Raw genomic sequence first — 57,671 nt, forward strand, 5'->3', positions numbered from 1 at the left:
CATCAAACATCAGTTACCGGTAATCGACAGTGAAATTGGCGACACCTGGAATCACGGACTGGCGACCGATCCGGGCAAGGTCAGCCGCTATCTGCGGCTGGTGCGATTGCTGGCAGAGGAGGTGTCCGCCGGGCGGATCTCTGCCGCCAGCGAGGCGTATCGTCAGGCGATGGCGCAGCTGATCATGGTGCCGGAGCACACCTGGGGGATGGATCTCAAGCTGCATCTGGCGGATTATAACCACTACCTGCCCGGCGAATTTGACGTGGCGCGGCAGGCGGATCGTGTGGAAAACGGCATCCCGGAGCCATACCGCTTTATCGGCGAATTTGCCGCGCGTCTGCCGCACCGCAGTGCGCCAGGCTATCACAACATCGCCGCCTCCTGGCAGGAGCAGCGCGATTACATCGATAACGCCCTCGCCTGTCTGCCGCCTGCGATAACAGAGAAATTTATCCCCCTCTCCCCCGTCGCCATGGAGGGCATTATCGTCAACCGACGTTCACGCACTTTCGGCGATTATCATCTCTATATTGCCGATGATGGCAGCCTCAGTACTTTGAGCGTCGGCGGTAAGGTGTTCTCTGCCGCGCCACTGGGCAGAGTGATTTACCGGCAGGTAAGCGATGACGACTACCAGCGCTTCGCCAGACATTATCTGCAAAATCTGACTACCACCCGCGACTGGGCGATAGCCGACTTTACCAAACCGGGGCTGGAGCTGACCGCCGCGCCCGTGTCTTCCCGCTGCGCCACGCTGCGGCTGCATGAGGTGCGCGTGGAGGAGACGCCGGACGAGTATCAGCTGTTTATCGAGGCGCGCTTTGTGCAAAACGAGGCGGGCATGGTGCTGCGGCTGCCGGAAAAAGTGCGGCACAGCTGGCGTTTTAGTAAACATCGACCCGCCATTCGCTATCAGGTATCCATTATCGGTAAACAGGCGAACCGCCTGCCGGAGGAGATCTGGCTGCAATTCGGGCTTATCGATAAATCCCGCAGTCAGTGCCGCAAAATCGGCCAGACCATCGACTGGCAGCAGGTGGCGCGCAACGGCAACCGCAATCTGCACGGCGTCGAGCGCGTTTTCACCCCCGACTGGCAATTCCAGCCGCTCGACGCGCCGCTGGTCGCCCTGCATGAGCCGCGCATTCTGTGGTTTGGCGAGCCGCATGACGAGCCGGAAGGGGTTTTCGCCCACCTGTATAACAATATCTGGGGCACCAATTTCCCGATGTGGTACGGCGAGGATATTCATGCCGAATACCTGCTGGAAATGGCCAGCGACAAGGAAAGTCAATGAACGACAAACGCATTATTCACGCGGTATCCCACACCCACTGGGACAGGGAGTGGTATTTCACCACCCTCGATACCCAGGTGTTCGCCCTGAAAGCCTTCACGGAGGCGATTGAAGCCTTAGAAAACCATCCGGAACTGGTGTATCACCTGGACGGGCAAAGCTCGCTGCTGGCGGATTATTTACAGCTCAAACCGGAGATGTCCGAACGGGCGACGACGCTGGTGCGCCAGCGTCGGTTGCTGATCGGCCCCTGGTATACGCAGCCGGATCTGTTCAGCATCAGCACCGAATCCGTGTTCCGCAATCTGCGCATCGGCATTGAGCTTGCCCGCGCGGCAGGCGGCTGCATGGATGTGCTCTATTTACCGGATACCTTCGGCAGCCCGGCGCAGTTGCCGCAGCTGGCGGCGGCGTTCGGCCTGCGGCATATTTTGCTGCGCCGGGGCTACGATCCTGAGGTGATGGGCGCGACGGAAATGCGCTGGCAGGCGGCCAGTGGCGACTGCGTGACCACGGCTATCATGCCGTTTGGCTATTCGCTGGCGCACCCGGAGCGCGGCGGCCGCTGGCGTAGTTTCTCGCTATCGCATGTTGAGACAGAAACCTTCCCGCTGATCGCCCGGCTTAAACAGCTCACTCCCTGCCGCCATCTGCTGTGTCCCATTGGCGGCGATCAGGTCAGCTGCGACGGGGATTTCGCGAGGCTTATCACGGAGCTGAATGCGCACAGCGAGGATGAATTTATCCTCAGCAGCTATGAGGATTACTTCGCAGCGCTGAACGAGGAAGACCTCCCCCTATGGCAGGGGGAGTTCCGCCGTCCACGTCTGTCCAGGGTGCATAAAACCATTGGCTCCTCGCGCTACGACATTAAACGGGCGAACGACGATGCGGAAACGCAGCTGATCCATCAGACCGAACCGCTGCTGGCGCTGGCGCGGTTGAACGGGCTGGCCTGTAGCGAGGCGATGCTGGAAAAAGCCTGGCGTATGCTGCTGGAGTCCCACGCCCACGACAGCATGGGCGGCTGCAACAGCGATGAAACCAACCGCGACGTGCTGGCCCGTTGCGCCCACGCCCGGCAGATCGGCGAGGCGCTGTTCAGCCTGCACGCCCGTCTGCTGCTGGCAAACCTGGCGGCGGATCGGGACTACCGTTTTCTGCTGGTCAACGGCACGGGCGCGCCCACCCTCTGCGTACACAATCAGGTGCTGATCACGCCGACGCCTGGGTTCCGGCTGGTGGATGAACAGGGTCTGCCGGTGGAATTCATTCTGCTGGCGCAGGAAAAAATCCGTAAACCGCGGGCGGTGCTGCTGACGCCAGACGGCGAGGTGGAAACCTTTTCAACGGATTATTACTACCGAAACCGGGTGGATATTCTCCATGCGCCTGTGCCGCCGCTGGGGATGGCGCTGTTTTTTGTGCAGCACAATGAACCTGCGGCGATGCCGTGGATGCAGTCCCTGCGCCAGACCTTTATCGAGAACGCCCACTACCGCATCAGCTGGCAGGATCAGAATCTGTGCCTGGTGGATAAGCGCCGCCCGCGCACGCTGACCCGGCTGCTCCAGCTGAGCGATCTGGGTAATGACGGCGATCTGTATGACTTCTCGCCGCTGGCGGGGGACGTGGAATTACGTTCCGGCTGGATGGAGCTGGTTTCGGTGAAGCAGCATCCGGCAAAACAGGAGATGATCGTCGCCAGCCTGCTGTCGCTGCCGGAGTGCCTGAATTCGCAGCGCACCGGGCGCAGCGAGCATCTGAAGGCCGTGGCGGTGACGCTGACCGTGACGCTGGAAGAGGCGCTGATCCGTTTTCACCTGACGGTGGATAATCAGGTACGCGAGCACCGGATGCAGCTGGTTTTCGATACCGGCACGCCCATCGCCGCGGTGCAGGCGGATATGCCCTTCGGCTGGATCACCCGCCAGAACCAGCCGGACAGTGCGCGGACAGATTTCACCGAGCGGCCGGTGGACATTGAGCCTTTTATGCACCAGCTGCGCGCCCACGACGACTTTCATTTTTTCGCCCGTGGCCTGAAAGAGTATGAATACGAGGATCGCCTGCTGCGCGTAACGCTGTTTCGCGGGGCATCGCAACTGGGCAAAGATGATTTGCTGTGGCGGCCGGGACGCGCCTCGGGTCAGCGGCTGGCGACGCCGGAAGCGGAACTGCCGGGAGTGCTGAGCTTTGATTTTGCGCTCTGTCTGACGCCGCTTGCCGCCGATGAGCGGGTGGCCTGCGCCCAGCGCTTCTGGGTTAACCCGACGCTCTGGCAATGGCAGGGTGACGAAAAATGCGTGCAGCGGCTGGATAATTTCGACGTGTTTTTACCGGCGCAGCCGGTGCGGGTGCGGCAGTTGCTGAACGATATTCCCGAGGGGCTGGCGGTCAGCGGCGTGGATGTGCTGTATGGCGGGATTATCGTCAGACTGTTTAACCCTGGTGAGTACCCGCTAACCGTGCCGGAGACGTGGCAGACGTGCAATGCGCTGGGCGAACCGCTAGCCGTTCATCAGGTGCCCCCGTTCGGGCATGTGAATGTGCGGGTAGAATAACGGCACCCTGTTGCCCGGCGGCGCGTCGCTTGCCGGGCCTACAAAACCTGAAGCAATGATGTTCGTGTAAATTGGGCCGTGTTGCCCGGCGGCGCGTTGCTTGCCGGGCCTACGAAACCTGAAGCAATGATGTTCGTGTAAATTGGGCCGTGTTGCCCGGCGGCGCGTTGCTTGCCGGGCCTACGAAACCTGAAACAACGATGTTCATGTAGGCCGGGTAAGGCGCAGCCGCCACCCGGCAATGCCCCGTCAATGCCCCCTGACGACCTTGCCGAGAATATCCACATACACCGGCATCAGCGGGTGGCGGATCACCACCACCGTCGCCACCACCGCCACACCCAGCAGCAGCGGCGCTACCCACAGCAGACGGGCGCGCGGCAGAAAGCGCGTCAGCTTGTCGGGGCTGGCCTTCGCGCTGCGCCACAACCGCCAGCACATCCAGGCCGCCAGCCACAGCAGCACCGCGGCCAGCAACAGCAGCCATTTGAAGCCCCCGCTCTGCTCATCCGCGGGAATATCAATGGCTGCGCCTGCCAGAATGCCCGGCAAAAAGTAGAACGGCGGCCAGAACACGCAGCCGATAATATTGGGCAGGATGAACTTCACCACCGGCAGATCCAGCATCCCCGCCACCATCGGCACCAGCGGCCGGGTCGGCCCGACAAAACGCCCGACGAGAATGGTAAACATGCTGTGCTGATGCAGCGCATGCTCGGTCTTATCCAGCAGCGCTTTGTTTTTCTTTAAAAAAGACCAGCGGTGCAGCGGTTTTTTAAAGCGCCAGCCGAGCCAGAAGGAGATCCAGTCGCCCAGCAGACAGCCGACGATGCCCGCCAGCCATGCATACCAGAAATTGACCTCGCCGCTGCCAATCAGCGCCCCAAGCCCCGCCATCATCACCGTGCCGGGTAAAATCAGCCCGACTAACGCCAGCGACTCAAAAAAGGCCACCAGCGCAATGGCGATAAGGGAATACGCCGCCGACTGCGTAATAAAATGTTCCAGAAATGCCTGCATAACCTGCCCGATTAAATGATCTGATAAGTAGTTTACTGGTTAACTCAGACCACCGGACATCTCTTTTCGTTTCATTTACGTTTCATTCACATCCGGCACGAAACTCGCTCGGACTGGCCCCGGTGCATTTTTTAAACACGCGGGAAAAATAGAGCTGATCTTCAAAGCCGACGTTACGCCCGACGCTGGCGATAGGCATCCGCGTGGTGCTGAGCAACAGCTTGGCCTGGCTGATGCGCTGATCCTCGCGCCAGCTCAGCACGCTGACGCCCAGCTGCTGGCGGAACAGGTGTGATAACCGCGACGGCGACAGGCAGACATGCTGAGCGACGCTGGCGATGTCAAAATGGCTGTCGCTAAGGTGATCGCTGATGTACTGGCAGGCATCGCGCACGCGGTTGTCCAGCGGCGGATGCAGGGATTCATTAATGGCTTCCATGCGGCGCAGCAGCACCTGCTCCAGCAGATTGATCGCCAGCAGCTCGGCGTAGCGCCCGGCGCTCTGCCCGGCATGGATAATCTGGTCGAACAGCTCACTGAATGCCGCCTGATGCGCCTCGTCCGGGCGGAAAATCCCGGTCTGACCGAAAATCGTCGGCCACGCCAGCCATTCATGCCAGTAGGCGCGCGGCCGGAAATAGACCCACTGGTGATACCACTCCCGCGCATCGGGATGCCGCCCGTAATGGTGCACCTCGCCGGGCGGAAAGAGCAGAATGTCGCCGGGACGGCAGATAAACTCTTTGCCATTGTTATTGATGATGCCTTCGCCGCGCACCGTCAGGTTGAGGATATAGCCCTTCATGCCCAGCGGGCGGTCAACGAAAAAATCCAGGTAACCATCTGCCTCAATGGGCGTTAAACCCGCCACCAGATGCGCGTTGAAAGAGTAGCCAGGCAGCAGCGGATCGTTTTGCGGTTCAGCCATAATGGCAATACTCCGGATGTCATTAAAGGAAACCAATTGTCCATATTGTGATTTGTATCATCAAATCCCCCGGCGGTGCCTTCCGCAGGTAAAACAGCCTTCACCAACCCCGCCAGATAAAAGCACTTTGCCCGGTTTTGTTTCCACGCACCGGCAAAAAAGGCTTAACAAAAGTGTCTATAAAGCCAGGCGGAATGTCCACATTGATTATTTGCACGGCGTCACACTTTGCCATGCCATAGCATTTTTATCCATAAGATTAGCGGATCCTGCCTGACCCTTTCCGGCGTCTGTCTCTAATGTTTCTCCATACGCTTATTCTTGATGGAGTAACACGATGGCAATTGCAATTGGCCTCGATTTTGGCAGCGATTCGGTTCGCGCCCTGGCCGTGGACAGCGTCAGCGGCGAGGAGATCGCCACCAGCGTCGAATGGTATCCCCGCTGGCAGGAAGGGCGTTATTGCGACGCTCCTCATAACCAGTTCCGCCACCACCCGCGCGACTATATCGAATCGATGGAAGCCGCGCTGAAAAGCGTGCTGGCGGAACTGAGCGCAGAGCAGCGCGCGCAGGTCAGCGGCATTGGCGTGGACAGCACCGGATCCACCCCTGCCCCAATTGATGCCGAAGGTCGCGTACTGGCGCTGCGCCCGGAGTTTGCCGACAACCCGAACGCCATGTTCGTGCTGTGGAAAGATCACACCGCCGTCGAAGAAGCCGAAGCCATCACCCGCCTGTGCCACACCGCCGGAAAAGTGGATTACTCCCGTTATATCGGCGGCATTTACTCCAGCGAATGGTTCTGGGCGAAAATCCTGCATGTGACCCGCGCCGACGCCGCAGTGGCGCAGGCCGCCGCCTCCTGGATCGAGCTGTGCGACTGGATCCCCGCCCTGCTCTCCGATACCACCCGCCCACAGGCCATTCGCCGTGGTCGTTGCAGCGCCGGGCATAAATCCCTGTGGCATGAAAGCTGGGGCGGCTTACCCCCCGCCAGCTTCTTCGATGAGCTGGATCCGCTGATCAACAAACATCTCAGCTACCCGATGTTTACCGACACCTATACCGCCGATATTCCGGTGGGCACGCTCAGCGCCGAATGGGCGCAGCGCCTCGGCCTGCCGCAAAGCGTGGTGATTGCCGGCGGCGCCTTTGATTGCCATATGGGCGCAGTGGGCGCGGGCGCGCAGCCGAACACGCTGGTGAAAGTGATCGGCACCTCTACCTGCGACATCCTGATCGCCGATAAACCGAGCGTCGGCGATCGCGCCGTTAAAGGCATCTGCGGTCAGGTGGACGGCAGCGTGGTGCCGGACTTTATCGGCCTTGAAGCCGGGCAATCCGCCTTTGGCGATATCTACGCCTGGTTTGGCCGCATTCTCGGCTGGCCGCTGGAGCAGCTGGCGTTGCAACACCCGGAGCTGAAAACGCAGATCCGCGCCAGCCAGAAACAGCTGTTACCGGCGCTCACCCAGGCCTGGGCGGATAACCCGTCGCTGGATCATCTGCCGGTGATCCTCGACTGGTTTAACGGCCGCCGCACACCGGATGCTAATCAGCGTCTGAAAGGGGTGATCACCGATCTCAACCTCGCCACCGACGCCCCGCTGCTGTTCGGCGGACTGGTGGCCGCCACCGCCTTTGGCGCGCGCGCCATTATGGAGTGCTTCACCGAACAGGGGATCGCGGTGAATAACGTGATGGCGCTGGGCGGCATCGCCCGTAAAAACCGCGTCATCATGCAGGCCTGCTGCGACGTGCTGAACCGCCCGCTGCAAATTGTCGCCTCCGATCAGTGCTGCGCCCTTGGTGCGGCTATTTTTGCCGCCGTGGCAGCGGGCGATCACCCGGATATTCCCACCGCCCAGCAGTCGATGGCCAGCCGCATCGAAAACACCCTGCAACCGGACCCGCGCCAGGCGCAACGCTTTGAACAGCTTTATCGCCGCTATCAGCGCTGGGCGATAAGCGCCGAACAACACTATCTCCCTTCAGCTGCATCCGCATCGCAGGCAGCTCTGACTCATTAAGGACACGATAAATGACCGTATTCGATAACTATGAAGTGTGGTTTGTGATTGGCAGCCAGCATCTGTATGGCCCGGAAGCGCTGCGCCAGGTCACCACCCACGCGGAACAGGTAGTGAATGCCCTGAATAAAGAGGCGAAGCTGCCGTGCAAAATGGTGCTGAAACCGCTCGGCACCACCCCGGATGAGATCACCGCGATTTGCCGCGACGCCAACTATGACGACAAATGCGCGGGTCTGGTGGTGTGGCTGCACACCTTCTCCCCGGCCAAAATGTGGATCAACGGCCTGACCATCCTCAATAAACCGCTGTTGCAATTCCATACCCAGTTCAATGCCAGCCTGCCGTGGGACAGCATTGATATGGACTTTATGAACCTCAACCAGACCGCGCACGGCGGCCGCGAGTTTGGCTTTATCGGCGCGCGCATGCGTCAACAGCACAGCGTGGTGACCGGCCACTGGCAGGATCAAAAAGCGCAGCAGCGCATCGGCGCGTGGATGCGTCATGCGGTATCGAAACAGGATACCCGTCATCTGAAAGTGTGCCGTTTTGGCGACAACATGCGTGAAGTGGCGGTGACCGACGGGGATAAAGTCGCGGCGCAAATCAAATTCGGCTTCTCGGTGAATACCTGGGCGGTGGGCGATCTGGTGCAGGTGGTGAACAGCATCAGCGACGGCGATATCAACGCGCTGGTGGATGAATATGAAAGCAGCTACCGCCTGACCCCGGCGGCGCAGATCAACGGCGATAAACGGCAGAACGTTATCGACGCCGCGCGCATTGAGCTGGGCATGAAACGCTTCCTCGAACAGGGCGGATTCCACGCGTTCACCACCACCTTTGAAGATCTGCACGGCTTAAAACAGCTGCCGGGTCTGGCGGTGCAGCGTCTGATGCAGCAGGGCTACGGCTTTGCGGGTGAAGGCGACTGGAAGACCGCGGCGCTGCTGCGCATCATGAAGGTGATGGCGACCGGTCTGCCGGGCGGCACCTCCTTTATGGAGGACTACACCTATCACTTTGAGAACGGCAACGATCTGGTGCTTGGCTCGCACATGCTGGAAGTGTGTCCGACCATCGCGCTGGACGAAAAACCGATCCTCGACGTGCAGTATCTGGGCATCGGCGGCAAAGCCGATCCGGCCCGTCTGATCTTCTCCACCAAAACGGGTCCGGCGATCAACGCCAGCCTGATCGATCTGGGGGATCGTTTCCGTCTGCTGGTGAACTGCGTTGACTCGGTTGAAGCGCCGCATGCGCTGCCGAAGCTGCCGGTCGCCAACGCCCTGTGGAAAGCCCAGCCGGATCTGCCAACCGCCTCCGAAGCCTGGATCATCGCTGGCGGCGCGCACCATACCGTCTTCAGCCATGCGCTGGATCTGGAGGATATGCGCCAGTTCAGCGAACTGCACGGCATTGAACTGACGGTCATCGACAACGACACCCGCCTGCCCGCGTTCAAAGACGCGCTGCGCTGGAACGAGGTGTATTACGGTTCGAAACGTTAATAGTAATGCCCGGTGGCGCGTTGTTTATGTAGGCCGGATAAGCAACGCGCCATCCGGCGTGGAGAGATGAATGTTAGAAGATCTCAAACGTCAGGTGCTGGACGCCAACCTGGCGCTGCCAAAGCACAATCTGGTGACGCTCACCTGGGGTAACGTCAGCGCCGTGGATCGCGAACGCGGGGTATTCGTCATTAAACCGTCCGGTGTCGATTACAGCGTGATGACCGCCGAAGACATGGTGGTGGTCAGCATTGCAACCGGTGAAGTGGTCGAGGGTAATAAAAAACCGTCGTCCGATACGCCCACCCATCGCCTGCTGTATCAGGCTTTTCCGTCCATTGGCGGCATTGTGCATACCCATTCGCGCCACGCCACCATCTGGGCGCAGGCGGGACAATCCATCCCGGCGACGGGCACCACCCATGCCGACTATTTCTACGGCGCGATCCCCTGCACCCGCAAAATGACCGACGCGGAAATCAACGGCGAATACGAGTGGGAAACGGGTAACGTCATCGTCGAAACCTTCAGGACACAGGGTATCGATGCCGCACAGATGCCCGGCGTATTAGTGCATTCCCATGGCCCCTTTGCGTGGGGCAAAAACGCCGATGACGCGGTACATAACGCCATCGTGCTGGAAGAAGTCGCCTATATGGGCATTTTCAGCCGCCAGCTGGCGCCAAACCTGCCCGCGATGCAACAAACCCTGCTGGATAAGCACTATCTGCGCAAGCATGGCGCGAAAGCCTACTACGGGCAGTAATACCTGTATAAAACACCAGCACTCACCTCCGAACCAGGCTATAATTACGCCTGGTTTATTTTTATGAGAGCACGGTGTGGCGCAGGCGCGAGAAGGCTTTTTACTGACCCGGCACTGGCGGGATACCCCCAAAGGGACCGAGGTGGAATTCTGGCTGGCCACGGATGACGGGCCGCTGCACGTGGTGCTGCCGCCGCAGGAATCGGTGGCGTTTATCCCCTCCGAACAGGTGCCGCAGGCGCAGCGTATTCTCGCCGGTGAATCCCAGTACCGCCTCACGCCGCTGGCGCTGAAAGATTTCCATCGCCAGCCGGTGCACGGCCTTTATTGCCGCGCCCATCGCCAGCTGATGCGCTACGACAAACTGCTGCGCGAAGGCGGCGTCACGGTGTATGAAGCAGATATTCGCCCGCCGGAGCGTTTTCTGATGGAGCGCTTTATTACCGCGCCGGTATGGGTCGACGGCGACGAGCACAACGGTTCGCTGATCAATGCGCGCTTAAAGCCGCATCCCGCTTATCGTCCGCCGCTGAAATGGGTGTCGCTGGATATTGAAACCACCCGCCACGGCGAGCTGTACTGCATTGGGCTTGAAGGCTGCGGCCAGCGCACGGTCTATATGCTTGGTCCGCAAAACGGCGACGCCAGCGGCGTGGATTTTCATCTTGAATACGTCGCCAGCCGCCCGCAACTGCTGGAAAAGCTCAACGCCTGGTTTGCCGCTCACGATCCCGATGTGCTGATCGGCTGGAACGTGGTTCAGTTTGACCTGCGCGTGCTGCAAAAACATGCCGAGCGTTACGGTATTCCGCTGCGGCTCGGTCGCGGCAGCACCGATCTGGAGTGGCGCGAGCACGGCTTTAAAAACGGCGTGTTCTTCGCCCAGGCCAATGGCCGGTTGATCATCGACGGCATCGATGCGCTGAAATCAGCCTTCTGGAGCTTTCCGTCGTTTTCACTGGAGGCGGTGTCGCAGGAACTATTAGGCGAAGGTAAAGCTATTGATAATCCCTGGGATCGCATGGATGAGATCGAACGCCGTTTCGCCGAAAACAAACCCGCTCTCGCCACTTATAACCTGAAAGACTGCGAGCTGGTGACGCGTATTTTCCATAAAACCGCCATCATGCCCTTCCTGCTGGAGCGCGCCACGGTCAACGGTCTGCCGGCAGATCGTCATGGCGGATCCGTTGCCGCCTTCAGCCACCTTTATATTCCGCGGATGCACCGCGCGGGCTACGTCGCGCCTAACCTCGGCGACGTGCCGCCGCAGGCCAGCCCCGGCGGCTACGTAATGGATTCGCGGCCAGGGCTGTATGATTCGGTGCTGGTGCTGGACTATAAAAGCCTTTATCCGGCCATTATCCGCACCTTCCTCATCGATCCGGTCGGGCTGGTAGAAGGCATGGCGCAGCCGGATCCGCAGCACAGTACACCGGGCTTTCTCGACGCCTGGTTTTCACGGGAAAAACACTGTCTGCCGGAGATCATCGGCCAGGTCTGGCAAGGGCGGGATGAGGCCAAACGCCTCAACAATAAACCGCTGTCCCAGGCGCTGAAGATCATCATGAACTCCTTTTACGGCGTGCTCGGCACCAGCGCCTGCCGCTTTTTCGATCCGCGGCTTGCCTCGTCCATCACCCTGCGCGGGCACGAGATCATGTTGCAGACCAAAGCGTTAATTGAAGCGCAGGGCTTTGATGTGATCTATGGCGATACGGATTCCACCTTTGTGTGGCTGAAAGGCGCGCACAGCGAAGAAGAGGCGGCAAAAACCGGTCAGGCGCTGGTGGAGCACGTTAACGCCTGGTGGCAGACGCATCTGCAACAGTCCGGGCTGACCAGCGCGCTGGAGCTGGAGTTTGAAACCCATTTTTGCCGCTTCCTGATGCCGACCATTCGCGGGGCGGATACCGGCAGCAAGAAACGTTATGCCGGGCTGATCCAGGAAGGCGACAGCCAGCGCATGGTGTTTAAAGGGCTGGAAACGGTACGCACCGACTGGACGCCGCTGGCGCAGCAGTTCCAGCAGTCGCTGTATCTGCGCATTTTCCGCGGCGAGCCGTATCAGGATTATGTGCGGGAAACCATCGCGCAGCTGATGGCGGGCGAGCTGGATGACCGGCTGGTGTACCGTAAACGCCTGCGCCGCCCGCTGGCGGAGTATCAGCGCAACGTGCCGCCCCACGTCCGCGCAGCACGGCTGGCGGATGAACATAACCAGAAAATGGGCCGCGCATTGCAGTATCAGAATCGCGGCACCATTAAGTACGTCTGGACGACGAACGGCCCGGAGCCGGTGGCCTATCAGCAGTCGCCGCTGGATTACGATCACTATCTGACCAAACAGCTACAACCGGTGGCGGACGGCATTCTGCCTTTCCTCCACGATGATTTTGCTACACTTGTTACCGGCCAGCTTGGGTTATTTTGAATGATGACGAAAAGGTGACGAAAGCTGTGCCTTCCAGTACCATAGCGCCCTTCCCAATCCTGGCCCCAAATTTTGATGTGCCGTCGCTTTCAGACGGTGGTCAAACTATTGCCTGCAATTAGAGATATAGAGCCGAATACATATGCCTTTTACACTTGGTCAACGCTGGATCAGCGATACAGAAAGCGAACTGGGACTTGGAACTGTTGTCGCCATGGATGCGCGTACCGTCACTCTGCTTTTTTCCTCCACCGGAGAAAACCGCCTGTATGCCCGTAGCGACGCTCCCGTAACCCGCGTGATGTTCAATCCAGGTGACACAGTGACCAGCCACGAAGGCTGGCAGCTCAATATTGAAGAAGTAAAAGCAGAAAACGGCCTCCTCGCCTACATAGGTACACGCCAGGATACCGGCGAGGCGAATGTCATGCTGCGCGAAGTGCTGCTGGACAGCAAACTGGTGTTCAGCAAGCCGCAGGACCGTCTGTTTGCCGGTCAAATCGACCGTATGGATCGCTTCTCGCTGCGCTACCGCGCGCGTAAGTACCAGAGCGAACAGTACCGGATGCCGTGGAGCGGCCTGCGCGGTCAGCGTACCAGCCTGATCCCGCACCAGCTGCATATCGCCCACGATGTTGGCCGCCGCCATGCGCCGCGCGTACTGCTGGCGGATGAAGTAGGCTTGGGGAAAACCATCGAAGCGGGCATGATCCTGCACCAGCAACTGCTCTCCGGCGCGGCCGAGCGCGTGCTGATCGTGGTGCCGGAAACCCTGCAACATCAGTGGCTGGTGGAAATGCTGCGGCGCTTCAACCTGCGTTTTGCCCTGTTTGACGACGAGCGCTACGCCGAAGCCCAGCACGACGCCGATAACCCGTTTGAAACCGAGCAGTTAGTGATTTGCTCGCTGGACTTCGTGCGCCGCAGCAAGCAGCGCCTGGAGCACCTGTGCGACGGCGAATGGGATCTGATGGTGGTCGATGAAGCCCACCATCTGGTGTGGAGCGAAGATGCGCCAAGCCGCGAATACCTCGCCATTGAACAGCTGGCGGAACGCGTGCCGGGGGTGCTGCTGCTCACCGCGACGCCGGAACAGTTGGGGCTGGAGAGCCACTTCGCGCGTCTGCGCCTGCTGGATCCGAACCGTTTCCACGACTTTGCGCAGTTTGTCGAAGAACAGAATAATTATCGCCCGGTGGCCGATGCGGTCGCCATGCTGCTGGCAGGAAAAACGCTTACCGACAGCGAGCTGAACACGCTCAGCGAACTGATTGGCGAGCAGGATATTGAACCGCTGCTGCAAACCGCTAACAGCAACCGTGACGGCGCTGAATCCGCCCGTCAGGAGCTGATCAACATGCTGATGGACAGACACGGCACCAGCCGCGTGCTGTTCCGTAACACCCGTAACGGCGTGAAAGGTTTCCCGAAGCGCGAGCTGCATACTGTTAAGCTGCCGCTGCCGATGCAGTATCAGACGGCGATCAAAGTCTCCGGCATTATGGGCGCGCGCAAAAGCGCCGAAGAGCGCGCCCGCGACATGCTCTATCCGGAGCAGATTTATCAGGAATTTGAAGGTGATTCCGGCACCTGGTGGAACTTCGATCCGCGCGTCGAATGGCTGATGGGCTATCTGACCAGCCACCGCTCGCAGAAAGTGCTGGTGATTTGCGCCAAAGCCGCCACCGCGCTGCAACTTGAGCAGGTGCTGCGCGAGCGCGAAGGCATTCGTGCGGCAGTGTTCCACGAAGGCATGTCGATCATTGAACGCGACCGCGCAGCGGCATGGTTCGGCGAAGAGGACAGCGGCGCACAGGTGCTGTTGTGCTCGGAAATCGGCTCCGAAGGCCGTAACTTCCAGTTCGCCAGTAACCTGGTGATGTTCGATCTGCCGTTCAACCCGGATCTGCTGGAGCAGCGTATTGGTCGTCTGGATCGTATCGGTCAGGCGCATGATATTCAGATCCACGTGCCTTTCCTGGAAAAAACCGCCCAGTCCGTGCTGGTGCGCTGGTTCCATGAGGGTCTGGACGCCTTTGAACACACCTGCCCGACCGGCCGCGCGATTTATGACAAGGTGTATACCGATCTTATCGGCTATCTGGCAGCGCCGGAAAACACCGACGGCTTTGACGATCTGATCAAATCCTGCCGCGAGCAGCACGACGCGCTGAAAGCCCAGCTTGAGCAGGGGCGCGATCGTCTGCTGGAGATCCACTCCAACGGCGGCGAAAAAGCGCAGGCTCTGGCGGAAAGCATTGAAGAGCAGGACGACGACACGGCGCTGATCAGCTTTGCCATGAACCTGTTCGATATTGTCGGCATTAATCAGGACGATCGCGGCGAAAACATGATCGTGCTGACGCCGTCCGACCATATGCTGGTGCCGGATTTCCCTGGCCTGCCGGAAGATGGCTGCACCATCACCTTTGAACGTGATGTGGCGCTGTCCCGTGAAGACGCGCAGTTTGTCACCTGGGAGCACCCGCTGATCCGCAACGGTCTGGATCTGATCCTCTCCGGCGATACCGGCAGCAGCACCATTTCGCTGCTGAAAAACAAAGCTCTGCCGGTGGGGACGCTGCTGCTGGAGCTGATCTACGTGGTGGAAGCTCAGGCACCGAAACAGCTTCAGCTTAACCGTTTCCTGCCTGCCACCCCGGTGCGCATGCTGCTGGATAAAAACGGCAACAACCTGGCGGCACAGGTGGAGTTTGAAACCTTTAACCGTCAGCTGAGCGCGGTGAACCGTCATACCGGCAGCAAGCTGGTGAACGCGGTGCAGCAGGACGTGCACGCCATTCTGCAACAGGGGGAAGCGCAGATCGAAAAAGCCGCGAAAGCGCTGATCGAAGCCGCGCGTACTGAAGCGGATGAGAAGCTCTCTGCTGAACTCTCCCGTCTGGAAGCGCTGAAAGCGGTCAACCCGAACATCCGTGATGATGAACTGGCGGCCATTGAAAGCAATCGCCAGCAGGTGATGGAGAGCCTGGCCGAAGCGGGCTGGCGTCTTGATGCCCTGCGTTTGATCGTCGTGACGCATCAGTAACCGGAGCCTGCAATGTTGATGGAACCCTACAATCCGCCGCAGGATCCGTGGCTGGTCATTCTGTATCAGGATGAGCACATTATGGTGGTCAACAAGCCGAGCGGCCTGTTGTCCGTGCCCGGACGTCTTGACGAACACAAAGACAGCGTGATGACGCGCATTCAGCGCGATTATCCGCAGGCCGAGTCCGTCCATCGTCTGGATATGGCCACCAGCGGCGTGATTGTGGTGGCGCTGAACAAAGCCGCTGAGCGCGAGCTTAAGCGGCAGTTCCGCGAGCGCGAGCCGAAGAAGCAGTATGTGGCCCGCGTGTGGGGCCATCCGGCGAAAGAAGAGGGCCTGGTGGATTTACCGCTGATTTGCGACTGGCCGAATCGCCCGCTGCAAAAAGTGTGTTATGAAACCGGGAAACCGGCGCAGACGGAGTATCGCGTGCTGGAGTATGCGGCGGATAACAGCGCGCGCGTCGAGTTAAAACCGATCACCGGGCGTTCCCACCAGCTGCGTGTACATATGCAGGCGCTGGGACATCCCATCTTAGGCGATAGGTTTTACGCCACACCTGACGCGCTGGCGATGGCCCCGCGCCTGCAACTGCATGCGGAAATGCTGACCATCACCCATCCGGCTTTTGGCAACAGTATGACGTTTAAAGCGCCGGCAGATTTTTGAAACTCCCCTCACCCTGACCCTCTCCCCAGGGAGAGGGGACCAGCCGGCGGATGATTTCTCCCTCTCCCACCGGGAGAGGGCTGGGGTGAGGGGAAAACCTTACTTCAGCCCGCTGACCAGCGCTTTGCGGCTCTCTTCCAGCGACACTACGCGGCTGCACACGGCTTTGCCGAACTGTTCAAAATCAGCTTCCTGATTCTTCCATTCGTTCTGGATCGCGGTCTGTAACCCGCCGAGGCTGCCGAGCACGCCCTGCAACGGATTGCCGCCGCCTTTCAGCACGGCTTTCGCGCCCATCTCATTGATGCTGTCCTGCAGGATGCCGCCCATCGCCTGATTGACCAGCTGCTGGCCGTTAGCACGCACGTCATCAATGGCTTTGTAGTGGAAGGTGATGCCGTCAGGGCGACGCTCAAGAATGCGGTTCATCTGCTCTTTTAACTGCGCGTCGAGTTTGGTGAGGCGACCGCGCATATTGCTGCTTTCACCCACTTCTTTCGCGATGATGTTATCAAGCGCCACGCGGCCTTTTTCGACGCGGCTACGCGCACCTTCGTCGATCCACGGCAGCGCGGAGCGCAGATCCGCCTGATAATCTTTCGCCTGCTCGCGTTGGGCGGCGCTTAGGCTGTATTGCTTGCCGTTAAACATCACGTTGCCGTCCGGCGTCATCACCAGATTGCCGTTCTCGCCTTTCACCTGCACGGTTTGCGGGCTTACCACCACGTCATCACGCGGCGTGACGCTACATTTATATTCAGCCTGTGCGGTAAATGCGGTTACCGTCAGGGCAGCCGCCAGCAGCGTTTTGCGCAACATAAAAACTCCTTCAGAGACAAAATGGGCCGGCATGTGCCGGCCCTTTCGGTATGTACTTAGTCCCACCAGACGTCAAAAAGTTCGCTGATGCGGACATCGTCGAACTTACGATCTTCGAGCCATTTACGCACAATGGCCTGGTGCTCTTCGGTGCATTTGCCGATTTCCTGTTTGCAAATCAGCCCTTCCCACACCAGATAGCCGCTGCCGTCAAACGCCAGTTTGTTCGGCTCGATCACTTCGTTGATGAAGTCATCCACGGTCTGGTCGATCTGCTCTTCGCTGGTGCCTTCCGGGAAACGCCATGCGACGGAAAAGCCTAATTCCTGAAACTCGTCGATATGCATTTTCTTACGCAGACGACGGCTACGGTTCGTTGCCATTATTTCACCCTCTCGAACATTAAGTCCCATACGCCGTGACCAAGACGATGGCCACGCTGTTCAAATTTGGTTACCGGACGCGATTCAGGACGCGGCACATAGTCATTGCTGGCGGACTGGTTTTTATAGCCGTCCAGCGATGACATCACTTCCAGCATGTGTTCAGCATAGGCTTCCCAGTCGGTTGCCATATGGAATACGCCACCCAGCTTCAGTTTGCTTTTTACCAGTTCAGCAAACGGCGGCTGAACGATACGGCGTTTATTATGACGCGCTTTATGCCATGGGTCAGGGAAAAAGAGTTGCACCATGTTTAAAGAATTGTCAGGGATCATTTTGTGCAGCACTTCCACCGCGTCGTGGCACATCACGCGCAGGTTCTCGACACCCTCTTCATGGGCGGTGGCAAGACAAGCGCCCACGCCCGGCGAATGCACTTCAATGCCGAGGAAATTCTGCTCCGGCTTCGCTTTCGCCATAGTGACCAGCGATGCGCCCATGCCGAACCCTATCTCCAGCGTAACCGGCGCGTCGCGGCCGAACAGCGCAGCGAAATCCAGCGGTTCTTCGGTGAACTCCACGCCCATCACCGGCCAGAAGTTTTCCAGCGCGTGCTCCTGACCTTTCGTCAGACGCCCCTGGCGGCGGACAAAGCTGCGAATACGGCGCAGCGGGCGACCGTTTTCATCAAATTCCGGTGAAATGACGTCGTTCTTCATAAATATGTCTGCTTGTGAGAGTGTTCGGGAAACGGGCATTATCCAAAGTTAGTTGCCGGATGCAAGCACCGGAAACTTCTGGTTTACACCTCTGTGCCGCTGTGCTGCAATCTGGCTCCTCCAAATCGTTACCCGGAATCCCTGCTTTGACCTTAAACGCGTCGCAATTTTCAGCCCAGGTGCTGGAGTGGTATGACAAATACGGGCGTAAAACCCTGCCCTGGCAACTCGAAAAAACGCCCTACAAAGTATGGCTCTCTGAGGTGATGTTGCAACAAACGCAGGTCACCACCGTAATCCCCTACTTTGAGCGCTTTATGGCGCGTTTCCCGACGGTGACGGATTTAGCCAATGCGCCCCTTGATGAGGTGCTGCACCTGTGGACCGGCCTTGGCTATTACGCCCGCGCGCGCAATCTGCATAAGGCAGCGCAGCAGGTGGCGACGCTGCATCACGGGCAGTTCCCGGACACCTTTGAGGAAGTGGCGGCGCTGCCCGGCGTCGGGCGCTCTACCGCCGGGGCGATTTTATCCCTGTCGCTCAATAAACATTTCCCGATCCTCGACGGCAACGTGAAGCGCGTGCTGGCCCGCTGCTACGCGGTCGGCGGCTGGCCAGGCAAAAAAGAGGTGGAAAAACGCCTGTGGGACATCAGCGAACAGGTGACACCCGCCGAAGGCGTGGCGCGCTTTAATCAGGCGATGATGGATTTAGGGGCGATGGTCTGCACCCGTTCAAAACCGAAGTGCTCGCTTTGTCCGCTCAATAATGGCTGCGAAGCATATCAACATGAGAGCTGGGCGCTGTATCCGGGTAAGAAACCGAAGCAGACGCTGCCGGAGCGCACCGGCTATTTTCTGATGCTTCAGCACGGCGACGAGGTGTTTCTGGCCCAGCGTCCGCCGGTCGGCCTGTGGGGGGGATTATTCTGCTTTCCGCAGTTCGAAGATGAAGACAGTTTGCGTCACTGGCTGGCAGAACGTCAGATTAGCGCCGATACTCTCAGCCAGTTAACGGCGTTTCGCCATACTTTCAGCCATTTCCATCTGGATATTGTGCCAATGTGGCTTCCCGTGTCCTCATTCACCGCATGCATGGATGAAGGAGCGGGTCTCTGGTATAACTTAGCGCAACCGCAATCCGTCGGACTGGCGGCGCCCGTTGAGCGCCTGTTACAGCAATTACGTACCGGCGCCGCTGTATAGCGCTGAGATGAAAGAGGAATTTTTATGAGCAGAACCATTTTTTGTACCTTCCTGGGCCGTGAAGCGGAAGGTCAGGATTTCCAGCTTTATCCGGGCGACGTCGGTAAGCGCATCTATAACGAGATTTCCAAAGAAGCCTGGGCGCAGTGGCAGCAGAAGCAGACCATGCTCATCAACGAAAAGAAACTCAATATGATGAACCTGGAGCACCGTAAACTTCTGGAGCAGGAGATGATCAACTTCCTGTTCGAAGGTAAAGACGTGCACATCGAAGGCTATAAGCCGCAGGAATAAGAATAACATTGCCGGGGTAACCCGGCTTTTTCACTTATAACACCAACACAACACGCACCTGCGGAATGATGAAAAAATATTTAGCGTTTGCCCTGATCGCGCCGTTACTCATCTCGTGTTCCAGTTCCAATAATAAGGGCGATAGCTATAACGAAGCCTGGGTAAAGGACACCAACGGTTTTGACATTCTGATGGGGCAGTTCGCCCATAACATCGAAAATATCTGGGGATTTAACGAAGTCCTGATTGCCGGCCCCAAGGACTACGTTAAGTACACCGATCAGTACCAGACCCGCAGCCACATCAACTTCGATGACGGCTCGATCACCATCGAAACCATCGCCGGGACAGATCCTGCGGCGCACCTGCGCAAGGCGATCATCAAGACGCTGTTGATGGGTGACGATCCCGGCTCTATCGACCTCTATTCCGATGTCGATGACATTCCTATTTCCAAACAGCCGTTCCTCTACGGACAGGTAGTGGATAACAATGGCGAGGCCATCCGCTGGCAGTGGCGCGCGGCACGTTACGCGGATTATCTGCTGCAAACGCGCATGAAAAGCCGGCAGAAAGGGCTGAAAGTGATCTACAGCGTGACCATTAATCTGGTGGCGAACCACCTGGATAAACGCGCCCATAAGTACACCGGCATGGTGCGTCAGGCGTCACGCAAGTATGGCGTCGATGAATCGCTGATCCTGGCGATTATGCAGACCGAATCCTCCTTTAACCCGTACGCCGTCAGCCGCTCCGATGCGCTGGGGCTGATGCAGGTTGTCCAGCACAGTGCCGGGAAAGATGTGTTCCGCGCCCAGGGTCGCTCCGGGATGCCGGACCGCAACTTCCTGTTCGATCCGGCGAGCAATATTGATACCGGCACGGCTTATCTGGCGATGCTGAACAATGTTTATCTGTCCGGCATTACCAACCCGACCTCACGGCGTTATGCGGTGATCACCGCCTATAACGGCGGCGCGGGCAGCGTGCTGCGGGTGTTCTCCAGCGATAAGGTGCAGGCGGCGAATATTATTAACCGCATGACGCCCGGGGATGTGTACGAAGCACTCACCACGCGGCATCCGTCCGCTGAATCGCGCCGCTATCTCTATAAAGTGGATACGGCGCAGAAAAGCTATCGTCGCAGGTAAGGGCATCCCGGTTTTATTTCTCCGTTAACACGTAGCCAAACAGACGCTTGATACCATCGGCGTCTGTTTCGCTATACACGCCCTGTAGCTCCGGTGAGAAGCCCGGCAGCAGGTTCACGCCCTCTTCCAGCGCGAGGAAATAGCGCTGTACCGCACCGCCCCACACTTCCCCCGGCACCACGCATAAGACGCCCGGCGGATACGGCAGCGCGCCTTCCGCCGCGATGCGCCCTTCGGCTTCGCTGATGCGCACCAGCTCCACATTGCCGCGAATGAACTCGCTGTTCGCATCCTGTGGGTTCATCGCCACCGGCGGGAAGCTGTCGGCGCGAAACATCGCTTTTTGCAGATCTTTAACGTCAAAGCTGACGTACAAATCGTGCATCTCCTGACACAGCTCGCGCAGGGTGTAATCGCGGTAGCGCACCGGATATTTGTTGAAGATGGTCGGCAGCACGTCCGCCAGCGGCGTATCGTCTTCAATGTGCTGCTCGAACTGACCGAGCATCGCCACCAGCTGCGCCATTTTCTCCGCGCTCTCGGCAGGGGTCAGCAGGAAGAGGATCGAGTTCAGATCGCACTTCTCCGGCACGATGCCGTTCTCGCGCAGATAGTGCGCCAGAATGGTCGCCGGAATACCAAAATCGGTGTAGTCGCCGGTCTGCGCATCAATCCCCGGCGTGGTGAGCAGCAGCTTGCAGGGATCGACAAAATATTGCTCGCGGGCATAGCCTTCAAAACCGTGCCAGCTCGCCCCCGGCTCAAAGCTGAAGAAACGGCGTTCGCTGGCGATAGCGTGTGTCGGGTGATCCTGCCACGGTCGCCCCGCCACTTCCGGCGGCACAAAAGGTTTGATCATCTTACAGTTGGCGATGATCGCCTTGCGCGCTTCGATGCCCAGTTCGACGCACTCCGCCCACAGGCGGCGGCCGCTTTCGCCTTCGTGGATCTTGGCATTCACGTCCAGCGCGGCGAACAGCGGATAAAACGGGCTGGTGGAGGCGTGCAGCATAAAGGCGTTGTTCAGTCGTTTATGCGGGCAGAAGCGCGCCTGACCGCGAATATGGTTATCTTTTTTATGGATCTGCGAGGTCTGGGAGAAGCCTGCCTGCTGCTTGTGCACCGACTGGGTGACGAAGATCCCCGGATCGTTTTCATTCAGATCGAGCAGAAGCGGCGAGCAGTCGGCCATCATCGGAATAAACTGCTCGTAGCCCACCCACGCCGAGTCAAAAAGGATGTAATCGCACAGCGATCCGATCTTGTCGATCACCTGACGGGCATTGTAGATGGTGCCGTCGTAGGTGCCAAGCTGGATCACCGCCAGGCGGAACGGGCGCGCATCGTCCGCTTTCTGCGGCGCGACGGCGCGGATCTGCTCGCGCAGGTAACGTTCGTCGAAACAGTGCTCGTCGATACCGCCGATAAAGCCAAACGGATTGCGCGCCGCTTCCAGATAGACCGGGGTCGCCCCCGCCTGGATCAGCGCGCCATGGTGGTTGGATTTATGGTTGTTGCGGTCAAAAAGCACCAGATCGCCGCGCGTCAGCAGCGCATTGGTGACGACTTTGTTCGCCGCCGACGTGCCGTTCAGCACAAAATAGGTTTTATCCGCATGGAACACTTTGGCGGCAAATTTCTGCGCGTGTTTGGCGGAGCCTTCATGGATCAGCAGATCGCCGAGCTTAACGTCGGCATTGCACATGTCGGCGCGAAAAACGTTCTCGCCGAAGAAGTCAAAAAACTGACGTCCGGCAGGGTGTTTTTTGAAGAACGCGCCGTGCTGATGTCCCGGACAGGCAAAGGTGCTGTTGTTCATCGCCACATACTGCGTCAGGGTATCGAAAAACGGCGGCAGCAGGTTTTCTTCGTAACGGCAGGCCGCAGACTCCAGCTCCAGCATCTCCTGCGCTTTACCGCCGATCACCGCCTCGACGCCCGCTGGCGCATCGGCAGGCGTGTCGCTGAACAGGAATACCGGCAGCTTAAAGCCCGTACGTTTTAAGAGCGCGAGAATACCGCTGTAACTGTCAGCCACCGTAATGACGACTGCCGCCACGTCGGTAAAATCCGTGTTGTCCAGGCTGACCACCTCGCGATGGGTGGAAAGCAGGGAAACCAGCTCGCGGCTGGCGGCAATTTTCATGGTTTTCATAAGCACGTTTACCCGTTTCAGGGGAGTAAAAAGCCCCGGGCGAGATGGCGATCTCACCCAATGAAGGTATCTGACTGGAGCCAGCTCCAATCGCCAGACATCAGTAAAAACAGATCGCGTCTGCCTTTACGGTTGCCCTCGGATGAGCCTGCGTTGCCCTCACCGCATGGTGAGAAGAGTATGGATCATGGCAGAACGGGTACGCGATCGCATAAGTATGCGACAGGTCTGGCGAGCAGAATGTGGTGTCATCCAGGCGGCCCCGTGATTAAGAGAGGAAATTTCGCGCAATAATGTCACTTTTGACCGGCAGGTGCAACACGCAAAAAATGCCTGGAACCTGAGTTTTTGCGGCATACTATGCAATAGTGCAAACAAATTGTTCAGGAGTAACAGCGTGTTAACTGGCCCCTTTATCAATGCCGCTGCCGTGCTGATCGGCGGCACCCTCGGCGCGGTGTTAAGCCACCGTTTACCCGAACGCGTGCGTGGTTCGATGCCCGCTATTTTCGGCCTGTGCTCGCTGGGTATCGGCATTCTGCTGGTAATGAAATGCGTCAACCTGCCGGTGATGGTGCTGGCAACCCTGGTGGGCACGCTGATTGGCGAGATCTGCTACGTTGAGCGCGGCATCAGCGGCGGGGTGAACCGCCTGCGTAAACTGGTGCAGCGCGGCAAAAAATCAACCGGCGTGCCGGAAGGTCATGACGCTTTTATCGAAAGTCTGGTCGCCATCATTATTCTGTTCTGCGCCAGCGGCACCGGGATTTTTGGCGCGATGCGCGAAGGCATGACCGGCGATCCGAGTATTTTGATCGCCAAAGCCTTTCTCGACTTCTTTACCGCGGTGATTTTTGCCACCTCGCTGGGCATTGCCGTGGCGGCCATTTCGGTGCCGATGCTGATTATTCAGCTTACCCTCGCCACCTGCGCGACCTTTATTCTGCCGCTCACCACACCGGCGATGATGGGCGATTTCACTGCCGTCGGCGGTATTCTGCTGCTGGCCACCGGCCTGCGTATCTGCGGCATCAAGATGTTTGCCGTCGCTAACATGCTGCCCGCGTTGATTATCGCCATGCCGATCTCCGCCGCCTGGAGCGCTTTTTTCGCCTGAACCGCGTGCAGTGACGCCAGATTGCTGATAGATTGTGCAGTCTGCAACGATTTAAATAAATTTCGTTGACGACACGAGGCGGATCAGGTTTAATGCGCCCCGTTGCCCGGATAGCTCAGTCGGTAGAGCAGGGGATTGAAAATCCCCGTGTCCTTGGTTCGATTCCGAGTCCGGGCACCACTATTTAAAGAACCCGCCCACAAGGCGGGTTTTTGCTTTTGGACGTTCTGCCCGCTGCGCTCCCACTCCCCCGCCTCCATCGGTACCTGTCACAGCCTCAGCAATTGCGGGTATAATGACAAAAATTATCCAATGAGTTCAGAAACGACGATGACCAAACTTACCTTACAAGAGCAGATGCTGAAAGCGGGCCTGGTGACCAGCAAAAAAATGGCCAAAGTGCAGCGCACGGCGAAGAAATCCCGCGTGCAGACGCGTGAAGCCCGTGCTGCGGTGGAAGAGAATAAAAAAGCGCAGCTGGAGCGCGACAAGCTGCTGAGCGAACAGCAAAAACAAGCGGCGTTGTCCAAAGAGTACAAAGCGCAGGTGAAGCAGCTGATTGAGATGAACCGCATCAACATTGCCAGAGGCAATATTGATTTCAACTTTACCGACAATAACTTTATTAAAAAAATCGCCGTCGATAAGGTGACCCAGGCGCAGTTGATTAGCGGACGTCTTGCTATTGCGCGTCTGATGAAAGACAGCAGCGGCGAGAGTGAATACGCCATTATTCCGGCAAGCGTTGCCGATAAAATTGCGCAGCGGGATGCAGAAAGTATTGTCCTCAACAGTGCGTTGAGTCAGGAAGCGCAGGATGAAGACGATCCGTATGCAGATTTCAAAGTACCTGATGATTTGATGTGGTAAGCAAAACGTAGTACGCGCAGGCGTTGTGCATTACACTGCGCGCGGCAAGAACTGAGCAGATAAACGATTAAACAGGCGGTAATGGCGATGAACGGAACAATCACAACCTGGTTCAAAGACAAAGGTTTTGGATTTCTCAAAGATGAAAACGGGGATAACCGTTATTTTCATGTGATTAAGGTCGCCAACCCTGAACTCATCAAGAAAGATGCGGCGGTGACCTTTGAACCCACCACCAATAATAAAGGCCTGTCCGCCTACGCAGTGAAAGTGCTGCCGGAAAGCAAATACATCTTTATCGCCGGTGAGCGCATTAAGCTTACGGCCATCAAATCTTACGTGGTTTTCAGCGAAGAAGTCCCCGTCGAAGCACGCATCGATAAAGAAAATACCGTGCTGTCCGTAGGGCTGCTGATGGGCAACATTCGCCCAAAAACCGATATCAAGCCGGGACAAATGCGGACGCTGAAAAAACTGGCGATCACCACCTTCCAGGGAGAGACGTTAATCTTTACGGAAGATGAGATCGACGTGGATGCGACGGTGAAAATGCTTAAGGTTTGATGTTACGTCAAGGACCTGCCCATAAAGATTAAAAAGGCACGCCAGCGTGCCTTTTCCTTTCTCTGCCCGCCATGCTAAAAACATTCATCACGCTTTTGATATAGTGAATAAAAACACACAACATCAGGAGTTAACATGAGTCAGCAAGCTGCCCTTAACGCGCAACCGCTGGAGTGGGGCCACGGGCCACGCACCTTTGAAGTTTTTCTTGAGCCTACCTGTCCGTTCTCCGTCAAAGCCTTTAACAAGCTGGACGCGCTGTTACAGCATGTCGGCGAAGATAACGTCACCATTAAAATCCGTCTGCAATCCCAGCCGTGGCATCTGTATTCCGGCGTGATCGTGCGCTATATCCTTGCGGCCTCGACGCTGCCGGACGGGCGCGACGCGGCGCATAAAGTCATGCAGGCAGTGGCCGATCATCGTGAAGAGTTTGAATTTACCGATCATTGCAGCGGTCCGAATATGGACGCCACGCCAAACGATATTCTGGCGCGCCTTAAAGCTTATAGCGGGGTGGATGCCTCGGTACCCTTTGGCCGGGCGGATCTGCAAACCGTCATTAAATGGCACTGCAAATATGCACGTCAGAACGGCATTCACGTCTCCCCAACCTTTATGGTCAACGGTCTGGTGCAGCCGGATCTGGGCAGCGGAGATGACGTCAGCGTCTGGGCTGAACGCATTTTTGCCTGAATAACAATGACCTGGCGTTAAGCGCACTAACCGTCCGTTTCTGCGCGTAGCGCCTGCTACACTGCTTCAACACATCAATGAAAAGGCAGGTTAACATGTCAGACAATCAGTATCAGCCACCGAAAACCTGGACGTGGGATAAATCCGCAGGCGGCGCCTTTGCCAGCATCAATCGCCCGGTATCCGGCGCCACGCATGAGAAAACCCTGCCAGTCGGCAAGCACCCGCTTCAGCTCTACTCCCTCGGTACGCCGAACGGCCAGAAGGTAACTATTCTGCTGGAAGAACTGCTGGAAAAAGGCGTGACCGCCGCGGAATACGATGCCTGGCTTATCCGCATTGGCGAGGGCGATCAGTTCTCCAGCGGCTTTGTTGTGGTGAACCCGAACTCGAAAATCCCGGCGCTGAGCGATCACTCCACTACCCCGCCGACCCGCGTGTTCGAATCCGGATCTATCCTGCTTTATCTGGCGGAAAAATACGGACACTTCCTGCCGAAGGATCCGGCCGGGCGTACCGAAGCGCTGAACTGGCTGTTCTGGCTACAGGGCGCGGCCCCGTTCCTCGGCGGCGGCTTCGGCCATTTTTATCACTATGCGCCGGTGAAAATCGAGTACGCCATCAACCGCTTTACCATGGAAGCCAAGCGTCAGCTCGACGTGCTGGATCAGCAGTTGGCGAAGCATAAATTTGTGGCCGGTGACGAATACACCATCGCGGATATGGCGATCTGGCCGTGGTACGGCAACGTGGTGCTCGGCACCATCTATGACGCCGCCGAATTCCTTGATGCCGGCAGTTACAAAAATGTACTGCGCTGGGCGAAAGAGGTGGCGGAGCGTCCGGCCGTGAAGCGTGGCCGTATCGTCAACCGCACCAACGGGCCGCTGAACGAACAGTTGCACGAGCGTCACGACGCCAGCGACTTCGACACCAACACCGAAGACAAGCGCAACAGCTAATCTTTAACCGGGCGAACTACGCCCGGTTTTTCTTTTCTCTGCCGCCCGCCGGTTTCTTTTTCCCGCCGCGTATTTACAACAAAATAATAACTGGTAAGAATGATTTTTTTCATTCATTGCGGACACCTATGTCTGAACGCGCTCTGACACAGCAGATCCAGAATCTGAAAAAGCATAATGCCCGTCTGGTGAGGCTGGCGCGTGACGCCCGCAGTAAACTCAGCGCTACGCTCGACGGCACCGGCCTGTGCCTGTGGCAGCTGGATGTGCCCAGCGGAAAACTGATCATTTTTAACCGCCGCTGGGGATCGATGCTCGGCTATCAGCCGAAAGAGCTCAGCGCGCAGTTTGAGGTATGGAAAGATCATCTGCATCCGGAGGATCGTCCCTGGGTACTGAAGGCCTTTTACGATCATCTTGAGGGCAAAGCCCCTTACTACGAAGCCCTGCACCGCATGCAGCATAAAAACGGCACCATCACCTGGGTGCTGGATCGCGGGCGCGTCAGCGAGCGGGATGGCAGCGGCAATCCGCTGAAGGTCACCGGCACGCACATCGACATGACCAAAGAGAAGCAGTACGAAGAGCAACTGGCGCTGCTGGCCAATCACGATCCGCTCACCGGACTTGCCAACCGCCACGCGCTGATCAAACAGTTCGACGAGCGTAAACAGGCCGGGCCGCTGTGCGTGGCTTTTATCGATCTGGATAATTTTAAGCATGTTAACGATACCCTCGGGCACCGTAGCGGCGATGTACTGCTGATCCAGCTCAGCCAGCGTCTGCGCGACACCTGCCCGCCGGGCACCACTATCGGGCGGCTCGGCGGCGATGAGTTCGTGCTGTTGCTGCCCTTTGCGCTGGCGGATGCGACGATCTACCGCGCGGCGCAGGATCTGCTGCATGCCGTGCTGACGCCCTTTGATCTGGATAACGGTGTCGGATCGGTGGGCGCATCCATCGGCATTGATGAAGTGCAGCCGCAGGACAGCTTTGTGGAAGCCTTAACCCGCGCGGACGAGGCGATGTATCACATCAAGCACAGCGGCAAAAACGGCGTGGCGATGGGTGCAACGCTGATCTCCATCTCCCCGCGGCTGACAGCCTGAGGCCGGGCATGAAATCTGCACGACAACAAACCCTTCTGGCGATCCTCGCCCGCCACGACACCCTGACCACCGCCAGCCTGGCGGCACAGCTCGGCATCAGCAAAGAGACGCTGCGCCGGGATCTCACGGCGTTACAGGCGCAGGGGAAAATCGTGCGTCATCACGGGCGCGCGCGGCTGATCCACACGCAAAATCACGATGGCGGCGAGCCCTTCGTCGCCCGGCTGAAAAGCCATTATGCGGATAAAGCCGATATTGCCCGCCATGCGCTGGCGTGGATCGAAGAGGGGATGTGCCTGGCGCTGGATGCCAGCTCCACCTGTTTTCATCTGGCACGACAGTTGCCGGACGTGCCGCTGATCGTATTCACCAACAGCCAGCCCGTTTGTCAGGAGATGGCGCGCCGCCAGCACGTCAGGCTGATTTGCACCGGCGGCGAACTGGATCGTAAATACCGCTGCTATATGAATCCAACGCTGGCCCCCTTACTGAAAGCGCTTGAGATCGACCTGTTTATCTTTTCCTGCGAGGGTGTTGATACCCACGGCGATATGTGGGATCCGACGGTACATAATGCCGGATTCAAAACGCAGCTGCTAAGCCGGGCGCAGCAGTCGTTATTGCTGATTGATAAAAGCAAATTTCAGCGCGCAAGCGATGTAAAAATTGGCAACCTGAGCGCGGTGACGCAGATGATCACCGACGCCCGCCGTTAACTGTCCAGCAGCTCTAACGCCGCCAGCGTTTCTCTCGCCTGCTGTTCATCAATGATGCTCATCGCAAAACCGACGTGCACCAGCACCCACGCCCCTAACAGCGCGGCGGGATCGTCATCGCATACCAGCGCGATGATAATCTGTCGTTGTACGCCGCAGATGTTTACCGTCGCCAGCTGGTGAAGATCTTCCCCAACGGCGACGATCTGCCCTGGCACGCCTATACACATCGGTTATTCCTTTTATTCGATTTCGATACTTTTCACCCGCAGCGCCTCGCCGCCTTCCACGCTTAGGCACGCGCTATGACAACACGGACAGCGCGCGTCATGACGCTGCACTTCCACGCGGGCGCTGCACGTCCAGCACCACGCCTGCGCCGGGCGATGGATGAGATGTAACGCGCAGCCCTGCGCCGCCGTCTGCGCGCAGACGCTGGCAAAGCTAAAGCGCAGCGCGTTTTCTTCCACGCAAGCCAGCGCGCCAATCTCCAGCCAGACGCCTGTTACGCGCCGGGCACCGGCCTGCGCCGCCTGCTCCAGCACAATTTCCACCACGCTCTGGCACAGCGACAGCTCATGCACGGGCGCGCGCCTGCCAGCCAAACAGCGCCCGCCGGCGCGACAGATCCGGGGCGTTTACCGGCAGCGAGAGCAGCATACGGGCGCAGTCGTTCGTAAGGTTTATGCCCTGCGCCGCCGTCAGCCCGCGCTGCACCGGCGACATCAGCGAACAGGCCAGATAGTGCCCGATGCTTTCCAGCTCACCGACGGTAAAGGTGATGTTTCCCGCAGGCAGCGCGAGGGCGAGTTTTTCTCCCACCGGACGCGGCTGCCAGCGCTGATGCGAACCGGGCAGCACCAGCGCGCTGAGCATCCACGGCGTGATGAGACAGCCGATCCACTGATCTTCAAACAGGGTAAAAGGCGCGGCATACACCGGCATTGCCGGATGCAGAAACGCCAGGTCGTGCAGTGTGCGTTCGCCCACCTCTGCAAACGCCGTCTGCACCTGCGCCGCCGGATTGTGGGAAAAGCCGCTCATGCCGCACGTTCCACCAGCGCTACGCCGCTGTCACGCAGTTCAGCGATCACCCGCGCCAGCGCAGGCTCCAGACTGGCGGCCACCACCGGCGTTAAGCCGACGTGCGGTTCCAGTGACGCGGGAATGACGCCGATAAGCGTCAGCTTGCGCGGAAACTCGCCGGTAAAACGCAGCGCCGATAACACGTCCGCCAGTCCCAGCTGATGGGGCGAAATTTTGTTGGTGAACAGCACCGGCACCTCGTCGTCGCGCAGCGTCAGAACGGTGCCGGGGGAGTATTTACGCGAGACAATGGCGTCGACAATAATCAGATGGCGGCGATTCGCCATCGCCTCCAGCAGCTCCATGCCCGCCGTGCCGCCATCAAGCACTTCCACGTGATCTGGCAGATGGTAACGCGCCGCCAGCGTCCCGGCGATGCGCACGCCAATGGCTTCGTCGCTGAGCAAAATATTGCCCACGCCTAACACTAAAATGGTCATCACAGCACCTTTACCGATATCGGATCGCCGCCGTCCGTATCCACCAGATGCACGGCACAGGACATGCACGGATCGAAAGAATGAATGGTGCGCACCACTTCCAGCGGCTTGTGCGGGTCGGCAATGCGCGTACCCACCAGCGCCTGTTCATAAGGCCCCGGCTGATCGTTAAAGTTGCGCGGTCCGGCGTTCCAGGTGGACGGCACCACCGCCTGGTAGTTAGCGATTTTGCCGTCCTTGATCACTATCCAGTGGGATAACATGCCGCGCGGCGCTTCCAGAAAACCGACGCCGTAAAACTCGCCGCTTTCGGGGATGACCGGCTTCACCCAGGTGAGGTGATCGCCTTTGCCGATATTGGCGATCAGCGCCTGATACTGATGTTGCAGGATCAGCTGCAGTTCACAGGCGTGAACGGTGCGGCCAATAATGCGCCCGAGTGTCGAATGCAGTTGCGCCACGTCGAGGCGTTGCCCGGTGAGCTGCTGGTAAATGTCGTTAATTTCCTGCAATTTCGTTTGGGTCTCCTGCCGCCCGGCCGCCAGCTTGCACAGCAGCGTCGCCAGCGGTCCGACTTCCACGGTTTTGCCGTAAAAGGTCGGCGATTTCACCCAGGAATATTTGCCGTCATCCGCCCAGCCGGTGTGGGCCGGATGTGTGGTTCCCTGCCAGGGAGCCTGCGGTTCGTCGTCCTGGTACCAGGCATGTTTCGCGCTCTCCTGAATGCCGTTGATCAGCCACTGGTTGCTGTGGGCGTTAATCGGGCGGAAGGTAGCGAAATCGCCATCGGTAATGGCCCCGCCGGGGAACAAAAAGCTGCCGTTCTGGCTGTCGGTTGGGTATTCCGGCGCGCAGAGATAGTTCACCGCCCCCTGCCCCTGCGCCAGCCATTCCGGGTAATACGCGGCGATCACCGCCGTGTCGACTTTATAGACCTGCTCGATAAAATCGCCGAGCTTGTCGATAAAGGATTTGATGTACATCAGCCGTTCAAGGTTAAGCACGCCAATGCCGTCGGGGTTGATGGGGTTCGCCACGCCGCCCACCGCCAGATTCTGGATATGGGGCGATTTGCCGCCCAGTAGCGCCACAATACGGTTCGCATCCCGCTGGCACTCCAGCGCCTGTAAATAGTGGGCGACGGCGATCAGGTTCACCTCCGGCGGCAGCTTCATGGCCGGATGTCCCCAGTAGCCATTAGCGAAAATACCCAGTTGTCCGCTGGCGACCAGCTCCTTCACTTTGTTCTGCACCCGGGTAAATTCTGCCGCGCTGTTGAGCGGCCAGCGGGAGATCCCTTCAAGCAGCGCCGCCGCTTTTGCCGGATCGGCATTGAGCGCCGCGGTAATATCCACCCAGTCCAGTGCCGACAACTGATAAAAATGGACGATATGATCGTGGGTAGTGTGCGCTGCGAGAATGATATTGCGGATGTACTGCGCGTTCAGCGGTACGTTGATCTTGAGCGCGCTTTCGACGGCGCGCACCGACGCGAGCGCATGGGTGGTGGTGCAGACGCCGCAGATGCGCTGCATGATCATCCAGGCATCGCGCGGATCGCGATCCTTAACGATAGTTTCCATGCCGCGCCACATGGTGCCGGAGGCCCAGGCTTTCGACACCACGCCGTCGGCGATCTCGCAGTCAATGCGCAGATGGCCTTCAATACGGGTAACGGGATCAATAGTAATTCGTTGGCTCATGCTTTACTCGCTCCCTGAGGACAATGAACAGGTTGTTGTAGCGGAGGAATGATCGGCAGCAGGCGGACCAGTAAGATGTAGGCGCAGATCTCAATGGCCACAAAGCCGATGGAGATCAGCAGCTCTTCCCAGGTCGGAAAATAGCGCCAGCCGCCGCCGGGGTTAAAGGCCAGCAGCGAATAAGAGAGCCGCCAGCAGGCGCAGCCGAGCAGCTGGCTGAGCGCCGCCAGAAAAAGTACCCGGCCATCGCGCCGCCAGCGAGCTACCCGTAGCACCAGCAGCGGAAACGCCAGCAGCGCGGTTTCAACCCAGAACAGTGCAGAGTAAATGTCTCCGGCAAAGGCGTAGTGCAACTTGTCGCGCCAGAGCAGTTCGCCAAAACGCAGCAGCAGGAACAGCGCCAGCAGAAGGCTTAACAGCCCGGTCAGTTTGATAAACAGCGGCTTTTCATCCGCGCCCCTGCCGCGCAGCGCGCTCTGCACCAGCGATCCTTCGAAAATCACAATGGAGAAGCCCATGATAAAGGCGGTGAGCAGGGAAAACAGCGGCAGCATTTCATAGCTCTGCCACAACGGATGCACTTTGTGCCCGGCGACGATCATTAACGATCCCATCGACGACTGGTGCATGGTGGGCAGCAGCGCCCCCAGCGCGATAATAAAAAACATCACTTTGTTGATGCGCCTGAGCGACACTTTCCAGCCGAGGCGCTCCAGCACTGCGGGCGCGAATTCCAGCGCCATCACGCCGATGTAGATCGTCATACAGACGGCAGTTTCAAACAGCACCGAGTTGACGTTGAAATGCCCTGGCAGATAGAAATACGGCAGGTTCCAGTAACGCCCGACGTCAATGGTGATCGACAGCCCGCCCAGGGAGTAACCGAACAGGCTGGCCAGCAGCGCCGGGCGCACCAGCGGGTGATATTCGCCGCGGTTAAAAACGTACACCGCCCACGCCAGCGCCCAGCCGCCGCAGGCGAAACCGGTGCCGATTAACAGATCGAAAGCGATCCAGATCCCCCAGGGGTAGCCGCCGTTAAGATCGGAAACCGATCCGAGACCGAACACCAGCCGTTTGCCGATAAGGATCAGGCACAGCACCACCAGCGGCGCGAAGATCAGGATCGCCTTATTGATGAGTTTTCCGCCCAGCGGCTGCGGATCATGATGCGTCATCATCGTCCTCCTTATGCTGATCGCCTTTACTGTGACGACGCACCAGCACGGTCAGGCCCGCCAGCATCGCCAGCGGTAGCAGCATGCCTTTGTAAACCGTATGCTGAATATTTTCGGCACGTGCGCCGGTAGAGAGATCATCCAGCGGCGGTAGATCGAGGTTTTCCATCGGCACGGCGCTCAGCACCAGCACCTGGGTGCCGCCCGCCTCCCTTTCGCCATAGATATGCGGCACATAACGCGCCACCGGATGCAGATAAGTATCCCCCGTACTGAGCGTCTGGCGCGGATAGCGGTACTGGCTGCCGGGCGTCAGCGCCAGCCGCTTTTTCGCTTCCGCCAGCAGCGCGTCGCGGGTGCCGAAAATCACCGCTCCCGCCGGACAGGCCTCCACGCAGCCGGGCGGACCGCCGTTATCAAGCCGCGCCAGCCCCGGCTGATTACACAGCTCACATTTATGCAGCGCCCCGAACGGGTTAGCGTAATCATATTTCGGCACGTTAAACGGGCAGCCGACCATGCAGTAGCGGCAGCCGGTACAGACGCTGGCGTCGTAATGCACAATGCCGGTAAGAGGATCTTTTTTCAGCGCCGATACCGGGCAGACCGACACGCAGTTAGGATCAACGCAGTGCATACACTGCTTTTTGATGTAGGCGTAGCCATCTTTCACCTGGTCTTTGTGCCGCCCGCTGCCGCTGCGCCACACCTGAATGATGTTGTTGGTGTAGGGGGAAAGTTTGTCATTGTTCGACCAGGTGGCTTCCCCCTGCGGATTGCGGGCGGGAAAGTTAAGATCCTGGCAGCGGGTGACGCAGGCCTGGCAGCCGATGCACAGCGTGGAGTCGTACAGCATCCCCAGCGCGCCGGGGATCGGCAGGCGGTTGGTGGCGGCGGCGAAAGCGGGAGACGCACTGCCTGACAGCAAGGCGCTCCCGGCAGAGAGTTTGAGGAAATCACGTCTGTCCACGATCACTCTCCCTGACGATCGGCGTCATCGTGCTTTTGCTGACGCCCCAGTTCGCGCACCGTCATCAGGCTGACGCCGCCCACCACGCCAATGACGCCGCCGAGTAACCCCATTGCCGTGGCAGAAACCGCGCCGCCCTCTTTTTGCGCCACCTCCGGTTTGTCGGCACGCGGCGTCGGATTTTCCACGCTGGCGAGCTGGTGAATGCCTTTATGAAAGCCGATGCCTTCTTCGTTACAGCCGTAGCACGGATGACCAATCGCCACCGGCCACACGCCACCGACATCGCAGAATTGCAGCGTCGAACAGTTGCCCCAGGTTTCCGGGCCTTTGCAGCCTAAATGATATAAACACCAGCCGGCGCGATGGCCCTCGTCGCCAAAGGCGCGGGCGAAGCGTCCGGCGTCGAAGTGCGGTCGCCGTTCGCAGTGTTCATGGATCAATCGACCATAAGCAAAGGTCGGGCGGTTTTTGGCATCCAGCGCGGGCGGCTTGCCCCAGGTAATGATGTGCGCCACGGTGGCAAGAAAGTTATGCGGATTCGGCGGGCAGCCGGGAATATTGATCACCGTTTTGCCTGGCAGCGCCGCCTGCAGTCCGACGGCGCCGGTTGGATTGACGCCTGCCGCCGCCACGCCGCCCCAGGCGGCACAGGAGCCAATGGCGATAATGGCCGCCGCATGTTCAGCGGCTTTACGGATATGGTCGACAATGGGCTCACCGGCGACCATGCAGTAAATGCCGTTGTCCTTCAGCGGCACCGAGCCATCCACCACCAGCACGTACTGCCCCTGATATTTTTCCAGCGCCTGATGTTTGTTGTCTTCGGCCTGATGCCCAAAGGCCGCGCTCAGCACTTCGTGATATTCGAGGGAAAGGGTTTCCAGCAGCAGATTTTCAATGGTGGGATGGGTGGCGCGCAGCAGCGATTCGGTACAGCCGGTACATTCCTGCGCGCCGATCCAGATAACCGGCAGGCGCTGCGGCTGGCTGAGCGCCCCGGCCATGCGGGCGGCTGCCTGGCTGCTAAGCCCCATGGTGGCGGCCAGCGCGGTGCATAACGTCATGAAATCCCGGCGCGTGATGCCGGGCGGAATAGCGGATGTTGTTGTAACCATAATTGCGCTTCCTTATGCAAAGGTGGCGCTATTTCAAACCCTTCCCTGGAAAATTGCTGCGATCGGCCCGACAAATAACCTTAAAAGTGACACGGTTATTTACAAAAAAAGCCACAACGTTACCGTCGTGGCCTGATTGTCAGAATACTAAAAGTTAAAACGCGACCCACTCGTCAGAGGCGGGGGATTTTACTGGCGGGATACGGCGTGACAACGATGTCGCCGCAGGCGCGGCGGCAATCTTTTGCTCGTCGGCCGATAAACGGAACTGCTGAACCGCACGCTGCATCTCCTCCGTCTGACGCTCCAGCGCCACGGCGGCGGCCGATACCTGCTCTACCAGCGCGGCGTTCTGCTGGGTGACGCTGTCCATCTGGGTGATCGCCACCCCGACCTGCGAAATGCCTTTGCTCTGCTCCGCGGACGCGCCGGCGATCTGCTTCATAATAGTGGTCACTTCAGTAACCGCACGCAGAATGCCTTCCATGGTGGTGCCGGTATCGTTCACCAGTTTTGCGCCTTTATCGACGCGGCTGACCGAGTCCGCAATCAGGGTTTCGATCTCTTTGGCCGCCCCTGCGCTGCGGCTGGCCAGATTACGCACTTCACCCGCCACCACCGCGAAGCCACGGCCCTGTTCACCGGCACGCGCCGCTTCAACGGCAGCGTTCAGCGCCAGGATATTGGTCTGGAAGGCGATACTGTTGATCACCGTGGTGATCTCGGCGATTTTCTTCGAGCTGTCTGAAATGTCGCTCATGGTGGTGACCACTTCGCTGACCAGCGCGCCGCCTTTGCTGGCAGTAGTGGACGCCACTTCCGCCAGTTCGCTGGCCTGACGTGCGTTGTCTGCGTTCAGCTTCACGGTGGCGGTCAGTTGTTCCATGCTGGCCGCTGTCTCTTCCAGCGCTGCCGCCTGCTCTTCCGTACGGGATGAGAGATCGTTATTGCCGCTGGAAATCTCCGTTGCACCGCGCCAGATATTGTCGCTGCCGGAACGAATGGCGCTGACCGCATCACGCAGGCTATCCTGCATTTCCTGCAACAGCGGCACCATCTGTCCCACACAGTTACGGCCCATCGCCTCTACCGGCTGGCTGAGATCGCCCCGGGCGATCAGGCTGAAGTGCTGGCGAATTTTCGCCAGCGGTTTAACCAGCATGGCAACCAGATAGCGATCGGAGAACAGCAGTAACAGAAGGCCTAAGATCACCGCCGCGATGATCGCCGTGCGGGTAACGCTGGTCTGATGATCCACCATGACGCGGGTATCATCCAGCATCTGGTTCGCCGCTTTGTTGAACGCTTCGGTGCTGGCACCAAAGGCGCGGCTAAGGGCAGGCGTCACATTGCTTGCCTGATTACGGTAAGCGTCAAGATTGCCTTGCTGCGCAAACTGAACCTGCGCTGTCACGCCCTGATCCAGCAGCGCCTGCCAGTTACCGATCACCTGTGCGGAAACAGTCGCATCAATCGGGCCGGGTGAGATCGCCTTCAGCGCATCCAGTTTGGTTTTCATATTGTCCAGCGCCTGCTGAACCGGACCAAAATCGGCGCTGCCGCCCGTCGCTTTTGCCTCCATTGCCCGTGACAATCGGGTGACGACGCGGAAATACTGATCGTTGCCCTGGCTGAGCAGCGTCATCTGCGTGACCAGCTGGCGATCCATATCATTACCTTCAGCCACTTTCGACAGCGATAACACGCTGAATAATCCGACACCTGACCACAGCAGGCAGAAAACGCCAAGAATGGCGAGCATCACAAAGCGAATTGTGAAGTTTTGGAGCATACGCATAGTTAATTCCTTGCTTGAGGTGCATTCCCATCCAGAAGGTGGGACTTATTATGGTTATCGGCAAAATATGCGTAATATGTATGCCACGGCGGACCTTTTTTGATCAAAAAATAATCCACCAGGAATCCTTTAAAAAACAAGGCTCCAGGCATTTAAATAATATCGCCATTCACTTTTGCTCACACTTTTACATAAAGTTCAGCAGATAGTTACAGCGGCAACTATCTGTAAGCTACTTATCTTAAAGAGAAAATCCCCACTCCATTTATTTAGCCTGCTAACATTCTTATTGATGCGAAAAATAAGAATCCTCCCAAAACTAATAGATTCTCGGGTTGGTTTAAACAATGTTTATGGGGGAATAAATCCCTTATTTAAATAATACTATTTACTATCTGTAGTCGCAGCATCTCAATATAGACGGTAATTTAAAAAGGGTGCATTAATTTAAATTAAGTAATCTTAAATATGGCACGTATAGTTAATTACGTGTTTCGCCATATTATGCATATGTTACCCGTAATAAAGATGCGCTTTTTTTGATGAGCCAAACCCGCAAGCGCTCACCGCGCCTGCCTTCCAGCCTGGTATCCGGGCCGCGTGACGCCTGAGTGCTTAAACCATAAGGCGCATTAATGAATAGTTAAGCAACGCTACATAATCATAAAGATTTGTGACCGCTGCGGCTTGTGGCGATCGGCGGGAACGCTAAAATAGAAACAGCGTTTCGAATTTTTATAATCAAAAAAGGAGACATCATGCCCTGGTTAGCCAATCCTGCCCGTTACGAGCAGATGCAGTATCGCTACTGCGGGAAAAGCGGGTTACGCCTGCCTGCTCTGTCGCTGGGTTTGTGGCACAGTTTTGGTCACGTTCAGCCGCTGGATACCCAGCGCGCCCTGCTGCGCACCGCCTTTGATGCGGGCATCACCCATTTCGATCTGGCCAACAACTATGGTCCGCCGCCGGGCAGCGCCGAGGAAAATTTTGGCCGTCTGTTGAGAGAGGATTTTGCGGCCTATCGCGATGAGCTGATCATCTCCACCAAAGCGGGCTATGACATGTGGCCAGGCCCCTACGGGTCCGGCGGCTCGCGTAAGTATCTGCTGGCCAGCCTCGACCAGAGCCTCAGCCGCATGGGGCTGGAGTATGTCGACATTTTCTATTCCCACCGCGTTGATGAAAATACGCCGATGGAAGAGACAGCCTCGGCGCTGGCGCAGGCGGTGCAGAGCGGTAAAGCGCTGTACGTGGGTATCTCGTCCTACTCCTCTGAACGCACCCAGACGATGGTCGATTTGCTGCGTGAATGGAAAATCCCGCTGCTCATCCACCAGCCCTCGTACAATCTGCTCAACCGCTGGGTGGATAAAAGCGGCCTGCTGGATACGCTGGAGCGCAACGGCGTGGGCTGTATCGCCTTTACGCCGCTGGCGCAGGGTCTGCTGACCGGGAAATACCTCAACGGCATTCCTGATGGCTCGCGTATGCAGCGGGAAGGGAAAAAGGTGCGCGGATTAACCGAGAAGATGCTGACCGACAGTAACCTGAACAGCCTGCGCCTGCTCAACGAGATGGCGCAACAGCGCGGACAATCGATGGCGCAGATGGCGTTAAGCTGGTTGCTGAAAGATGCGCGCGTCACCTCGGTGCTGATCGGCGCAAGCCGTCCGGAGCAAATCGAAGAAAACGTGCGGGCGCTGGACAATCTGACCTTCAGCGCGGAAGAGCTGGCGCAGATCGATAAACACGTGGCAGATGGCGAGCTGAATCTCTGGCAGGCGTCGTCGGACAAATAATCTCACCATGCCGGGGACACCCCCCCGGCATGTTCAGCCATCAAATTTGCGCGGTGCGCACATCCCGCGGATCCACGTCCGGGCGGGCATACTCCGGCCACACCAGCGTGACCAGTTCCGGATAGGCGTCGAGACTGAATTCGTGAAAACACTGACTTAAGTTCAGTAATTCCAGATCGGAGTGCGGAACTTTCTCACCGTTAAGGCAGCGTTTTTTTATATTATCGTAATACTTATACACTGCTGAATTCAGATCGCTGCAACGACGTTGCGCTTCAAATAAGCCCGGCACGCTATTTATTTGCGATATGTTCATTCTTTTAATTGTCGCGTGCAGAAAATCAATATATTCATGATTGACACGCCAGTACCACACCGGCGTAATGGCATTCATTAACATTGAAAAGTGATCTTCTCCCTCCTCCTTCGACAACGGCGGGGTCTCGGGAAGTGGGTTGCTGTCTGCGGTGGGCGCGCCTTTATTCAGCTCGCGCATCATAAAAAGTACGCCCGCAGTAAGTAACAACAAAGCAATAACAGAATAAAAAATACTGTTCATGGGCTGGCTCCATTTTTTTTGATTTTAAAAGTCTGCCATGATATTGTCAACGAACCTCACGCCCGGACCCCTTCCCCACTCGTTTGAAATCAAAGGATATTAGAGATGCTGCCCGAGAACCTTGTCCCGGCTCGTTTTCACATTTCCGCGAAGGAAACTGAATCGGGGGAAGCAGAAAAAGACGTTAATTTCACTCAGGGAAAAAGAACGCTCTCTGATTTCGAAAGCGATATATTAACGAATGTCAGCCATACCAGGCAATCGAGAAATATGCTGCTGGAAGAACGCGACCGCCATATAAAAGATCGATTATACCGCGTAGTAAAAATTGAAACATTTACCCGTCTGCTTAACGATTTACAAGCCGAAGGGGACATTGATGCCCAAACCTTAAGTCAAATAATTGCCGAAAAAACCGAAGAGATAAATGCCGCCGGTAATGATGTCTGGCTTAACCTCATTACCCGCGAAAAAGATGCGCCTTTGTTTTATAAACTAGAGGATGAATAACGTGAAAGATGTTGAAGATAATAACGTTTATTTGGCTTTAGATAATCATAAAAGCGACGAATTTATCTTAAAGCAAAATCTCGATGCCCTGGTACAGAGTAAAAATGATCATATTACCCGTCTGGCGCGGGATCTGATCTCCATTCCTGCCGCGCTGGTGCGCTTAAAATGGCAGAACCGCCGCGAAATTTACTCGTTGCAGATCAAAGAAGAGATTTACGGCGCGGCGATAAACGAAGTGGCGAAGCGCCACCCCGAACTGTACGAAAAAATCATGTCCCGCCTCGAAGCCAACTACCAGCATCTGCTGGCGCGTGAGACGGCTACGCTGCGTATTACCCGCAAGCTGGCTGATGGCGGCTATCTGACGTCAAACGTCACCAGCGTAGCGCTGACAGAGAAAACGCCGCCGGTTGCGGAATAACGCGCAAAAAAAAGCTGACCGGAGTCAGCTTCATTTGTCGGGTGGCGCTTCGCTTACCCGACCTACACTCTGGGCGGCTTCGCCTCACCCGGCCTACACTTTGATTTGCCGGGTGGCGGCTTCGCCTTACCCGGCCTACCAGATCCAGTAGGCCCGGCAAGCGCAGCGCCGCCGGGCGTGATAAGGCGATTACTGCGCTTTCGCGACCTCTTCACCCACCAGACCTATCTTCAGATAGCCCGCCTGATGCAGCGTATCCATCACCTTCATCATGGTTTCATAATCCACGGTTTTATCCGCGCGGAAGAAAACGGTGGTGTCTTTTTTACCCGCGGTCACGGCGTTCAGCGCGTTGATCATGGTTTCTTCCGTCACCTGATCGTTGCCGATAAACATCGATTTATCCGCTTTTACCGACAGATAGACCGGTTTTTCCGGACGCGGTTGCGGCTGGCTGGACGAGGCAGGCAGATTGACCTTCACGTCCACCGTCGCCAGCGGCGCGGCCACCATAAAGATAATCAGCAGTACCAGCATGACGTCGATAAAGGGCGTCACATTGATTTCATGCATTTCGCCGTTATCGTCCAGATTTTCATTAAGACGCATTGCCATAGGACATTAACCTAAACGTAATTTCTGTGCAGCGTGCACCGGTTTAGCCGTCGGGCTGGCGGCAAGATCAAGATCGCGGCTTTGCAGTAACAGCACCTGCGCGGCGACATCGCCAAGCGAGGCTTTATAGCTGCCGATCATGCGGGCGAAAATGTTGTAGATCACCACCGCCGGAATAGCGGCAACCAGACCAATGGCCGTGGCTAACAGCGCTTCCGCGATACCAGGCGCGACAACCGCCAGGTTAGTGGTCTGCGTCTGGGCGATACCGATAAAGCTGTTCATGATGCCCCATACGGTACCGAACAGGCCGATAAAGGGCGAGATCGCGCCAATGGTCGCCAGATAGCCATTCCCACGGCCCATATGACGGCCCACAGCCGCCACGCGGCGCTCAAGGCGGAAACCGGTACGCTCTTTAATGCCTTCGTTATCTTCCGAACCGGCAGAGAGCTCAAGCTCGTTCTGCGCTTCGTTAATTAACAGCGTACTGAGGCTTTTAGACTTAAAGGAGGCGGCGATTTCACTCGCCTGATCCAGCGAACGGGCTTCGCCGAGCAGTTGCTGTTCGCGCTTAAGGCGGCGCTTTTGCGAGATCAGCTCAACGCTTTTGCTGAAGAAAATTGCCCAGGTGACTACTGACGCCAGGATCAGGCCAATCATCACGATTTTTACAACAATATCGGCATGATGATACATACCCCAGACGGAGAGGTCCGTCTGCATCAAATTATTACCCACTGTGTATCTCCGGACATAAATCACAAATTCTGAGCATAATAATATCAAAACAGCGTCGAATTGATAGTAGTTCTCATTAGTATTTACATGATGCCCCTATTCCTGTGCATTTTCATTGCGCTTACTCAGTAAAAGCTTTCATCGGGCCATTTTCAGAAAATATTGTGCTGAATGAATAACCCTCAGGATGCAGAATCGGGCATTCATGGTAGTCTGGACATCCAGACGTATAAAAACAGGTTTCGATTATGGCAGCGAAGCACATTGATACCGCGCTGGTGAATGCCGGGCGCAGCAAAAAATATACTCAGGGTGCGGTGAACAGCGTTATCCAGCGCGCCTCTTCTCTGGTGTTCGACACGGTGGAAGCAAAAAAGCAGGCCACGCGAGGTCGCGCCAGCGGCGAGCTGTTTTATGGCCGTCGCGGCACCCTGACGCATTTCTCCTTACAGGAAGCGATGTGCGAACTGGAAGGCGGCGCGGGCTGCGCGCTCTTCCCCTGCGGCGCGGCTGCCGTGGCGAATACCATTCTGGCGTTTGTTGAACAGGGCGATCATATTCTGGTGACCCACACCGCCTACGAACCTACGCAGGATTTCTGCACAAAAATCCTGGCGAAAATGGGCGTTACCACCGGGTGGTTCGACCCGCTGATCGGCGGCGACATTGCCGGACTCATCCAACCCAATACCCGCATCGTTTTCCTTGAATCCCCCGGCTCGATCACCATGGAAGTGCACGACGTGCCGGCGATTGTTGCTGCGGTGCGGCGCGTGGCCCCGGAGGCGATCATCATGATCGACAACACCTGGGCGGCGGGCATCCTGTTTAAAGCGCTGGATTTCGGCATTGATATTTCCATTCAGGCGGCCACCAAATACCTGATTGGCCACTCCGACGGCATGATCGGCACGGCGGTGGCGAATGCCCGCTGCTGGGAGCAACTGCGCGAGAACGCCTACCTGATGGGGCAAATGGTGGACGCTGACACCGCCTATATGACCAGCCGCGGCCTGCGCACCCTGAGCGTGCGTCTGCGCCAGCATCATGAAAGCAGCCTGCAACTCGCCGAATGGCTGGCGGCGCATCCGCAGGTGGCTTGCGTGAATCACCCTGCGCTGCCGGGCAGTAAAGGACATGAATTCTGGAAGCGCGATTTTACCGGCAGCAGCGGCCTGTTCTCATTTGTGCTGCGTAAAAGGCTGAATAATCAGGAGCTGGCGGCTTATCTCGATTACTTCACGCTGTTCAGCATGGCCTACTCCTGGGGCGGCTATGAATCGCTGATCCTGGCGAACCAGCCGGAGCATATTGCGGCGATCCGTCCGGGCGCCGAGGTCGACTTTACTGGCACACTTATCCGTCTGCATATAGGTTTAGAAAACGTTGATGATTTACGTGCTGATTTAGCAGCGGGATTTGAGCGCATCGTGTAAAGTTAGCAGCCTGACAAGAAATCTTTCCAGACCAGCAGACTCGTCTGCATTTCTTGCGTGGGGGATCAAGGTGTCCTTGACATTTCAGGCGTACAATAGCGCTCAATATGCGGTTCCACAGGAAAGTCCATGGTAGTTATTCAAAATATTATCGCCGCGCTCTGGCATCATGATTTCGCGGCGTTAGCTGATCCACATGTTGTCGGTGTCGTTTACTTCGTGATGTTTGCGACACTGTTTCTGGAAAACGGATTACTTCCGGCCTCTTTCCTGCCAGGCGACAGTCTGCTTCTCTTAACCGGAGCGCTGATCGCCCGCGGCGTGATGGACTTTATACCGGCGCTGGTGATCCTCACCACCGCCGCCAGTCTGGGCTGCTGGTTGAGCTATATTCAGGGCCGCTGGCTGGGCAATACGCGGGTGGTGAAAAGCTGGCTGGCGCAGTTGCCGGTTAAATACCACGAGCGGGCCACCTGCATGTTCGAGCGGCATGGCCTGCTGGCGCTGCTGGCCGGGCGTTTTCTGGCCTTCGTACGTACGCTGCTGCCAACGATGGCGGGCATCTCCGGCCTCTCCAACCGCCGCTTCCAGTTCTTTAACTGGCTGAGCGCGCTGCTGTGGGTGGGCGCGGTGACCTCGCTGGGCTATGCGCTGAGCATGATCCCTTTCGTGAAGCGCCATGAAGATCAGGTGATGACCTTCCTGATGATCCTGCCCGTATTCCTGCTGGTCGCCGGGTTACTGGGCACAGTGATCGTGGTGATCAAAAAGAAATACTGCAACGCCTGACTTTTATCCCCTCACCTCGCGGTGAGGGGGTTGTTACGTCCCCTGCATCATCCTGATCCTGGCCGCATCCTCTCCCGGCGTCACGCCAAAATAGCGTTTAAACTCGCGGCTGAACTGCGAGGCGCTTTCATATCCCACCCGCATGGCCGCCGCGCTGGCTTTCATACCGTCGTGGATCATCAACATGCGCGCCCGGTGCAGACGGTAGCTTTTCAGATACTGCAACGGCGAGGTGCTGGTGACGGCTTTAAAATTGTGATGGAACGCCGAGACGCTCATGTTGGCTTCGGCCGCCAGCTGGTCAACGCTCAGGTTTTCCGTGTACTGGCTTTCGATGCGTTTTAATACGCGGCTGATCAGGCTGAAGTGTGTCTGACGGCTTACCAGCGCCAGCAGCGCGCCGCCGCGCGGGCCGGTCAGCACATGATAGAGAATTTCCCGCACGATTTGCCTGCCGAGGATACGCGCATCCAGCGGGCGCTCCATCACGTCAAGCAGGCGCTCCACCGCGCAGAGAATTTCATCGGACAGCGTGGCGGAGTTAATGCCGCTTGCCGCCAGCGCTGGCCGGAAATGCTCGTCCTCGCCGATATCCATCAGCAGTTCCTGAAGCTGAAGAATATCCACATTGACGCGGATCCCCGCCAGCGGCACTTCCGGGGTGGCGAAGGTTTCACACTCGAACGGCAGTGGCACGGTAAGCAGCAGATATTCGTTGGCGTCATAATGAAATACACGGTCGTTGATATAGCCCGTTTTATGCCCGGAAAAGAGGATCACTATGCCCGGCTGGTACATCACCGGCGTGCGCGTGCCCGGCTGCGTGCCGTACAGCAGGCGGATATCCGGCAACAGCTCGCTCAGCCTGTTCTCATGAATTTTCAGTCGCTTAACCTGTTCTGTCAGGTGCAGACATATTTCTTCGCGGTTCATTTCACGCCACTCCGGATGGTTTTTTTGACGAATACAGTGTGCGTATTTCTGTGCATATTCTCCAGCGACATGGAGAAATGGGCAAGACATCGGCAGGAATGTGCATTGAGAGGAACAGCCCCGATGGCCACAATGAAACGCATCAGGCCATCCATGGTCAGCGGTTTTTTAACCCACATAAGGGCACGAGCAATGAATAACTTTAATCTGCATACCCCCACCCGCATTCTGTTTGGTAAAAACGCCATTGCCGATCTGCGCGATCAAATCCCGGCAGGCGCACGCGTGCTGATCACTTACGGCGGCGGCAGCGTCAAAAAAACCGGCGTACTGGATCAGGTTTACAGCGCCCTCAATGGTCTCGACGTGCTGGAGTTTGGCGGCATCGAGCCGAACCCGTCTTATGAAACCCTGATGAAAGCCGTTGAGATTGCGCGTAACGAAAACGTGACCTTCCTGCTGGCGGTCGGCGGCGGATCGGTGCTGGACGGCACCAAATTTATCGCCGCGGCGGCCCACTATCCGGAAGGTATCGATCCGTGGCAGATCCTGCAAACCTCTGGCAGCGAAATCAAAAGCGCCATCCCGATGGGTTCCGTGCTGACGCTGCCCGCCACCGGTTCTGAATCCAACAAAGGCGCGGTGATCTCCCGTAAAGCCACCGGCGATAAACAGGCGTTCCATTCGCCGTTCGTGCAGCCGGTCTTCGCGGTGCTGGATCCGGTTTACACCTACACCCTGCCGCCGCGCCAGGTGGCGAACGGCGTGGTGGACGCCTTTGTGCACACCGTTGAGCAGTACGTCACTTACCCGGTAGACGCCAAAATTCAGGACCGTTTTGCAGAAGGCATTCTGCTGACCCTGATTGAAGACGGCCCGAAAGCGCTGACCGATCCGGAGAACTATAACGTACGCGCAAACGTGATGTGGGCAGCGACCCAGGCGCTGAACGGCCTGATTGGAGCGGGCGTGCCGCAGGACTGGGCGACGCATATGCTCGGCCACGAACTGACGGCGATGCACGGTCTGGATCACGCCCAGACGCTGGCGGTGGTGCTGCCTGCGCTGTGGAATGAGAAACGCGACGCCAAACGCGGCAAGCTGTTGCAGTACGCCGAGCGCGTGTGGAACATCACTGAAGGTTCTGACGACGAGCGTATCGATGCGGCTATCGCGGCCACCCGCGATTTCTTCGAGCAAATGGGCGTGCCGACGCGCCTGTCCGGCTACGGTCTGGACGGCAGCACCATCCCTGCCCTGCTGGCGAAACTGGAAGAGCACGGTATGACGAATTTAGGCGAACATCAGGATATAACTCTGGATGTCAGCCGTCGTATCTACGAAGCGGCTCGCTAAAGGTTTTTTCTTCTGCGCCTTTCGTTTTTGGGCTTTTCGTCCAGACTTAAGGCACACCACTTCACCAGGCGTATGCCTGGTGGATTTCATAAAAGGAGGAATGCATGGCAAATCCAACCGTTATCAAGCTTCAGGACGGCAACATCATGCCGCAACTGGGTCTCGGCGTGTGGAAAGCGGGCAATGAGGAAGTGATCTCCGCCATTCATAAAGCGCTGGAAGTGGGTTATCGCTCCATTGATACCGCTGCCGCGTATAAGAACGAAGAAGGCGTCGGCAAGGCGCTTCAGAGCGCTGGCATCCCGCGTGAGGATCTGTTCATCACCACGAAACTGTGGAATGACGATCAAAAACGCCCGCAGGAAGCATTGCAGGAAAGTCTGGATAAACTGCAGCTGGATCATGTTGATCTCTACCTGATGCACTGGCCGGTACCGGCTATCGATCACTATGTGGAAGCCTGGAAAGGGATGATCGCTTTGCAGGAACAAGGGCTGGTGAAAAGCATCGGCGTGTGTAACTTCCAGATCCCTCATCTGCAAAGAGTGATCGACGAAACGGGCGTGACGCCGGTGATCAACCAGATCGAGCTGCACCCGTTGCTGCAACAGCGCCAGCTTCACGCCTGGAACGCCACCCATAAGATCCAGACCGAATCCTGGAGCCCGCTGGCGCAGGGCGGCGATGGCGTGTTCGATCAGAAAGTGATCCGCTCGCTGGCCGATAAATACAGCAAGACCCCGGCGCAAATCGTGATCCGCTGGCATCTGGATCAGGGTCTGGTGGTGATCCCGAAATCCGTTACGCCTGCGCGCATCGCGGAAAACTTTGATGTATGGGATTTCCGTCTTGATAAAGACGAACTGGGTGAAATCGCCAAACTGGATCAGGGCAAACGCCTTGGCCCGGATCCGGATCAGTTCGGCGGGTAATCCGGCGCCGGATGGCGACGCACGCGTCTTATCCGGCCTACGGCCCGGTAAGCGAAGCGCCACCGGGCAACAAATTTATCCCCCGGCAACCTTACTGCGTTTTCTGGCGCTGACCGGCGTCTGACGCTGATGCGCCACCGGCGTATGTTTGGTCAATGCCGGGCGAGTATGCCGGTTCTGGCGCTTCGCTTCGCGCATCTCTTCAATGGTCGGCGATGGCACCAGGCAGTCGCGGCGTCCGCCAATCAGATGTTTTTTCCCCATCTCTTCCAGCGCCTGACGGATCAGCGGCCAGTTTTTCGGGTCGTGATAGCGCAGCAGCGCTTTATGCAGACGGCGCTGCTTATCCCCTTTCGGGATCACCACGTCTTCACTCTTGTAGCCAATTTTACCCAGCGGGTTTTTGCCGGTGTAATACATGGTGGTGGAGTTGGCGAGCGGCGACGGATAGAAGTTCTGTACCTGATCGAGGCGGAAGCGCCGCTGCTTCAGCCACAGCGCCAGGTTCACCATATCTTCATCACGCGTGCCCGGATGCGCGGAGATAAAGTACGGGATCAGATACTGCTCTTTGCCAGCCTGTTTCGAATAGGTGTCGAACAGCGCTTTAAAGCGGTCATAGCTCCCCATGCCCGGCTTCATCATCTTCGACAACGGCCCTTCTTCGGTATGCTCCGGGGCAATTTTCAGGTAGCCGCCGACGTGATGCGTCGCCAGCTCTTTAATGTAGCGCGGATCTTCCACGGCGATGTCATAACGCACACCGGAGGCAATCAGGATCTTCTTGATGCCTTTCAGATCCCGGGCGCGGCGATAGAGATTGATCGTCGGCTCATGATTGGTATCCATATGCTGGCAAATGTCAGGATAGACGCACGACAGACGGCGGCAGGTCTGCTCGGCGCGCGGTGACTTGCAGCGCAGCATATACATGTTGGCGGTCGGGCCGCCGAGATCGGAGATCACGCCGGTAAAACCTGGCACCGTGTCGCGGATCGCCTCGATCTCGTTCACGATGGAATCTTCAGAGCGACTCTGAATAATGCGCCCTTCGTGTTCGGTAATGGAGCAGAACGAACAACCGCCAAAGCAGCCGCGCATGATGTTGATGGAGAAGCGGATCATCTCATAGGCCGGGATACGGGCAGTGCCGTAAGCCGGATGCGGAATACGCTGGTACGGCAGCGCAAAGACGCTGTCCATCTCTTCGGTAGAAAGCGGAATGGCGGGCGGGTTGATCCAGATATAACGCTCGCCGTGTTTTTGCATCAGCGCGCGGGCGCAGCCTGGGTTAGTTTCGTGGTGCAGAATGCGCGACGCATGGGCGTAAAGCACTTTATCGGCCTTTACCTTCTCGAAGGACGGCAGCAGCACGTAGGTTTTTTCCCAGGGTTTCGGGCGCGGCGGCTGCACAACGACAGCTTTTGCCTCGGCTTTTTTGGGTTCAACAGGTTGGTTATCGGCGCACGGCAGATCTTCACCATAGGGGTGCGGGATCGGATCAATTTTGCCTGGCCGGTCAATGATGCGGGAATCCACCCCGCTCCAGCCCGGCAGCGCTTCTTTCACCATGATCGCCGTGTTACGCACGTCACGGATACTGCCAACCGGTTCGCCCTGCGCCAGGCGGTGCGCCACTTCCACCAGCGGGCGCTCACCGTTGCCGAAGATCAGCATGTCGGCTTTCGAATCCACCAGCACTGAGCGGCGCACGGTATCAGACCAGTAATCATAGTGCGCGGTACGGCGCAGGCTGGCTTCGATACCCCCCAGGATCACCGGCACGTCTTTCCAGGCTTCTTTACAGCGCTGGGTATAAACGAGCGTCGCGCGGTCGGGGCGTTTACCCGCCACGTTATCCGGCGTATAGGCGTCGTCGTGGCGCAGTTTACGGTCGGCGGTATAGCGGTTAATCATTGAGTCCATGTTGCCCGCGGTGACGCCGAAGAACAGATTCGGCTTGCCCAGACGCATGAAATCCTCTTTGCTGCTCCAGTCCGGCTGGGCGATGATCCCCACGCGGAAGCCCTGCGCTTCCAGCATACGTCCGCAGATCGCCATGCCGAAGCTCGGATGATCGACATAGGCATCCCCGGTAACCAGAATGATGTCGCAGCTGTCCCAGCCAAGCTGATCCATCTCCTCCCGTGACATTGGCAAAAAAGGTGCGGGGCCAAAGCAGGCCGCCCAGTATTGCGGCCACGAAAAGAGGTCGCGATCCGGCTGGATCAGGGAAATAGCGCTCATAATGCTTCCGGGGAAAAGTTATCAAATTCGAAGGGCGGGGATTATACGCTGTAATACCGCAGAGAATGAAGGCTTATTGTTTAAAAATCATCCGTGCTTTACCCCTCTCCCTGGGGAGAGGGTTAGGGTGAGGGGAAAAAAATCAGGGGGCGGGATTCACCAGCAGTTGCCCGATAGATCCGCGATCCGCCATCTCCAGCGTCTGGCTGTAATACTGGAACGGGAAATGCGGCCAGGACGGCTGCCCGAAGTACACCAGCAGCTCTACCTGACCATCCACCCACACGGTATCTTTCATGCCGCGATCTTCCGGGAAGGGAATGGCGCCGTTGACGTTGCGGATCTGGAAGCTGACACCTTCAATATGGAACGCCTGCGGCGTGTCGGCGCGCACCGTCCAGCGCTCCCAGGTGCCCTGCTGGGCGGTAATATCCAGACGCTGAATATCCCACAGCTGGCCGTTGATACCCGGATCGTCGCCGAGGCTGATATCACGGCTGCGCACCGGCGTGCCGGTCAGCAGTTCGCTCGGCAGCAGACGCATCGGCAGACTGTCGGTCACCAGCGGCAACAGCCCGGTCGGGCGCAGCGTCAGCACCAGGGTGGAGATCAGAATGCTCGATGGCTCGAAGAAGCCGCGAATACGATCGACAATGCTCGCCGCTTCTCCGCAGGTTATCGACACTTCATCGCCATTGGTCATATCCACGAGGATCTCCCGGCGCTCGCCCGGCGCCAGCGACAGCTGCTTCACCGACACCGGCGCAGGCAGAAAGCCCTGGTCGCCGGAAATAACGTGCAGCGGGCGACCGTCGCTCAGCTGTAACTGATAACGGCGCGCGTTAGACGCGTTCAGCAGACGCAGACGCACCCAGCCGCGGGAAACCTCGACATACGGCCCCTGCACGCCGTTCGCCAGCAGCGTATCGCCCACAAAGCCGCCGCTGCCCGGCTCGCTGTATTCCGGCGTGCCAAAGTTATCCAGCCGCTTGTCCTGAATAATCACCGGGATGTCGTCCACCCCATAATGATTCGGGATCGGCAGGGATTTGCTGATCTCATCCTCCACCAGCCACATTCCCGCCAGCCCGTTATAGACCTGTTCGGCGGTGCGGTTAGGGGTGTTGGCGTGATACCACAGCGTGGCGGCATTCTGGCGCACCGGCAGCACCGGCGCCCAGTCGGCATTGGGTGACATCATGCGCGCCGGGCCGCCCATCAGCGGGCCGGGCACCTGTAAGCCGCTCACCGTCATGGCGACGTTTTCCGTCATGCGGTTGCTGTAGATCAGCTTCACGTCGTCGCCGCTCCAGACGCGGATCGTCGGCCCCAGATAGCGGCCGTTAATCCCCCACACCTGGGCGCGGGTGCCCTGGGTAAAGGACCAGTGCGTGCGCTGAAGCGTCAGAAACAGCGGCTGGCCGCGGCGTGATTCCAGCAAGGGGGGAATGGGCAACGGCAGTTGCTGCCCGGCAGCGTTTGCCCTCAGCGGCACCGCTCCGGCACAAAGCGCAACCCCGGATGCCTGAATAAACTGACGCCGACTGAGTGACATATCTGCTCCATGTAAAACTGACTTTTAATACGAGGGAAAATTAACGCTTATCGGCGGCATTGCGCACGGCAACTTCCTGGTCAAGCGCGGCGATTTTATTTTCCATTAATGCCCGGCAGTGTACTGCCAGCTCACGAACCTGATCTTTACCAAACTTAGTGGTATCCACCGGTTGCATCATCTCGACGATCACATGACCGTTATTCCAGCGGTTGAGGCTGATGTTATTCGAGGTGGTGGAGACGCACACCGGGATCACCGGCACACCGGCGGCAATAGCCGCATGGAATGCACCGGTCTTAAACGGCAGCAGACCACGGCCACGGCTGCGGGTGCCTTCCGGGAACATCCAGATTGAAATATTACGCTTCTGAATGTTCTTCACGACCTGGGCGATAGTACCGTGCGCTTTGGCGCGGTTATTGCGGTCGATCAACAGGTTGCCGGTCAGCCAGTAAAGCAGGCCGAAGAAAGGGATCCAGATAAGGCTTTTTTTACCCACGGTCACGGTCGGCGGCTGCACAATGCAGGACGCGGTGACCATATCGTAATTATTTTGATGGTTACAGATATAGATAGCGTTGCCAAACTCAGCGGCATTCGGCGGCAGGCGGGTTTCCACCTTCAGGCCAAGCACAGGCGCGAGGCGGCCAAACATATGACCAAAAGTGGCGACGTGCTTCGGATTCCGTGGGCTGAACAGACAATATATACAGCCAAAAATACACAGCAAAATGCTGTAAACAACAATAATAATAGAGCGAATAATAAACAGCATAGCTACCTCTTATGCCCGGGGCATCCGGCCATTCGGGAAATTTTAACTGACGTCCCCCGTAAGAAAAGGGGGACGGTGATACCGTGATTACTCTTCGCTGTCGCCGGGGCTTGCGCGATGCGGGGAGTCAATCTCCACGCGGTCGATGCGTTGCAGGCCGCGCATCAGCGTGCCGCGACGTCCGCGCTCGCCATGCACCTTCTGCAACTCTTCCGGACGCAGTTTGATTTTGCGCTTGCCAACGTGGATGGTCAGCGTACTTTGCGGCGGCAGCAGATAGAGATGCGCGAGGCTGTCTTCGCCTTTAGCGGCCTCGGCCGACGGAATGCTGATGATCTTATTACCTTTGCCTTTTGACAACTGCGGCAGATCGCTGACCGGGAACATCAGCATGCGTCCGGCGGCGGTGATCGCCAGCAGCATATCGCTGTCGTCGGTAATTTCCAGCGGCGGCATGACGCGGGCATTTTCCGGCAGCGTGATCAGCGCTTTACCGGCGCGGTTACGGGCGATGAGATCGTTAAAGGTGCAGACGAAGCCGTAGCCTGCGTCCGACGCCATCAGCAGTTTCTGCTCTTCGCCTGCCATCACCATATGTTCCACAGACGCGCCCGGCGGCAGCGTCAGCTTACCGGTCAGCGGCTCGCCCTGCCCACGCGCCGAAGGCAGCGTGATCGGATCGATGGCGTAGCTGCGTCCGGTGGTATCAATAAATACCACCGGCTGGTTGCTCTTGCCTTTCACGGAGGCTTTCCAGCCATCGCCCGCTTTGTAGCTCAGGCCCTGCGCGTCAATGTCATGACCTTTGGCGCTGCGCACCCAGCCAGACTGCGACAGCACAATGGTCACCGGCTCAGACGGCAGCATGTCGTGCTCGCTCATCGCTTTCGCTTCTTCGCGTTCATGCAGCGGCGAGCGGCGATCGTCGCCAAAAGCTTCGGCATCCGCCTGCAGTTCTTTCTTCAGCAGGTTACTCATTTTGCGCTCAGAGGCGAGAATGCCCTGCAGCTGGTCGCGCTCTTTTTCCAGCTCGGCCTGCTCACCACGGATTTTTACTTCTTCGAGCTTCGCGAGGTGGCGTAATTTCAGCTCAAGGATCGCCTCGGCCTGGGTTTCGCTGATACCAAACTTCGACATCAGCGCTGGCTTCGGTTCGTCCTCAGTACGGATGATCTCAATCACTGCATCAATGTTGAGGAACGCCACCAGCAAACCTTCAAGGATATGCAGGCGCTTGAGCACTTTCTCCAGACGGTGATTCAGACGGCGACGCACGGTGTCGCGTCGGAAGACCAGCCACTCGGAGAGGATCTCCAGCAGGTTTTTCACCGACGGGCGGCCATCCAGCCCGATCATGTTCAGGTTGATGCGGTAACTTTTTTCCAGATCGGTGGTGGCGAACAGGTGGTTCATCACCTGATCCATATCCACGCGGTTCGAACGCGGCACAACCACCAGACGCGTCGGGTTTTCGTGATCGGATTCATCGCGCAGGTCGTCGACCATCGGCAGCTTTTTATTGCGCATCTGGGCGGCGATCTGCTCCAGCACGCGCGCGCCGGAGACCTGGTGCGGCAGCGCGGTGATCACCACGGCGCCGTCTTCTTTGGTCCAGACCGCACGCATACGCACCGAGCCGCGCCCGTTCTGGTAGATTTTGCGGATTTCCGCCCGCGAGGTGATGATTTCCGCTTCGGTCGGATAATCCGGCCCCTGCACAATATCCAGCAGCTCATCCAGCGTGGTTTTCGGCTGTTCGATAAGCGCGATCGCCGCTTTCGCCACTTCACGCAGGTTATGAGGCGGGATGTCCGTCGCCATACCGACCGCGATGCCGGTGGTGCCGTTCAGCAGAATATTCGGCAGACGGGCAGGCAGCATTTTCGGCTCCTGCAGGGTGCCGTCGAAGTTCGGCTGCCATTCCACCGTGCCCTGCCCCAGCTCGCCCAGCAGCAGCTCGGCGTATTTGGAGAGACGGGATTCGGTATAACGCATGGCGGCGAAGGATTTCGGATCGTCCGGCGCGCCCCAGTTGCCCTGACCGTCCACCAGCGGATAGCGGTAAGAGAACGGCTGCGCCATCAGCACCATGGCTTCGTAGCAGGCGCTGTCGCCGTGCGGGTGATATTTACCCAGCACGTCACCTACGGTACGGGCCGATTTTTTGAACTTGGCGCTGTTGTTAAGACCGAGCTCTGACATCGCATACACGATGCGGCGCTGAACAGGTTTCAGGCCATCACCAATAAACGGCAGCGCCCGATCCATGATGACGTACATGGAATAGTTTAAGTAGGCGTTTTCCGTGAATTCATGCAGCGCAAGGCGCTCTGCCATATCGCTCATTAATCGATGTTCCTCAACGTGTGCGCCCGCCTTTCCGGCGGCGATAATGCCGCAGATACTACCTTATATAAGGCAATGAGTCATTGTGCTGCGCGATAACTTTAGCGCACCGGGCGGTTTTTGTCGGGGGAGATCGAAAGGCGATGATGAGGGATGAAAAGCAGGCCGGTTTCCCGGCCCGATGCCAGTTACTTACTGGTTTTGGTGATTTTCTTCACCTCGATTTCAGCGGAGTTCCAGTCTTTATCGACTTTCCCCTGAATTTCAACGGTATCCTGCGGGGTGACGGTCTGGCCATTCCAGCGTTTATCATCAATTTCCACATCAATGGTGCCTGATTCATCACGGAACAAATAGTTGTCGCCGCCGGTACGCTGTTCAATTTTACCCGTCAGCGTAACCCAGGCGTCATCGGACAGGGATTTCGCTTTTTCGGCCGTGGTTTTGGTGCCCGACGGGCCAGTAAAGCCGCCGCCGTTTTGCGTTTGGGTTGCGGTATCAGAGGCCTGAAAACCGCCCTGGGTGGCGGCGAGCGCCGGAGCAGAGGCCAGGGCCAGCACGGTAAAAAGCATAGCGATGTTTTTCATGATGATTCTCCCTTGAGGATGGCTAACAGTAAATAACTATAACAGGCCTGCAAACCCAGGCCTGGCTGAAAAATTAACTGTTGTTACTTTGTGGCTGCGTCCGGGTTGAAGCATTCGGCTGCGGTTTCGGTGCCGTGGTGTTATCTCCCCAGTGACCATGTCCGTCATGGCCGATATTCCCGGTGGCGGTATTTCCCTGCCCCGTATGGCGCGCTTCACCCGTTTCATGCTCCGTCAGGCCGGTGTGCATCGCCAGTGCGGGAGCAGAAGCAAACATCAGGACAGTTAACAGTGCTGCGGTCTTTTTCATCACGTCTTCTCCTTGTGGATGGGTAACCTTAAGCATCAGTTAACACCGCAGATCTTAGCGGGTTCTTAACAGCCAACATTTTTTCTGCTTTTTATGTCGATAATGCCGGAAGGGTTAACTTACCGGCGATTTTCCCTGTACAAGCCCGCAGCCAGCGGGTATTAACTGCCAGCAGGAACCATGGGGGAGACGGTATGCGCATATTGCTGATTGAGGATGACAGGCTGATTGGCGACGGGCTGAAAGCGGGTCTGAGCAAACTGGGGATGACGCCTGACTGGTTTACCGATGGCAGGCAGGGTATGCAGGCGCTGGATCAGGCGCCCTACGACGCCGTGGTGCTCGATCTCAGCCTGCCGGGCATGGACGGACTCGACATCCTTAAAGCGTGGCGACGCGCCGGACATCAGCATCCGGTGCTGATCCTTACCGCCCGGGATGCGCTGGAGCAGCGGGTGGAAGGGTTGCGGCTGGGGGCAGACGATTATCTCTGCAAACCCTTTGCGCTCATTGAAGTTGCCGCCCGTCTTGAAGCCTTAACCCGTCGGCATCATGGCGGCGTGGAAGCCACGTTATCCCACGGCGAGGTGACGCTCGATCCGCTTAAGCTCACCGCCACGCTGGCGGGCGAACCGCTGGTGTTGCAGCCGAAAGAGTTCGCCCTGCTGGCGCTGTTTATGCGCAATCCGGGGCGCGTTCTGCCCCGCTCGCTTATCGAAGAAAAACTTTATAACTGGGACGATGACGTCTCCCGCAATGCGCTGGATGTGCATATTCATCATCTGCGCCGCAAGCTGGGCAGCCATTTTATTCGCACCGTGCACGGTATCGGCTATTCACTGGGAGACGCATGATTAAGGCCCTGACCCACAGCCTGCGCTTAAGGCTCATCACCGGATTTATTGTGCTGGCGATAGTCGCCTGGGGCTGTGCCAGCCTGGCGGCCTGGCATGAAACGCGGCATTCGCTGGATAAGCTGTTTGATACCCAGCAAATGCTGCTGGCAAAACGCCTGAGCGTGCTTGATCCCGCCGATATGCGCCCGGCGCAGACGCTGCCGGAAAGTAAAAAGCTGGTGCGCCATCATCACGGCAGACTGGATGACGATGTGCTGGCGTTTGCTATTTTCTCCCGCGACGGCAAGCGACTGCTGAACGACGGCGATAACGGTACCGAACTGGATTACGACTACCGGCAGGACGGTTTTCAGGATACGCGTGTGGATGGCGACGACTGGCGCGTGCTGTGGCTGACCACCGAAGACGGCGAACGGCGCATCGCCGTCGGGCAGGAAAAAGAGTACCGCGAGGATCTGGCGCTGGAAATCGTCATGTCGCAGCTGACGCCCTGGCTGGTGGCGCTACCGGTGATGATGCTGTTTCTGGTGTGGCTGGTCAGCCGCGAGCTGTCGCCGCTGCGGCGCATCGCCCGGCTACTGCATCAGCGTAAGCCGGACGCCACCACGCCGCTGCCGGTAGACGGCACGCCGCAGGAAGTGCGCCCGATGGTGGACGAGCTGAACCAGCTGTTCACGCGTATTCATGAATTCATGTCCCGTGAACGCCGCTTTACCTCTGACGCCGCCCACGAATTACGCAGTCCGCTGGCGGCGCTGAAGGTGCAGACCGACGTGGCGCAGCTTTCGCAGGATGATCCGGCGTCGCTGGATCATGCGCTGACCAATCTGCGTCAGGGGATCGACCGCGCGTCACGGCTGGTGGAGCAATTGCTTACCCTCTCGCGCCTTGACTCGCTGAACGGGCTGGAGGAGCCGGAGCCGATCCCGATGGCGGATCTGCTGCAAAGCGCCATTATGGAAGCGTGGTCTGGCGCGCAGCGGGCGGGCATCGATCTGCGGCTGGAGACGCGCGCCGACAACGTCACCTTTTGCGGGCATCAACTGTTGCTGCAACTGCTGGTGCGCAATCTGCTGGAGAACGCCATCCGCTACTGCCCGCCGGGATCCCGGGTGGATGTGGTGCTGAAGGCGCGCGGTTTTTGCGTGCGGGATAACGGCCCCGGCGTCAGCGCGCAGGCGCTGGCGCGTATCGGCGAGCGTTTTTATCGCCCGCCAGGTCAGGAAGAAACCGGCAGCGGGCTGGGGTTGTCCATTGTACGGCGCATCGCGGCGCTGCATCAGATGACAGTGCATTTCCGGCAGGTGACGCCAACTGGCTTCGCCGTCGACATCAGCTGGTAAGGATTATTGCGCCAGCAGCAAAAGACTTTGCACATTTTGCTCATTTTACCGTCCCGTCGTTACGGGTAAGATTGTCGTCAAACGCAATTATTCGAGGATAAATAATGAGCAACGTTTTGATTGTTAACGGCGCGAAAGAGTTCGCCCACTCCAAAGGCCAGCTGAATGACACCCTGACCGAGGTCGCGCAGGGTTTTCTGCGTGACGCCGGACATGATGTCC

Annotated in this window: 53 protein-coding genes and 1 tRNA gene (2 of these 54 cut by a window edge); 29 read left to right on the top strand and 25 right to left on the bottom strand. The window is 57.7% G+C overall.

Annotated elements, in window-relative coordinates; all coding sequences use genetic code 11:
* Both ACQUTD_RS01570 and ACQUTD_RS01575 read left to right on the top strand, forming a co-directional pair.
* A protein-coding gene (locus ACQUTD_RS01570; RefSeq protein WP_473274628.1) for a DUF5054 domain-containing protein crosses the window boundary here: on the top strand, positions 1-1,300 show its 3' portion. 725 nt of this gene lie to the left of the window's left edge; 1,300 of the gene's 2,025 nt are visible here — the last part of the coding sequence; the start codon falls outside the window, past its left edge; it ends in the stop codon at positions 1,298-1,300.
* Complete coding sequence (locus ACQUTD_RS01575) at positions 1,297-3,864, top strand: glycoside hydrolase family 38 N-terminal domain-containing protein (RefSeq protein WP_473274627.1); 2,568 nt, start codon at positions 1,297-1,299, stop codon at positions 3,862-3,864. Before ACQUTD_RS01570 ends, ACQUTD_RS01575 begins: the two co-directional genes overlap by 4 nt.
* Positions 3,865-4,113: 249 nt before the next feature.
* Here ACQUTD_RS01575 and ACQUTD_RS01580 read toward each other — a convergent pair whose 3' ends face one another.
* Positions 4,114-4,884 carry a DedA family protein gene (locus ACQUTD_RS01580; protein ID WP_072569803.1) on the bottom strand — a complete coding sequence of 257 codons (771 nt, stop codon included), beginning with the start codon at positions 4,882-4,884 and terminating at the stop codon, positions 4,114-4,116.
* An 82-nt stretch (positions 4,885-4,966) separates the two neighbouring features.
* Positions 4,967-5,812 carry an arabinose operon transcriptional regulator AraC gene (gene araC, locus ACQUTD_RS01585; RefSeq protein ID WP_473274625.1) on the bottom strand — a complete coding sequence of 282 codons (846 nt, stop codon included), beginning with the start codon at positions 5,810-5,812 and terminating at the stop codon, positions 4,967-4,969.
* 337 nt (positions 5,813-6,149) lie between these two features.
* Here araC and araB point away from each other — a divergent pair, with 337 nt between their 5' ends.
* The 6 genes from araB (at position 6,150) to rluA (ending at position 16,279) form a co-directional block, all read left to right on the top strand.
* Positions 6,150-7,844: a ribulokinase gene (araB, locus tag ACQUTD_RS01590; protein ID WP_473274624.1), complete on the top strand. Its 1,695-nt coding sequence runs from the start codon at positions 6,150-6,152 to the stop codon at positions 7,842-7,844.
* Positions 7,845-7,855: 11 nt separating this feature from the next.
* Entirely contained in the window at positions 7,856-9,358 is a 1,503-nt protein-coding gene (gene araA / locus ACQUTD_RS01595; protein WP_072569799.1) for an L-arabinose isomerase, read from the top strand.
* Between the two features lie 70 nt (positions 9,359-9,428).
* Complete coding sequence (gene araD / locus ACQUTD_RS01600) at positions 9,429-10,124, top strand: L-ribulose-5-phosphate 4-epimerase (protein WP_473274623.1); 696 nt, start codon at positions 9,429-9,431, stop codon at positions 10,122-10,124.
* A gap of 76 nt (positions 10,125-10,200) precedes the next feature.
* Positions 10,201-12,558 (top strand): DNA polymerase II, encoded by a 2,358-nt coding sequence (polB, locus tag ACQUTD_RS01605; protein WP_473274622.1) that lies wholly within the window; start codon positions 10,201-10,203, stop codon positions 12,556-12,558.
* A 142-nt stretch (positions 12,559-12,700) separates the two neighbouring features.
* Positions 12,701-15,607, top strand: a complete 2,907-nt coding sequence (gene rapA, locus ACQUTD_RS01610; RefSeq protein WP_473274621.1) for an RNA polymerase-associated protein RapA — start codon at positions 12,701-12,703, stop codon at positions 15,605-15,607.
* A gap of 12 nt (positions 15,608-15,619) precedes the next feature.
* Entirely contained in the window at positions 15,620-16,279 is a 660-nt protein-coding gene (gene rluA / locus ACQUTD_RS01615; RefSeq protein WP_072569795.1) for a bifunctional tRNA pseudouridine(32) synthase/23S rRNA pseudouridine(746) synthase RluA, read from the top strand.
* A gap of 99 nt (positions 16,280-16,378) precedes the next feature.
* Here rluA and ACQUTD_RS01620 read toward each other — a convergent pair whose 3' ends face one another.
* The 3 genes from ACQUTD_RS01620 to trmB are packed head-to-tail and all read right to left on the bottom strand — an operon-like array spanning position 16,379 to position 18,200.
* Positions 16,379-17,098, bottom strand: a complete 720-nt coding sequence (locus ACQUTD_RS01620; RefSeq protein WP_318373694.1) for a YggN family protein — start codon at positions 17,096-17,098, stop codon at positions 16,379-16,381.
* Positions 17,099-17,154: 56 nt separating this feature from the next.
* Positions 17,155-17,481: a YggL family protein gene (locus tag ACQUTD_RS01625; protein WP_072569793.1), complete on the bottom strand. Its 327-nt coding sequence runs from the start codon at positions 17,479-17,481 to the stop codon at positions 17,155-17,157.
* Positions 17,481-18,200: a tRNA (guanosine(46)-N7)-methyltransferase TrmB gene (trmB, locus tag ACQUTD_RS01630; RefSeq protein WP_318375638.1), complete on the bottom strand. Its 720-nt coding sequence runs from the start codon at positions 18,198-18,200 to the stop codon at positions 17,481-17,483. Before trmB ends, ACQUTD_RS01625 begins: the two co-directional genes overlap by 1 nt.
* A 146-nt stretch (positions 18,201-18,346) precedes the next feature.
* On the opposite strand from trmB, the gene mutY reads away from it, so the two are divergent.
* From mutY to mltC, 3 genes are all read left to right on the top strand, one after another.
* Positions 18,347-19,405 (top strand): A/G-specific adenine glycosylase, encoded by a 1,059-nt coding sequence (gene mutY / locus ACQUTD_RS01635; protein WP_072569791.1) that lies wholly within the window; start codon positions 18,347-18,349, stop codon positions 19,403-19,405.
* A gap of 24 nt (positions 19,406-19,429) precedes the next feature.
* Entirely contained in the window at positions 19,430-19,699 is a 270-nt protein-coding gene (locus ACQUTD_RS01640; protein ID WP_072569790.1) for an oxidative damage protection protein, read from the top strand.
* 68 nt (positions 19,700-19,767) lie between these two features.
* Entirely contained in the window at positions 19,768-20,850 is a 1,083-nt protein-coding gene (gene mltC, locus ACQUTD_RS01645; RefSeq protein ID WP_473274693.1) for a membrane-bound lytic murein transglycosylase MltC, read from the top strand.
* A gap of 13 nt (positions 20,851-20,863) precedes the next feature.
* On the opposite strand, the gene ACQUTD_RS01650 is transcribed toward mltC, so the two are convergent.
* Positions 20,864-23,005, bottom strand: a complete 2,142-nt coding sequence (locus ACQUTD_RS01650; protein WP_318363749.1) for an ornithine decarboxylase — start codon at positions 23,003-23,005, stop codon at positions 20,864-20,866.
* Positions 23,006-23,402: 397 nt separating this feature from the next.
* Between ACQUTD_RS01650 and ACQUTD_RS01655 the strand changes: the two genes are divergently transcribed.
* The 8 genes from ACQUTD_RS01655 (at position 23,403) to fucR (ending at position 29,039) form a co-directional block, all read left to right on the top strand.
* Positions 23,403-24,122 carry a DUF554 domain-containing protein gene (locus tag ACQUTD_RS01655; RefSeq protein ID WP_072569787.1) on the top strand — a complete coding sequence of 240 codons (720 nt, stop codon included), beginning with the start codon at positions 23,403-23,405 and terminating at the stop codon, positions 24,120-24,122.
* Positions 24,123-24,226: 104 nt separating this feature from the next.
* Positions 24,227-24,302: transfer RNA gene (locus ACQUTD_RS01660), tRNA-Phe, on the top strand.
* A gap of 150 nt (positions 24,303-24,452) precedes the next feature.
* Entirely contained in the window at positions 24,453-24,992 is a 540-nt protein-coding gene (locus ACQUTD_RS01665; RefSeq protein WP_072569786.1) for a DUF2058 domain-containing protein, read from the top strand.
* 81 nt (positions 24,993-25,073) lie between these two features.
* Positions 25,074-25,556, top strand: a complete 483-nt coding sequence (locus ACQUTD_RS01670) for a cold-shock protein (protein WP_072569785.1) — start codon at positions 25,074-25,076, stop codon at positions 25,554-25,556.
* Between the two features lie 135 nt (positions 25,557-25,691).
* A complete protein-coding gene (locus ACQUTD_RS01675) occupies positions 25,692-26,252 on the top strand; it encodes a DsbA family protein (protein ID WP_473274618.1) in 561 nt (186 codons plus the stop codon).
* Positions 26,253-26,347: 95 nt separating this feature from the next.
* Entirely contained in the window at positions 26,348-27,214 is an 867-nt protein-coding gene (gene yghU / locus ACQUTD_RS01680; RefSeq protein WP_473274617.1) for a glutathione-dependent disulfide-bond oxidoreductase, read from the top strand.
* Between the two features lie 128 nt (positions 27,215-27,342).
* Positions 27,343-28,323: a diguanylate cyclase domain-containing protein gene (locus ACQUTD_RS01685; protein ID WP_473274616.1), complete on the top strand. Its 981-nt coding sequence runs from the start codon at positions 27,343-27,345 to the stop codon at positions 28,321-28,323.
* A gap of 8 nt (positions 28,324-28,331) precedes the next feature.
* A complete protein-coding gene (gene fucR, locus ACQUTD_RS01690) occupies positions 28,332-29,039 on the top strand; it encodes an L-fucose operon activator (protein ID WP_473274615.1) in 708 nt (235 codons plus the stop codon).
* Here the strand turns inward: fucR and hybG are convergent.
* The 9 genes from hybG to ACQUTD_RS01735 all read right to left on the bottom strand — a co-directional run bounded on the left by hybG (position 29,036) and on the right by ACQUTD_RS01735 (position 37,332).
* Positions 29,036-29,269 carry a hydrogenase maturation factor HybG gene (hybG, locus tag ACQUTD_RS01695; RefSeq protein ID WP_473274614.1) on the bottom strand — a complete coding sequence of 78 codons (234 nt, stop codon included), beginning with the start codon at positions 29,267-29,269 and terminating at the stop codon, positions 29,036-29,038. The genes fucR and hybG overlap by 4 nt on opposite strands.
* 12 nt (positions 29,270-29,281) lie before the next feature.
* Positions 29,282-29,623 carry a hydrogenase maturation nickel metallochaperone HypA gene (hypA, locus tag ACQUTD_RS01700; protein ID WP_473274612.1) on the bottom strand — a complete coding sequence of 114 codons (342 nt, stop codon included), beginning with the start codon at positions 29,621-29,623 and terminating at the stop codon, positions 29,282-29,284.
* On the bottom strand, positions 29,616-30,083 hold the full coding sequence (hybE, locus tag ACQUTD_RS01705) for a hydrogenase-2 assembly chaperone (RefSeq protein WP_473274610.1): 468 nt from the start codon (positions 30,081-30,083) through the stop codon (positions 29,616-29,618). Before hybE ends, hypA begins: the two co-directional genes overlap by 8 nt.
* Positions 30,080-30,565 carry a HyaD/HybD family hydrogenase maturation endopeptidase gene (locus ACQUTD_RS01710; protein ID WP_473274608.1) on the bottom strand — a complete coding sequence of 162 codons (486 nt, stop codon included), beginning with the start codon at positions 30,563-30,565 and terminating at the stop codon, positions 30,080-30,082. The genes hybE and ACQUTD_RS01710 overlap by 4 nt, the downstream gene beginning before the upstream one ends.
* Entirely contained in the window at positions 30,565-32,268 is a 1,704-nt protein-coding gene (gene hybC / locus ACQUTD_RS01715) for a hydrogenase 2 large subunit (RefSeq protein ID WP_473274605.1), read from the bottom strand. The genes ACQUTD_RS01710 and hybC overlap by 1 nt, the downstream gene beginning before the upstream one ends.
* Positions 32,265-33,446 (bottom strand): Ni/Fe-hydrogenase cytochrome b subunit, encoded by a 1,182-nt coding sequence (gene hybB / locus ACQUTD_RS01720; protein ID WP_473274692.1) that lies wholly within the window; start codon positions 33,444-33,446, stop codon positions 32,265-32,267. Before hybB ends, hybC begins: the two co-directional genes overlap by 4 nt.
* Positions 33,433-34,416: a hydrogenase 2 operon protein HybA gene (hybA, locus tag ACQUTD_RS01725; protein ID WP_473274603.1), complete on the bottom strand. Its 984-nt coding sequence runs from the start codon at positions 34,414-34,416 to the stop codon at positions 33,433-33,435. The genes hybB and hybA overlap by 14 nt, the downstream gene beginning before the upstream one ends.
* A 2-nt stretch (positions 34,417-34,418) precedes the next feature.
* On the bottom strand, positions 34,419-35,534 hold the full coding sequence (gene hybO, locus ACQUTD_RS01730) for a hydrogenase 2 small subunit (protein WP_318375625.1): 1,116 nt from the start codon (positions 35,532-35,534) through the stop codon (positions 34,419-34,421).
* Positions 35,535-35,688: 154 nt separating this feature from the next.
* On the bottom strand, positions 35,689-37,332 hold the full coding sequence (locus ACQUTD_RS01735; RefSeq protein WP_473274602.1) for a methyl-accepting chemotaxis protein: 1,644 nt from the start codon (positions 37,330-37,332) through the stop codon (positions 35,689-35,691).
* 758 nt (positions 37,333-38,090) lie between these two features.
* Between ACQUTD_RS01735 and ACQUTD_RS01740 the strand changes: the two genes are divergently transcribed.
* Positions 38,091-39,131, top strand: coding sequence for an aldo/keto reductase (locus ACQUTD_RS01740; protein WP_318363477.1), 1,041 nt, complete (start codon positions 38,091-38,093; stop codon positions 39,129-39,131).
* 40 nt (positions 39,132-39,171) lie between these two features.
* Here ACQUTD_RS01740 and ACQUTD_RS01745 read toward each other — a convergent pair whose 3' ends face one another.
* Positions 39,172-39,690: an ESA_00282 family adhesion-associated protein gene (locus ACQUTD_RS01745; protein WP_473274601.1), complete on the bottom strand. Its 519-nt coding sequence runs from the start codon at positions 39,688-39,690 to the stop codon at positions 39,172-39,174.
* Positions 39,691-39,795: 105 nt separating this feature from the next.
* Between ACQUTD_RS01745 and ACQUTD_RS01750 the strand changes: the two genes are divergently transcribed.
* Together ACQUTD_RS01750 and ACQUTD_RS01755 are read left to right on the top strand one after the other, a co-directional pair.
* Positions 39,796-40,200 carry a hypothetical protein gene (locus tag ACQUTD_RS01750; protein WP_072569769.1) on the top strand — a complete coding sequence of 135 codons (405 nt, stop codon included), beginning with the start codon at positions 39,796-39,798 and terminating at the stop codon, positions 40,198-40,200.
* Between the two features lies 1 nt (position 40,201).
* Entirely contained in the window at positions 40,202-40,624 is a 423-nt protein-coding gene (locus ACQUTD_RS01755; protein ID WP_473274599.1) for a cytoplasmic protein, read from the top strand.
* A gap of 189 nt (positions 40,625-40,813) precedes the next feature.
* Here the strand turns inward: ACQUTD_RS01755 and exbD are convergent, their stop codons facing one another.
* Both exbD and exbB read right to left on the bottom strand, forming a co-directional pair.
* A complete protein-coding gene (exbD, locus tag ACQUTD_RS01760) occupies positions 40,814-41,239 on the bottom strand; it encodes a TonB system transport protein ExbD (protein WP_072569767.1) in 426 nt (141 codons plus the stop codon).
* Between the two features lie 6 nt (positions 41,240-41,245).
* A complete protein-coding gene (exbB, locus tag ACQUTD_RS01765; RefSeq protein ID WP_072569766.1) occupies positions 41,246-41,980 on the bottom strand; it encodes a tol-pal system-associated acyl-CoA thioesterase in 735 nt (244 codons plus the stop codon).
* A 248-nt stretch (positions 41,981-42,228) separates the two neighbouring features.
* Here exbB and metC point away from each other — a divergent pair, with 248 nt between their 5' ends.
* Entirely contained in the window at positions 42,229-43,416 is a 1,188-nt protein-coding gene (gene metC, locus ACQUTD_RS01770; RefSeq protein WP_473274597.1) for a cystathionine beta-lyase, read from the top strand.
* A 129-nt stretch (positions 43,417-43,545) separates the two neighbouring features.
* On the top strand, positions 43,546-44,205 hold the full coding sequence (gene yghB, locus ACQUTD_RS01775; protein ID WP_473274596.1) for a DedA family general envelope maintenance protein YghB: 660 nt from the start codon (positions 43,546-43,548) through the stop codon (positions 44,203-44,205).
* Between the two features lie 33 nt (positions 44,206-44,238).
* On the opposite strand, the gene ACQUTD_RS01780 is transcribed toward yghB, so the two are convergent.
* Positions 44,239-45,138, bottom strand: a complete 900-nt coding sequence (locus ACQUTD_RS01780) for an AraC family transcriptional regulator N-terminal domain-containing protein (RefSeq protein WP_473274594.1) — start codon at positions 45,136-45,138, stop codon at positions 44,239-44,241.
* A gap of 192 nt (positions 45,139-45,330) precedes the next feature.
* Here ACQUTD_RS01780 and yqhD point away from each other — a divergent pair, with 192 nt between their 5' ends.
* Positions 45,331-46,494 (top strand): alcohol dehydrogenase, encoded by a 1,164-nt coding sequence (gene yqhD, locus ACQUTD_RS01785; RefSeq protein ID WP_473274593.1) that lies wholly within the window; start codon positions 45,331-45,333, stop codon positions 46,492-46,494.
* Between the two features lie 104 nt (positions 46,495-46,598).
* Positions 46,599-47,426 (top strand): 2,5-didehydrogluconate reductase DkgA, encoded by an 828-nt coding sequence (dkgA, locus tag ACQUTD_RS01790; RefSeq protein WP_473274592.1) that lies wholly within the window; start codon positions 46,599-46,601, stop codon positions 47,424-47,426.
* Positions 47,427-47,501: 75 nt separating this feature from the next.
* Here the strand turns inward: dkgA and ACQUTD_RS01795 are convergent, their stop codons facing one another.
* The 6 genes from ACQUTD_RS01795 to ACQUTD_RS01820 form a co-directional block, all read right to left on the bottom strand.
* The gene (locus ACQUTD_RS01795) at positions 47,502-49,673 is read right to left on the bottom strand and encodes a YgiQ family radical SAM protein (RefSeq protein ID WP_473274590.1); all 2,172 of its coding nucleotides are present in this window, start codon (positions 49,671-49,673) and stop codon (positions 47,502-47,504) included.
* Positions 49,674-49,815: 142 nt separating this feature from the next.
* Entirely contained in the window at positions 49,816-51,228 is a 1,413-nt protein-coding gene (ftsP, locus tag ACQUTD_RS01800; RefSeq protein WP_072569759.1) for a cell division protein FtsP, read from the bottom strand.
* Between the two features lie 40 nt (positions 51,229-51,268).
* On the bottom strand, positions 51,269-52,006 hold the full coding sequence (locus ACQUTD_RS01805; RefSeq protein ID WP_072569758.1) for a 1-acylglycerol-3-phosphate O-acyltransferase: 738 nt from the start codon (positions 52,004-52,006) through the stop codon (positions 51,269-51,271).
* Between the two features lie 87 nt (positions 52,007-52,093).
* Complete coding sequence (parC, locus tag ACQUTD_RS01810; protein WP_473274588.1) at positions 52,094-54,352, bottom strand: DNA topoisomerase IV subunit A; 2,259 nt, start codon at positions 54,350-54,352, stop codon at positions 52,094-52,096.
* A 188-nt stretch (positions 54,353-54,540) separates the two neighbouring features.
* Positions 54,541-54,939: a YgiW/YdeI family stress tolerance OB fold protein gene (locus tag ACQUTD_RS01815; RefSeq protein WP_072569756.1), complete on the bottom strand. Its 399-nt coding sequence runs from the start codon at positions 54,937-54,939 to the stop codon at positions 54,541-54,543.
* 73 nt (positions 54,940-55,012) lie between these two features.
* The gene (locus ACQUTD_RS01820) at positions 55,013-55,249 is read right to left on the bottom strand and encodes a hypothetical protein (protein ID WP_072569755.1); all 237 of its coding nucleotides are present in this window, start codon (positions 55,247-55,249) and stop codon (positions 55,013-55,015) included.
* A 194-nt stretch (positions 55,250-55,443) separates the two neighbouring features.
* Between ACQUTD_RS01820 and qseB the strand changes: the two genes are divergently transcribed.
* The 3 genes from qseB to ACQUTD_RS01835 form a co-directional block, all read left to right on the top strand.
* Positions 55,444-56,103 carry a quorum sensing response regulator transcription factor QseB gene (qseB, locus tag ACQUTD_RS01825; protein WP_473274585.1) on the top strand — a complete coding sequence of 220 codons (660 nt, stop codon included), beginning with the start codon at positions 55,444-55,446 and terminating at the stop codon, positions 56,101-56,103.
* Complete coding sequence (gene qseC / locus ACQUTD_RS01830; RefSeq protein WP_473274583.1) at positions 56,100-57,449, top strand: quorum sensing histidine kinase QseC; 1,350 nt, start codon at positions 56,100-56,102, stop codon at positions 57,447-57,449. Before qseB ends, qseC begins: the two co-directional genes overlap by 4 nt.
* 104 nt (positions 57,450-57,553) lie before the next feature.
* Positions 57,554-57,671, top strand: partial view of an NAD(P)H-dependent oxidoreductase gene (locus tag ACQUTD_RS01835; RefSeq protein ID WP_473274581.1) — the 5' end (the start) only. 464 nt of this gene lie beyond the right edge of the window; 118 of the gene's 582 nt are visible here — the first part of the coding sequence; it begins with the start codon at positions 57,554-57,556; the stop codon falls past the right edge of the window.

The organism is Enterobacter sp. K510, from assembly GCF_055804875.1.

What these genes read in the sequence shown, in the direction of transcription:
- ACQUTD_RS01575 (WP_473274627.1), top strand. Translation starts at nt 1,297, where the DNA reads ATGAACGACAAACGCATTATTCACGCGGTATCCCACACCCACTGGGAC.
- ACQUTD_RS01580 (WP_072569803.1), bottom strand. Translation starts at nt 4,884, where the DNA reads ATGCAGGCATTTCTGGAACATTTTATTACGCAGTCGGCGGCGTATTCC.
- araC (WP_473274625.1), bottom strand. Translation starts at nt 5,812, where the DNA reads ATGGCTGAACCGCAAAACGATCCGCTGCTGCCTGGCTACTCTTTCAAC.
- araB (WP_473274624.1), top strand. Translation starts at nt 6,150, where the DNA reads ATGGCAATTGCAATTGGCCTCGATTTTGGCAGCGATTCGGTTCGCGCC.
- araA (WP_072569799.1), top strand. Translation starts at nt 7,856, where the DNA reads ATGACCGTATTCGATAACTATGAAGTGTGGTTTGTGATTGGCAGCCAG.
- araD (WP_473274623.1), top strand. Translation starts at nt 9,429, where the DNA reads ATGTTAGAAGATCTCAAACGTCAGGTGCTGGACGCCAACCTGGCGCTG.
- rapA (WP_473274621.1), top strand. Translation starts at nt 12,701, where the DNA reads ATGCCTTTTACACTTGGTCAACGCTGGATCAGCGATACAGAAAGCGAA.
- rluA (WP_072569795.1), top strand. Translation starts at nt 15,620, where the DNA reads ATGTTGATGGAACCCTACAATCCGCCGCAGGATCCGTGGCTGGTCATT.
- ACQUTD_RS01620 (WP_318373694.1), bottom strand. Translation starts at nt 17,098, where the DNA reads ATGTTGCGCAAAACGCTGCTGGCGGCTGCCCTGACGGTAACCGCATTT.
- ACQUTD_RS01625 (WP_072569793.1), bottom strand. Translation starts at nt 17,481, where the DNA reads ATGGCAACGAACCGTAGCCGTCGTCTGCGTAAGAAAATGCATATCGAC.
- trmB (WP_318375638.1), bottom strand. Translation starts at nt 18,200, where the DNA reads ATGAAGAACGACGTCATTTCACCGGAATTTGATGAAAACGGTCGCCCG.
- ACQUTD_RS01640 (WP_072569790.1), top strand. Translation starts at nt 19,430, where the DNA reads ATGAGCAGAACCATTTTTTGTACCTTCCTGGGCCGTGAAGCGGAAGGT.
- mltC (WP_473274693.1), top strand. Translation starts at nt 19,768, where the DNA reads ATGAAAAAATATTTAGCGTTTGCCCTGATCGCGCCGTTACTCATCTCG.
- ACQUTD_RS01650 (WP_318363749.1), bottom strand. Translation starts at nt 23,005, where the DNA reads ATGAAAACCATGAAAATTGCCGCCAGCCGCGAGCTGGTTTCCCTGCTT.
- ACQUTD_RS01665 (WP_072569786.1), top strand. Translation starts at nt 24,453, where the DNA reads ATGACCAAACTTACCTTACAAGAGCAGATGCTGAAAGCGGGCCTGGTG.
- ACQUTD_RS01670 (WP_072569785.1), top strand. Translation starts at nt 25,074, where the DNA reads ATGGCGATGAACGGAACAATCACAACCTGGTTCAAAGACAAAGGTTTT.
- ACQUTD_RS01675 (WP_473274618.1), top strand. Translation starts at nt 25,692, where the DNA reads ATGAGTCAGCAAGCTGCCCTTAACGCGCAACCGCTGGAGTGGGGCCAC.
- yghU (WP_473274617.1), top strand. Translation starts at nt 26,348, where the DNA reads ATGTCAGACAATCAGTATCAGCCACCGAAAACCTGGACGTGGGATAAA.
- ACQUTD_RS01685 (WP_473274616.1), top strand. Translation starts at nt 27,343, where the DNA reads ATGTCTGAACGCGCTCTGACACAGCAGATCCAGAATCTGAAAAAGCAT.
- fucR (WP_473274615.1), top strand. Translation starts at nt 28,332, where the DNA reads ATGAAATCTGCACGACAACAAACCCTTCTGGCGATCCTCGCCCGCCAC.
- hybG (WP_473274614.1), bottom strand. Translation starts at nt 29,269, where the DNA reads ATGTGTATAGGCGTGCCAGGGCAGATCGTCGCCGTTGGGGAAGATCTT.
- hybE (WP_473274610.1), bottom strand. Translation starts at nt 30,083, where the DNA reads ATGAGCGGCTTTTCCCACAATCCGGCGGCGCAGGTGCAGACGGCGTTT.
- ACQUTD_RS01710 (WP_473274608.1), bottom strand. Translation starts at nt 30,565, where the DNA reads ATGACCATTTTAGTGTTAGGCGTGGGCAATATTTTGCTCAGCGACGAA.
- hybC (WP_473274605.1), bottom strand. Translation starts at nt 32,268, where the DNA reads ATGAGCCAACGAATTACTATTGATCCCGTTACCCGTATTGAAGGCCAT.
- hybB (WP_473274692.1), bottom strand. Translation starts at nt 33,446, where the DNA reads ATGACGCATCATGATCCGCAGCCGCTGGGCGGAAAACTCATCAATAAG.
- hybO (WP_318375625.1), bottom strand. Translation starts at nt 35,534, where the DNA reads ATGGTTACAACAACATCCGCTATTCCGCCCGGCATCACGCGCCGGGAT.
- ACQUTD_RS01735 (WP_473274602.1), bottom strand. Translation starts at nt 37,332, where the DNA reads ATGCGTATGCTCCAAAACTTCACAATTCGCTTTGTGATGCTCGCCATT.
- ACQUTD_RS01740 (WP_318363477.1), top strand. Translation starts at nt 38,091, where the DNA reads ATGCCCTGGTTAGCCAATCCTGCCCGTTACGAGCAGATGCAGTATCGC.
- ACQUTD_RS01745 (WP_473274601.1), bottom strand. Translation starts at nt 39,690, where the DNA reads ATGAACAGTATTTTTTATTCTGTTATTGCTTTGTTGTTACTTACTGCG.
- ACQUTD_RS01750 (WP_072569769.1), top strand. Translation starts at nt 39,796, where the DNA reads ATGCTGCCCGAGAACCTTGTCCCGGCTCGTTTTCACATTTCCGCGAAG.
- exbD (WP_072569767.1), bottom strand. Translation starts at nt 41,239, where the DNA reads ATGGCAATGCGTCTTAATGAAAATCTGGACGATAACGGCGAAATGCAT.
- metC (WP_473274597.1), top strand. Translation starts at nt 42,229, where the DNA reads ATGGCAGCGAAGCACATTGATACCGCGCTGGTGAATGCCGGGCGCAGC.
- yghB (WP_473274596.1), top strand. Translation starts at nt 43,546, where the DNA reads ATGGTAGTTATTCAAAATATTATCGCCGCGCTCTGGCATCATGATTTC.
- ACQUTD_RS01780 (WP_473274594.1), bottom strand. Translation starts at nt 45,138, where the DNA reads ATGAACCGCGAAGAAATATGTCTGCACCTGACAGAACAGGTTAAGCGA.
- yqhD (WP_473274593.1), top strand. Translation starts at nt 45,331, where the DNA reads ATGAATAACTTTAATCTGCATACCCCCACCCGCATTCTGTTTGGTAAA.
- dkgA (WP_473274592.1), top strand. Translation starts at nt 46,599, where the DNA reads ATGGCAAATCCAACCGTTATCAAGCTTCAGGACGGCAACATCATGCCG.
- ACQUTD_RS01795 (WP_473274590.1), bottom strand. Translation starts at nt 49,673, where the DNA reads ATGAGCGCTATTTCCCTGATCCAGCCGGATCGCGACCTCTTTTCGTGG.
- ftsP (WP_072569759.1), bottom strand. Translation starts at nt 51,228, where the DNA reads ATGTCACTCAGTCGGCGTCAGTTTATTCAGGCATCCGGGGTTGCGCTT.
- ACQUTD_RS01805 (WP_072569758.1), bottom strand. Translation starts at nt 52,006, where the DNA reads ATGCTGTTTATTATTCGCTCTATTATTATTGTTGTTTACAGCATTTTG.
- parC (WP_473274588.1), bottom strand. Translation starts at nt 54,352, where the DNA reads ATGAGCGATATGGCAGAGCGCCTTGCGCTGCATGAATTCACGGAAAAC.
- ACQUTD_RS01815 (WP_072569756.1), bottom strand. Translation starts at nt 54,939, where the DNA reads ATGAAAAACATCGCTATGCTTTTTACCGTGCTGGCCCTGGCCTCTGCT.
- ACQUTD_RS01820 (WP_072569755.1), bottom strand. Translation starts at nt 55,249, where the DNA reads ATGAAAAAGACCGCAGCACTGTTAACTGTCCTGATGTTTGCTTCTGCT.
- qseB (WP_473274585.1), top strand. Translation starts at nt 55,444, where the DNA reads ATGCGCATATTGCTGATTGAGGATGACAGGCTGATTGGCGACGGGCTG.
- qseC (WP_473274583.1), top strand. Translation starts at nt 56,100, where the DNA reads ATGATTAAGGCCCTGACCCACAGCCTGCGCTTAAGGCTCATCACCGGA.